This window comes from Tessaracoccus sp. O5.2 (genome assembly GCF_964266725.1).
Lineage (GTDB): Bacteria > Actinomycetota > Actinomycetes > Propionibacteriales > Propionibacteriaceae > Arachnia > Arachnia lapidicapta.
The window spans coordinates 1-52416 of the sequence record NZ_CAXWGV010000011.1 but is presented as its reverse complement, the minus strand read 5'-3'; the positions used below and the strand labels follow the sequence as shown (position 1 = coordinate 52416).

General features: G+C 71.2%; 45 protein-coding genes and 2 tRNA genes. 19 read left to right on the top strand and 28 right to left on the bottom strand.

Annotation, left to right across the window (positions count from 1 at the left end; all coding sequences use genetic code 11):
* The first annotated feature begins 320 nt into the window (after nucleotides 1–320).
* Complete coding sequence (locus ACFQPD_RS06045) at nucleotides 321–1805, top strand: AlkA N-terminal domain-containing protein (RefSeq protein WP_385899438.1); 1485 nt, start codon at nucleotides 321–323, stop codon at nucleotides 1803–1805.
* The gene (locus ACFQPD_RS06040) at nucleotides 1802–2284 is read left to right on the top strand and encodes a methylated-DNA--[protein]-cysteine S-methyltransferase (RefSeq protein ID WP_385899436.1); all 483 of its coding nucleotides are present in this window, start codon (nucleotides 1802–1804) and stop codon (nucleotides 2282–2284) included. Before ACFQPD_RS06045 ends, ACFQPD_RS06040 begins: the two co-directional genes overlap by 4 nt.
* Before the next feature lie 54 nt (nucleotides 2285–2338).
* Here the strand turns inward: ACFQPD_RS06040 and ACFQPD_RS06035 are convergent.
* A tRNA-Ser gene (locus tag ACFQPD_RS06035) sits at nucleotides 2339–2429 on the bottom strand.
* Nucleotides 2430–2538: 109 nt separating this feature from the next.
* Between ACFQPD_RS06035 and ACFQPD_RS06030 the strand changes: the two genes are divergently transcribed.
* A complete protein-coding gene (locus tag ACFQPD_RS06030; protein WP_385899435.1) occupies nucleotides 2539–4158 on the top strand; it encodes an LCP family protein in 1620 nt (539 codons plus the stop codon).
* A 1-nt stretch (nucleotide 4159) separates the two neighbouring features.
* Here ACFQPD_RS06030 and ACFQPD_RS06025 read toward each other — a convergent pair whose 3' ends face one another.
* Both ACFQPD_RS06025 and ACFQPD_RS06020 read right to left on the bottom strand, forming a co-directional pair.
* Nucleotides 4160–4597: a hypothetical protein gene (locus tag ACFQPD_RS06025; protein ID WP_385899433.1), complete on the bottom strand. Its 438-nt coding sequence runs from the start codon at nucleotides 4595–4597 to the stop codon at nucleotides 4160–4162.
* Between the two features lie 34 nt (nucleotides 4598–4631).
* Nucleotides 4632–4719: transfer RNA gene (locus tag ACFQPD_RS06020), tRNA-Ser, on the bottom strand.
* Nucleotides 4720–4901: 182 nt separating this feature from the next.
* Between ACFQPD_RS06020 and ACFQPD_RS06015 the strand changes: the two genes are divergently transcribed.
* The 4 genes from ACFQPD_RS06015 to ACFQPD_RS06000 are packed head-to-tail and all read left to right on the top strand — an operon-like array spanning nucleotide 4902 to nucleotide 9434.
* A complete protein-coding gene (locus ACFQPD_RS06015; RefSeq protein WP_353080940.1) occupies nucleotides 4902–5723 on the top strand; it encodes a pseudouridine synthase in 822 nt (273 codons plus the stop codon).
* A 20-nt stretch (nucleotides 5724–5743) separates the two neighbouring features.
* Nucleotides 5744–7708, top strand: coding sequence for a M15 family metallopeptidase (locus ACFQPD_RS06010; RefSeq protein WP_385899431.1), 1965 nt, complete (start codon nucleotides 5744–5746; stop codon nucleotides 7706–7708).
* Complete coding sequence (locus tag ACFQPD_RS06005; RefSeq protein ID WP_385899430.1) at nucleotides 7708–8445, top strand: hypothetical protein; 738 nt, start codon at nucleotides 7708–7710, stop codon at nucleotides 8443–8445. The genes ACFQPD_RS06010 and ACFQPD_RS06005 overlap by 1 nt, the downstream gene beginning before the upstream one ends.
* A 23-nt stretch (nucleotides 8446–8468) precedes the next feature.
* Nucleotides 8469–9434 carry an NAD(P)H-quinone oxidoreductase gene (locus ACFQPD_RS06000; protein ID WP_385899428.1) on the top strand — a complete coding sequence of 322 codons (966 nt, stop codon included), beginning with the start codon at nucleotides 8469–8471 and terminating at the stop codon, nucleotides 9432–9434.
* A gap of 20 nt (nucleotides 9435–9454) precedes the next feature.
* Here ACFQPD_RS06000 and wecB read toward each other — a convergent pair whose 3' ends face one another.
* The 10 genes from wecB to ACFQPD_RS05950 all read right to left on the bottom strand — a co-directional run bounded on the left by wecB (nucleotide 9455) and on the right by ACFQPD_RS05950 (nucleotide 20135).
* Entirely contained in the window at nucleotides 9455–10516 is a 1062-nt protein-coding gene (wecB, locus tag ACFQPD_RS05995) for a non-hydrolyzing UDP-N-acetylglucosamine 2-epimerase (protein WP_385899426.1), read from the bottom strand.
* A gap of 45 nt (nucleotides 10517–10561) precedes the next feature.
* The gene (locus ACFQPD_RS05990) at nucleotides 10562–12031 is read right to left on the bottom strand and encodes a glycosyltransferase (protein ID WP_385899425.1); all 1470 of its coding nucleotides are present in this window, start codon (nucleotides 12029–12031) and stop codon (nucleotides 10562–10564) included.
* A 3-nt stretch (nucleotides 12032–12034) separates the two neighbouring features.
* On the bottom strand, nucleotides 12035–13327 hold the full coding sequence (locus ACFQPD_RS05985) for a nucleotide sugar dehydrogenase (protein ID WP_385899424.1): 1293 nt from the start codon (nucleotides 13325–13327) through the stop codon (nucleotides 12035–12037).
* A gap of 64 nt (nucleotides 13328–13391) precedes the next feature.
* Nucleotides 13392–14387 carry a Gfo/Idh/MocA family protein gene (locus ACFQPD_RS05980; protein ID WP_385899443.1) on the bottom strand — a complete coding sequence of 332 codons (996 nt, stop codon included), beginning with the start codon at nucleotides 14385–14387 and terminating at the stop codon, nucleotides 13392–13394.
* Between the two features lies 1 nt (nucleotide 14388).
* Complete coding sequence (locus tag ACFQPD_RS05975; RefSeq protein WP_385899422.1) at nucleotides 14389–15477, bottom strand: DegT/DnrJ/EryC1/StrS family aminotransferase; 1089 nt, start codon at nucleotides 15475–15477, stop codon at nucleotides 14389–14391.
* A complete protein-coding gene (locus ACFQPD_RS05970) occupies nucleotides 15474–16070 on the bottom strand; it encodes an acyltransferase (protein ID WP_353080924.1) in 597 nt (198 codons plus the stop codon). Before ACFQPD_RS05970 ends, ACFQPD_RS05975 begins: the two co-directional genes overlap by 4 nt.
* Nucleotides 16071–16111: 41 nt before the next feature.
* The gene (locus ACFQPD_RS05965; RefSeq protein ID WP_385899420.1) at nucleotides 16112–17146 is read right to left on the bottom strand and encodes a glycosyltransferase; all 1035 of its coding nucleotides are present in this window, start codon (nucleotides 17144–17146) and stop codon (nucleotides 16112–16114) included.
* Nucleotides 17147–17217: 71 nt separating this feature from the next.
* A complete protein-coding gene (locus ACFQPD_RS05960) occupies nucleotides 17218–18087 on the bottom strand; it encodes an ABC transporter ATP-binding protein (RefSeq protein WP_385899418.1) in 870 nt (289 codons plus the stop codon).
* Nucleotides 18065–18931: an ABC transporter permease gene (locus ACFQPD_RS05955; RefSeq protein WP_385899416.1), complete on the bottom strand. Its 867-nt coding sequence runs from the start codon at nucleotides 18929–18931 to the stop codon at nucleotides 18065–18067. The genes ACFQPD_RS05960 and ACFQPD_RS05955 overlap by 23 nt, the downstream gene beginning before the upstream one ends.
* A 37-nt stretch (nucleotides 18932–18968) precedes the next feature.
* Complete coding sequence (locus ACFQPD_RS05950; protein ID WP_385899414.1) at nucleotides 18969–20135, bottom strand: glycosyltransferase; 1167 nt, start codon at nucleotides 20133–20135, stop codon at nucleotides 18969–18971.
* A gap of 204 nt (nucleotides 20136–20339) precedes the next feature.
* On the opposite strand from ACFQPD_RS05950, the gene ACFQPD_RS05945 reads away from it, so the two are divergent.
* Nucleotides 20340–22385 carry a D-glucuronyl C5-epimerase family protein gene (locus tag ACFQPD_RS05945; protein ID WP_385899412.1) on the top strand — a complete coding sequence of 682 codons (2046 nt, stop codon included), beginning with the start codon at nucleotides 20340–20342 and terminating at the stop codon, nucleotides 22383–22385.
* A gap of 9 nt (nucleotides 22386–22394) precedes the next feature.
* On the opposite strand, the gene ACFQPD_RS05940 is transcribed toward ACFQPD_RS05945, so the two are convergent.
* Genes ACFQPD_RS05940 through ACFQPD_RS05930 form a run of 3 tightly spaced genes read right to left on the bottom strand, consistent with a single transcriptional unit; the run spans nucleotide 22395 to nucleotide 27818 of the window.
* On the bottom strand, nucleotides 22395–23711 hold the full coding sequence (locus ACFQPD_RS05940) for a leucine-rich repeat domain-containing protein (RefSeq protein ID WP_385899410.1): 1317 nt from the start codon (nucleotides 23709–23711) through the stop codon (nucleotides 22395–22397).
* Nucleotides 23712–23721: 10 nt separating this feature from the next.
* Entirely contained in the window at nucleotides 23722–25320 is a 1599-nt protein-coding gene (locus ACFQPD_RS05935; protein WP_385899408.1) for a glycosyltransferase, read from the bottom strand.
* Nucleotides 25317–27818 carry a glycosyltransferase gene (locus tag ACFQPD_RS05930; RefSeq protein WP_385899406.1) on the bottom strand — a complete coding sequence of 834 codons (2502 nt, stop codon included), beginning with the start codon at nucleotides 27816–27818 and terminating at the stop codon, nucleotides 25317–25319. The genes ACFQPD_RS05935 and ACFQPD_RS05930 overlap by 4 nt, the downstream gene beginning before the upstream one ends.
* A gap of 148 nt (nucleotides 27819–27966) precedes the next feature.
* Here ACFQPD_RS05930 and argG point away from each other — a divergent pair, with 148 nt between their 5' ends.
* The 4 genes from argG (at nucleotide 27967) to ACFQPD_RS05910 (ending at nucleotide 32937) form a co-directional block, all read left to right on the top strand.
* On the top strand, nucleotides 27967–29397 hold the full coding sequence (gene argG, locus ACFQPD_RS05925; protein ID WP_385899405.1) for an argininosuccinate synthase: 1431 nt from the start codon (nucleotides 27967–27969) through the stop codon (nucleotides 29395–29397).
* A 313-nt stretch (nucleotides 29398–29710) separates the two neighbouring features.
* Nucleotides 29711–30250 carry a WhiB family transcriptional regulator gene (locus ACFQPD_RS05920; protein ID WP_068751724.1) on the top strand — a complete coding sequence of 180 codons (540 nt, stop codon included), beginning with the start codon at nucleotides 29711–29713 and terminating at the stop codon, nucleotides 30248–30250.
* 60 nt (nucleotides 30251–30310) lie between these two features.
* Entirely contained in the window at nucleotides 30311–31282 is a 972-nt protein-coding gene (locus ACFQPD_RS05915; RefSeq protein WP_385899402.1) for a TIGR03885 family FMN-dependent LLM class oxidoreductase, read from the top strand.
* The gene (locus ACFQPD_RS05910; RefSeq protein ID WP_385899399.1) at nucleotides 31279–32937 is read left to right on the top strand and encodes an alpha-amylase family protein; all 1659 of its coding nucleotides are present in this window, start codon (nucleotides 31279–31281) and stop codon (nucleotides 32935–32937) included. The genes ACFQPD_RS05915 and ACFQPD_RS05910 overlap by 4 nt, the downstream gene beginning before the upstream one ends.
* A 6-nt stretch (nucleotides 32938–32943) precedes the next feature.
* Here the strand turns inward: ACFQPD_RS05910 and ACFQPD_RS05905 are convergent, their stop codons facing one another.
* Nucleotides 32944–33747, bottom strand: a complete 804-nt coding sequence (locus tag ACFQPD_RS05905; protein WP_385899397.1) for an HAD family hydrolase — start codon at nucleotides 33745–33747, stop codon at nucleotides 32944–32946.
* Nucleotides 33744–35015, bottom strand: coding sequence for a serine--tRNA ligase (serS, locus tag ACFQPD_RS05900; RefSeq protein ID WP_385899394.1), 1272 nt, complete (start codon nucleotides 35013–35015; stop codon nucleotides 33744–33746). Before serS ends, ACFQPD_RS05905 begins: the two co-directional genes overlap by 4 nt.
* 89 nt (nucleotides 35016–35104) lie before the next feature.
* On the opposite strand from serS, the gene ACFQPD_RS05895 reads away from it, so the two are divergent.
* Both ACFQPD_RS05895 and ACFQPD_RS05890 read left to right on the top strand, forming a co-directional pair.
* Nucleotides 35105–36319: an MFS transporter gene (locus ACFQPD_RS05895; RefSeq protein ID WP_197971708.1), complete on the top strand. Its 1215-nt coding sequence runs from the start codon at nucleotides 35105–35107 to the stop codon at nucleotides 36317–36319.
* Between the two features lie 38 nt (nucleotides 36320–36357).
* The gene (locus ACFQPD_RS05890) at nucleotides 36358–37884 is read left to right on the top strand and encodes a diacylglycerol kinase family protein (protein ID WP_385899392.1); all 1527 of its coding nucleotides are present in this window, start codon (nucleotides 36358–36360) and stop codon (nucleotides 37882–37884) included.
* Nucleotides 37885–37888: 4 nt separating this feature from the next.
* Here ACFQPD_RS05890 and pheA read toward each other — a convergent pair whose 3' ends face one another.
* From pheA to aat, 4 genes are read right to left on the bottom strand one after another with little or no spacing between them, the layout of a single operon-like run.
* Complete coding sequence (pheA, locus tag ACFQPD_RS05885; RefSeq protein WP_385899389.1) at nucleotides 37889–38788, bottom strand: prephenate dehydratase; 900 nt, start codon at nucleotides 38786–38788, stop codon at nucleotides 37889–37891.
* Nucleotides 38789–38808: 20 nt separating this feature from the next.
* The gene (locus tag ACFQPD_RS05880) at nucleotides 38809–39621 is read right to left on the bottom strand and encodes a DUF1206 domain-containing protein (RefSeq protein WP_385899387.1); all 813 of its coding nucleotides are present in this window, start codon (nucleotides 39619–39621) and stop codon (nucleotides 38809–38811) included.
* A 27-nt stretch (nucleotides 39622–39648) separates the two neighbouring features.
* Nucleotides 39649–40512 (bottom strand): Fpg/Nei family DNA glycosylase, encoded by an 864-nt coding sequence (locus ACFQPD_RS05875; RefSeq protein ID WP_385899385.1) that lies wholly within the window; start codon nucleotides 40510–40512, stop codon nucleotides 39649–39651.
* Nucleotides 40505–41248, bottom strand: a complete 744-nt coding sequence (gene aat / locus ACFQPD_RS05870; RefSeq protein ID WP_385899382.1) for a leucyl/phenylalanyl-tRNA--protein transferase — start codon at nucleotides 41246–41248, stop codon at nucleotides 40505–40507. The genes ACFQPD_RS05875 and aat overlap by 8 nt, the downstream gene beginning before the upstream one ends.
* A gap of 90 nt (nucleotides 41249–41338) precedes the next feature.
* On the opposite strand from aat, the gene ACFQPD_RS05865 reads away from it, so the two are divergent.
* Nucleotides 41339–42025: a hypothetical protein gene (locus ACFQPD_RS05865; RefSeq protein ID WP_385899378.1), complete on the top strand. Its 687-nt coding sequence runs from the start codon at nucleotides 41339–41341 to the stop codon at nucleotides 42023–42025.
* Nucleotides 42026–42044: 19 nt separating this feature from the next.
* Here ACFQPD_RS05865 and alr read toward each other — a convergent pair whose 3' ends face one another.
* The 6 genes from alr to ACFQPD_RS05835 all read right to left on the bottom strand — a co-directional run bounded on the left by alr (nucleotide 42045) and on the right by ACFQPD_RS05835 (nucleotide 48618).
* Nucleotides 42045–43160: an alanine racemase gene (gene alr, locus ACFQPD_RS05860; RefSeq protein ID WP_385899376.1), complete on the bottom strand. Its 1116-nt coding sequence runs from the start codon at nucleotides 43158–43160 to the stop codon at nucleotides 42045–42047.
* Nucleotides 43161–43177: 17 nt separating this feature from the next.
* On the bottom strand, nucleotides 43178–44704 hold the full coding sequence (locus ACFQPD_RS05855) for a dihydrolipoamide acetyltransferase family protein (protein WP_385899441.1): 1527 nt from the start codon (nucleotides 44702–44704) through the stop codon (nucleotides 43178–43180).
* Nucleotides 44705–44732: 28 nt separating this feature from the next.
* Nucleotides 44733–45710, bottom strand: a complete 978-nt coding sequence (locus ACFQPD_RS05850; protein WP_385899373.1) for an alpha-ketoacid dehydrogenase subunit beta — start codon at nucleotides 45708–45710, stop codon at nucleotides 44733–44735.
* Nucleotides 45707–46804: a pyruvate dehydrogenase (acetyl-transferring) E1 component subunit alpha gene (pdhA, locus tag ACFQPD_RS05845; RefSeq protein WP_353080897.1), complete on the bottom strand. Its 1098-nt coding sequence runs from the start codon at nucleotides 46802–46804 to the stop codon at nucleotides 45707–45709. The genes ACFQPD_RS05850 and pdhA overlap by 4 nt, the downstream gene beginning before the upstream one ends.
* A 299-nt stretch (nucleotides 46805–47103) precedes the next feature.
* A complete protein-coding gene (argF, locus tag ACFQPD_RS05840; protein WP_385899370.1) occupies nucleotides 47104–48099 on the bottom strand; it encodes an ornithine carbamoyltransferase in 996 nt (331 codons plus the stop codon).
* A gap of 42 nt (nucleotides 48100–48141) precedes the next feature.
* Nucleotides 48142–48618 (bottom strand): low molecular weight protein-tyrosine-phosphatase, encoded by a 477-nt coding sequence (locus ACFQPD_RS05835; protein WP_385899367.1) that lies wholly within the window; start codon nucleotides 48616–48618, stop codon nucleotides 48142–48144.
* Nucleotides 48619–48714: 96 nt separating this feature from the next.
* Between ACFQPD_RS05835 and ACFQPD_RS05830 the strand changes: the two genes are divergently transcribed.
* The 4 genes from ACFQPD_RS05830 to ACFQPD_RS05815 are packed head-to-tail and all read left to right on the top strand — an operon-like array spanning nucleotide 48715 to nucleotide 51830.
* Nucleotides 48715–49401, top strand: a complete 687-nt coding sequence (locus ACFQPD_RS05830; protein ID WP_068751740.1) for a response regulator transcription factor — start codon at nucleotides 48715–48717, stop codon at nucleotides 49399–49401.
* Nucleotides 49402–49433: 32 nt separating this feature from the next.
* Nucleotides 49434–50819 (top strand): ATP-binding protein, encoded by a 1386-nt coding sequence (locus tag ACFQPD_RS05825; protein ID WP_385899439.1) that lies wholly within the window; start codon nucleotides 49434–49436, stop codon nucleotides 50817–50819.
* Nucleotides 50820–50829: 10 nt separating this feature from the next.
* Nucleotides 50830–51522: an AzlC family ABC transporter permease gene (locus ACFQPD_RS05820; protein ID WP_353080893.1), complete on the top strand. Its 693-nt coding sequence runs from the start codon at nucleotides 50830–50832 to the stop codon at nucleotides 51520–51522.
* Nucleotides 51519–51830, top strand: a complete 312-nt coding sequence (locus ACFQPD_RS05815) for an AzlD domain-containing protein (RefSeq protein ID WP_068751743.1) — start codon at nucleotides 51519–51521, stop codon at nucleotides 51828–51830. The genes ACFQPD_RS05820 and ACFQPD_RS05815 overlap by 4 nt, the downstream gene beginning before the upstream one ends.
* The last annotated feature ends 586 nt before the right edge of the window (nucleotides 51831–52416 follow it).

The window sequence follows — 52416 nt, the reverse complement described above, 5'->3', positions numbered from 1 at the left end:
GCCCGCCGCCGGGGCGCCGTCCAACGCCGCGCGAAGACCAACCACGTCTACCTCTCCCGCCGGAAAATCAGCGATCCGAAGCGGGCAAACCCAGATGAGTCAACGACTCAAACCAAGCGGGCATCTTGACATGAGGCAACAGGAACGGCGGATCCACCCCGCTCCCGAGCGCGGGAACTACCGCGATCTTCGTGTGGGGACTCATCCGTGCATATGCACAGATGCGGCCCCACGGGAAGATCTCCGTCACTGCCCCGACGCCGAGGGCGATGTCGCATTCCTGCGAGAACCCGCCCTGGCGATGCGTCATGCTGGGTGTCATGTATGACGAGCGGGAGGCATGGCTGCGCGCCATCCAGTCGAAGGACGCGCGCTTCGACGGCCACTTCGTCACAGGGGTGACGTCGACGGGGATCTACTGCCGTCCCAGTTGCCCCGCCCGCAGCCCCCACCCCCGCAACGTCCGCTTCTTCGTGACCGCCGCCGCGGCCCAGCTCGCCGGCTTCCGCGCCTGCAAGCGCTGTCTCCCGGGCGCCTCGCCGGGCTCTCCCGAGTGGGACGTGCGCGGCGACGCCGTCGCCCGCGCGGTGCGGCTCATCGACGACGGCCTGATCGACCGCGAGGGCGTCACGGGCCTGGCGACCCGGCTGGGTTACTCGGCGCGCCAGGTGCAGCGGATGCTGCAGGAGGGCACCGGCGCCAGCCCTCTGGCGCTCGCCCGCACCCGGCGGGCCCAGACCGCCAGAACGCTGCTCGAGGCCACGGAGCTCCCGCTCACCGACGTTGCCTTCGCGGCCGGTTTCGCCAGCCTGCGCTCCTTCAACGCCACCATGCGCGCGATCTACGACGCCACCCCGAGCGAGCTGCGCCGCACCTCGCGCGGCCATGGACCGAGGCACGACGGCGGGCTCACCTTCGTCGACCTGACGCTCCCCGTCCGGCAGCCCTTCTGCGCCTGCAACGTGTTCGGGCACCTCATCGGCACCGCGATCGACGGCGTGGAGACCTTCCGCGACGGCACGTACCACCGCACCTTGCGCCTCCCCGGCGGCCACGGGGTCGTCTCCCTCCGCCCGGCGACCCGTGGGGTCGAGGCCCGGATCGGGGTCAGCGACATCGTCCAGCTGCCGACGGCCCTCGCCCGGGTGCGGCGGCTGTTGGATCTCGACGCCGACCCGGTGGCCGTCGACGAGGCGCTTGCCGCCGACCCGCTCCTGGCACCGCTCGTCCACGCACATCCCGGCAGACGGGTGCCTCGGGGGGTCGACGGCGACGAGATCGCCTTCCGCATTCTGCTCGGCCAGCAGGTGTCGACCGCCGCGGCCCGCACCCATGGAGCCCGGCTGGTCAGGGCCGTCGGCACGCCCGTCGAGACCGGCATACCGGGACTGGATCACCTCTTTCCGACCGCCGACGCCGTCGCGGGCGCCCCGGACGAGGCGCTCGCCTACCCCGCGGCCCGCCGCGACACGATCCGCCGACTCGCCGGGGCCTTGGCCGACGGCGACCTGGACCTCTCGGTGGGCGCCGACCGGGACGCCGCGCGCGCCGGCCTCGCCTCGCTCAGGGGCATCGGCCCGTGGACGGTCGAGATGATCGCGATGCGGGGCCTGGGCGACCCGGACGCCTTCCCCGCCACGGACCTCGGAGTGGTCCGCGCGGCCGGGGAACTCGGCGTCGACCTCACGGCACGGTCCGCCGCGTGGCGACCGTGGCGCTCCTACGCCACCCAGCACCTGTGGGCGCTCACGCCCCACGCCGTCAACACGATCCCCGGCCACCCGGGATGTCAGGAGCAGCCATGACCTACAGCGTGATGCCGTCGCCGATCGGCCCACTCACCGTCGTCGCCCGGGACGGCACGCTCGTCGCCGTGCTCATGGAGGGGCACCGCCGGCCTCCGGTGGCCGAGTCGGCCTGGGGGGACCGCGTCGATGACGCCCACCCCGACGCCACCCGCCAACTGCGGGAGTACTTCGACGGCGGCCGCACCGACTTCCAGCTTCCCCTGGCGCCTGAGGGCACGGGCTTCCAACGCGCGGTCTGGGGCGCGCTGCAGGACATCGAGTACGGCCACACCACGTCCTACGGCGCACTGGCGCTGCGTGTGGGCCGGCCCGGAGCATCCCGCGCAGTCGGGGCCGCGGTCGGTCGGAACCCGATCTCGATCGTCGTGCCGTGCCACCGCGTCATCGGGGCCGACGGCACCCTGACCGGTTACGCGGGCGGCGAGGGCCGCAAGCGGTACCTCCTCGACATGGAGCGCGGCGGTCGGCTGCTGTGAGCGGCGGAGACAGCGGAACCCCCGGACGCGTCCAGGGGTTCCGAGTCTCACCGGCGGAGGTGGCGGGATTTGAACCCGCGATGGGGTTGAAGCCCCAAACCCGCTTAGCAGGCGGGCGCCATAGACCGTACTAGGCGACACCTCCAGTGCCGTCACAGCCTAGCCGAGGCGCGCGCGGCTCGCCAAAATCCCCGCCCGCCCGCGCGAGGGCGAGCACGGAGGAGACGTCTACACTGGGGCCGCAGGAGGAGCCCATGACCGACCAGCCGCGGGGCCGGCGCGCCGCACCCGACGACGGGGAGCGCGACGAGCCGCCGACGCGCCCGTTGCGCACCTCCCTCCTCCTGACCATCGCGTCCGCGCTGCTTCCCGGCTCCGGCCTCCTCGGCGCGAGGCCGCGCCTGGCCCGCATCGTCGGCGCCATCACCGCGGTGATCGCGGTTGTCGTCGCGGCCTACGTGGGGTACCTCGCCCTGACCGATCCGGCCAGCCTCGCCACCGCGGCGGTCAAGCCGGCGATCCTCACCGGCGTCAGCACGGCCCTCATCGTGGCCGGCCTCGTCTGGGTGGCGCTGATCGCCGCGACCCAGATCCTCACCCGGCCCCGTCGTCTGCCGGACCGCCGCCGCGCCCTCGGCGCCCTGCTCGTCACGGCGCTGGCCTTCGGTGTGACCGCCCCCACCGCCATCGGCGCCAGGTACGCGCGCGATCAGATGCTCCTCGTCGACCGCGTCTTCACCTCCGGGCCCGACGAGGTGAAGTCGTCCTCACGGCCCACGCTCGAGGGCAAGGAGGACCCGTTCGAGGACATCCCGCGCCTCAACATCCTGCTCCTCGGGGCCGACGGCAGCGCCTCCCGCGCCGACGCCGTCGAGCAGTACAGCGTGCGGACCGACACCATCATGCTCGCCTCCATCGACACGGCCACGGGCGACACGACCCTGATCCAGATCCCGCGCAACCTGCAGTACACGCCGTTCCCCCAGGGCAGCGAGATGGCCGAGCTCTTCCCCGACGGCTTCCGCGGGGAGCCGGCCGAGGAATGGTTCATCAACAGCATCTGGGCCCACGTCGAGCTGGAGTATCCGGACCTGTTCGCCGACTCCACCTACCGCGGCGCCGAGGCCCTCAAGCAGGGCGTCGAGGGGGTCACGGGCCTGAAGGTCGATTACTTCGCGATGCTGGACATCGACGGCATCCAGCAGCTGATCGACGCCATGGGCGGGGTGACGGTCAACATCAACCAGCGGCTGGCCATCGGCGGCAACAGCCAGGGCAAGCGGCCCTCGGGATACCTCGAGCCCGGGCCCGACCAGCACCTCATGGGCTACGAGGCCATGTGGTACGCGCGCAGCAGGCTGGACTATTCGGACTACGACCGGATGGCCCGCCAGTCGTGCCTGGTCGGGGCCATCATCCGGCAGGCCAACCCCACGACCATGCTCACCCGCTACGAGGCGATCGCGGCCGCGTCCTCCCAGATGGTCGTCACCGACATCCCGCAGCGCGACCTGCCTGTCATCGTCGAGCTGGCTCTCCGCGTCAAGGACGCTCCCGTCACGCGCCTGGTGTACTCGCCGGGCAAGAACGGCTACTCCTACAACAACCCGGACTTCGAGGCGATGCGCGCGGCCGTCGAGGATGCGATCCAGGGCGACCCCAGCCCGTCGGCCTCGCCCACCAGCGCTCCCGGCACGTCGAGCCCCGTCCCGGCCTCCTCAGCCTCCACCGAACCCACGACGAGCGCCGAGTCCCCGTCAGCCGGCCCGTCCGCGTCGGCGACGGCGGCCGGGGAGCTGACCGACGGCGCTCAGGACGTCGGCGACGCCTGCGCCTGGAACGGCGACGACGCGGAGGCTGACCCGGAGGACTGAATCAGCCGTTGGCCGCCTGCAACCGCTGGCGGATGTCGGTCAGCACGTCGTCGATCTGCTGACGATCCCCTCCCGGGAACAGGAGGTGCGTCCGCCGGACCGCGCCGTGGTAGATGGTGACGTGCGAACCCTCCTGGGACTGCGTGACCTTCGTCACGTCGACCCATTCGCCGGCGTGGTCGACGCTGGGTCCCACCAGCCGGTAGCCCGCGTCGTCCAGCGTGAGACGGACCGCCAGCCGGTCGATCGACAGGAACGCCACGACGGTGAGGACCACCCCGCCGAGCAGCACCAGCCCGCCGAGGATCGTCAGCGCGACATGCCAGTCCTGGGTGAGCGACACCACCAGCAGGACCGCACCCGCCAGGGCGGCGACGGCGGCGGTGACGAACGCGCGGACCGGGGGGCGGGGCTTGATGACGTGCGTGGACTCGGCCATGCCGACAGCGTACCCACGCCCGCGGCAAGGAGTGTGGCGGCGAGGGTGGGATTCGAACCCACGGAGAGTTGCCCCTCGGCCGCTTTCAAGGCGGCTGCACTAGTCCACTATGCGACCTCGCCAGTGCGCGACCATGCTAGCGCGTCGCGCCGTCGTCGGTATCGTGGCGGGCCCCGGCCGACGCCGGGCCGGAGAGAGGACCGACATGCCGCCGAGGTCGCCGCTGCCGCCGCGCCACGGGCTTCAGGCAGCCTGGGTGCGCACCCCCGACCGGGATCCCTCCGCCCCCGCGCCGTGGGCGTCGATGCGCGACTGGCTGGTCGACAAGCTGGCCCCGTCCCCGGAGGACGTCGACGACATGCTGGCCCGGGGGGTGTTCGTCGACGAGGCGGGGCGGCCCCTCACGGGCGCCGAGGGCTACCGCCCGCACACCTTCGTCTGGTTCCACCGCGAGCTCCGCGAGGAGGCCGAGGTGCCCGGTGAGCTGACCCTGCTCCACCTGGACGACCGGATCGCCGTGTTCGACAAGCCCCACTTCCTCTCCACCATCCCGCGCGGCCGCCACGTCCTGCAGTCCGCGGTGGTCAGGGCGCGCCGGCAGCTCGACAACCCCGAGCTCTCCGCCGCCCATCGGCTCGATCGCGGCACGGCGGGCGTGCTGCTGATGACCACCGCGAAACGGTGGCGGGCCGCGTACCACGGCGTGTTCAGCGACCGGTCGGCCGTCAAGACCTACCGGGCCATCGCGCCGGTCGACCCGGGGTTGAGCTTCCCACGCCGGGTGGAGTCACACCTCGTCAAGCGGGTCGGCACCCTGCAGGCGGAGACCCTGGACCTGCCGCCCAACGCCGTCACGGACATCGCCCTGCTGGAGGTGCGCGGGGCCTGGGGCCTGTACGAGATCCGGCCGACGACGGGCCGCACGCACCAGATCCGGGCTCACTTCAACGAACTGGGGATTCCGCTGCTCGGCGACCCGCTCTACCCCAGCGTCCTCCCCGTCGACATCGACGACTTCACGACCCCGCTGCGTCTGCTGGCCCACCGGCTGGAGTTCCCGGACCCGGTGGACGCGGCGCCCCGCTGTTTCGTCAGCTCCCGCCAGTTGGACTGGCCCTCGGGTTAGGGTGAAGCCCGGGGGTGGAGATGAAGCGTGCAGCGGGTTGGTTGATCAGGGGGGCGGTGCTCGCCGCCATGGTGCTGGGCCTCACCGCGATGCCGCCCGCCCCGCAGGCGGCCGCGCTGGACGTGTACACGACCCCCGGCACCCATGAGCTCAACGGCCGGACGTGGCGCACCGCGTGCGAGGCCTACTCCCCCTCCGTCGAACGCTGCCGCACCGAGATCGAGGCCCATCAGGTGGTGTACACCGGCGGCCGCTACGTCATGCGGTACGGCTGGACGTTCAACAATCTCACGTACAAGCCGAGCTCGCGCGTGCAGTGGATCGGCAACATCCTGGCCACCCCCGGCGAGCACACCGTCAACGGGCGCCGCTGGAAGACGGAGTGCGACTCGGCGTGGACCGGAGTGGGCGCCTGCCGCTCCCTGATCTGGAGCACGACGTACCAGTTGGTCGCCGGCTCCTATGTGCGGGTGCCGGCGTGGGTGTTCAACAACATCGTGAACTTCGCGCCCGAACCCGTCACCGACCAGTTCTGCGCCGCCGCCCCGATCTCGCCACCGCCCACCGCTGGGGCGGGCCCTGACGCCGACCCCTCTCCAACCCCCACGCCGACGCCGACCGAGCAGACCGCCGAACCGGAGCCATCGGCATCGGACCTCTCTGCCTCCCCGACACCCGAGGCTCCCTCTCCCACACCCGAGTCCCTCTCTCCGACGCCCGAAACCCTCCCCCCGACAACGGAGGCTTCCTCCTCGGGCGAGCCGTCAACCTCCCGAGTCGTCGGCAGCACCTCGCCCTCCGCCGAGGCCGACAGCGTCGGCTCCCCGACGCCCACGCCGGCTCCCGCACTGGCGGCCGCGGCGATCAGCGTGACGCCGACCATCACGTCGGTCCACCATACGCACGTGGCGGGCGCCCTCTACGACCGGCTCGGGCCCATCATGGTGACCGGGACCGTCGACGGCGCACCGGCTGGAACCGCCGTCACGGTCGTGCTGCAGGACGCCGACGGGGCGCGCAGGTCCAGTGTCGACGTCGTCACCGGGACCGACGGCGCGTTCCGCGGCCAACTGACAGGCGGCTTCGCCGGGCGGGCGACAGTGGTCGTCACGTCCCTCGACGCCGTGGCGACCCGGGCCATCGACATCGGCCGCGCCACCACGACCCAGTCCATCCCCACCCGGCTGGACCCGGTCGCCGTGAGCCCGATCACCGGCCGGACGACGCCCGCGATCCCCGGTGCCATGGTGACGGCACAGGTCCGCGCAGGCTCCGGGTGGCAGGTCGTCGCCTATGCCCGCCCCGCCACGGACGGCAGCTACTCGGTCCCCTACAGCCACCGCGGCGGCTGGCTCGGCACGCAGGATGTACGGATCTGCGTGACGCTGCCCTGGGGGGCCACGATCCCCAGCGCGTCCGCGACCACCGTGACCCGCGCACGCCTCGCGAACCCCGTCGTCACGCAGACGACGGCCGGCGAGGTGTCCACCACCTACCGCTCGGGCTGCCCCGTCGCCCCGTGGCGCCTGCGCACGATCCGGATCAACCAGCAGTCGATGGACGGCCACGTGTACCGGGGCGAACTGATCGTGCGCAGCGAACGCGTGGCCGAGGCGGTCGACGCGTTCCGGCGCGCCTTCGAGGGCGGGTTCCCGGTGTATCAGATGACCAACCCCAACGCCTTCGGCGGGAACGATCCCCGCATGATGGCCGCGAACAACACGTCGGCGTTCAACTGCCGGCGCGTCGTCGGGAACCCCTACGCGCTGTCGCCGCACTCCTACGGCTACGCCGTGGACGTCAATCCGTGGCAGAACCCGTACCGCGATCCCTCCGGGAAGTGGTGGCCGAGCACCGAGCACGTGTCGCGGACGCCCGTGGTGCCCGGCCAGCTGACGGAGACGTCGATCCCGGTCGTGGCCTTCAAGTCCCATGGGTGGCGCTGGTTCTCCGGCTGGGACTGGCATCACTTCGAGAAGCGCTGATGTCGGCCCGCGTGGGCGGACGCCGCCGCGTCGTCGCAGGCCTGCTGCTGACCGGACTGACCGCACCGGGCTGCGCCGTCCCCGCTGACGACGCCCCGTCTGGGCCCGCCTCCGCCACGGCCACCCGCACCACTGCCCCCGCCACGTCGCCACCGGCCGCCACCCTCAGCCCATCGCCGGCGCCCTCGGCCGGTCCGGCGTCGGAGTCGCCCGCCGCACCACCCGACGCGCCCCCGGTCCCGACCGCCCCCGCCCCCTCCACCGCCGGCGGTCTCACGGAGAGCGACATCGCCGTCCCCGACGGCTGGTCCCCCACGGCCCGCCCAGGGTCCCCCGACGACGGCTTCCTCGGCAACGGGACGTGGGTCCACGCGACGTCCCCCGCCCACTCGGCCTTCGCCGCGATCTCTCTGGGCTGCACCGATCTGCGCGCCTACCCACAGCCCGCCGCCGCCTTGGAGGGCACGCTCACCAACGCCGACGGGGCCGCCGGTGTCGGCCTGGTCCTCGAGTTCGCCGACGCCGCCGAGGCGCAGGCGTACTTCGCCGAGTGGGTGCGGCAGGCGGAGGCCTGCCTGGGAACGGTCACACAGCGGCTTGCGCTGACCGCGGACACGTGGGTGGGCCGCCGGAACCTCGACACCGTCTGGTCCGAGACCGTCGGCGTCCGCGGCGCGAGCGTCTCGCTGCTCATCGTCGACGACCCTGACACGGACCTCGCGGGCGTCCTCGGCTGACCCGGCTATGGCAGGCTGAGGGCATGCGCGCAGTGATCGTGACCAGCCCCGGCGACGTCGACGCCCTCACGCTCGGCGAGATGCCGACGCCCACCCCCGGGCCGGGTGAGGTGCTCGTGCGGACCGTCGGCTCGGGCGTCAACAGGGCGGACGTCCTCCAGCGGCAGGGCCACTACCCCCCGCCGCCCGGTGTCACGGACGTCATCGGCCTGGAAGCCTCCGGCGTCGTCGCGGGCGTGGGCGCGGGCGTCGAGCGGTGGCGGGAGGGCGACGAGGTCGTCGCCCTGCTCGCGGGTGGCGGATACGCCGAGTACTTCGTCGCGCCGGAGGGCCAGCTGATCGCTCCCCCTCCCGGTGTCGACCTGGTGTCGGCGGCCGGGGTCCTCGAGGTGGCCGCGACGGTGCTGTCGAACCTGCGGGTCGCCCGGCTAGCGCCGGGGGAGGTTTTCCTCGTCCACGGCGGCGCGGGCGGCATCGGGACCTTCGCGACGCAGTACGCCAAGGCTGTCGGCGCCACCGTCGTCGCGACGGCCGGCTCGGCCGCGAAATTGGACCACTGCCTCGCCCACGGCGCCGACCACGCGTTCGACTACCACGACGACTGGGTGGGCGCCCTCAAGGAGGCGACCGGCGGCGCCGACGTCATCCTCGACATCATCGGCGCCAAGTACCTCGAGTCGAACGTCGCGGCCCTGCGGCGGGGCGGCCGGATCGTCGTCATCGGCCTCCAGGGCGGGGCCAAGGGCACGCTCAACCTCGGCCTCCTCCTCGCCAAGCAGGGAACCGTGGCCGCCACCTCCCTGCGGTTCCGGCCGGCCGCGGAGAAGGCCGAGATCTGCGCCGCCGTCGAGTCCGAGGTGTGGCCGATGCTTGAGGACGGGCGGATCCGCCTCTCCCCCGAGACCCGGATGCCGTTCAGCGATGTGCGGCGGGCGCACACGCAGCTCGTGGGCGGCGACAACGTCGGCAAGATTGTGCTGGTGCACTGACCGGGGCGACGCCCCGAACGTCAGTGGTCCAGCAGCGCCTGGATGGCCCGCTCGGCCGCGTGCCCGTCGCCGTACGGTTCGCCGCGGACCCCCGTCGGCTTGGGCCTGACGATGACGTCGCGCAGCCGCGACAGGTCGGGGTCGAGGATGTTCCAGCCGTCGGTCAGCGTCTCGACCCACTCGGTCTCCGTGCGGATGGTCGTCACCGGAGTGTCGAGGAGGAAGGCCTCCTTCTGCAGTCCGCCGGAATCGGTGACGACGCCGGCCGCCGCCATGACCGCCCGGACCATCTGTGGGTAGGCCAGCGGCTCCGAGGCGACGAGGCTGCCGGCGCCGAGGTTGAGGCCGTGCCGCTCCGCCATGGCCCTCAGCCGCGGGTGCGCCAGCAGCACGACCGGGACCGGCGCGTCCTGGAGGGCCGTGAGGATGGCGGCGAGGCGTTCTGGGTCGTCGGTGTTGTCCGCGCGGTGGATCGTGGCGAGCGCGAACGGCTGCCGGGCGTCGACACCCTCGGGCACCTGCACCGGCTGCTCGGCGACGGCGTCGCGGGTGGCCAGGCAGACGTCGGTCATGACATCGCCGACGAGGACGGTGCGGTCGCGCAGCCCCTCGGCGGCGAGGTGCTCGACGGCCACCTCCGTCGGTGCCAGCAGCAGGTCCGCCAGGTGGTCGGTGACGATGCGGTTGTGTTCTTCGGGCATGCGCCGGTTGAACGACCGCAGCCCAGCCTCCAGGTGCGCGAGCTTGATGTGCATCTTCACGGCCGCCAGCGCCGCGGCCGCCGTCGAGTTGGTGTCGCCGTAGGCGAGGACCCAGTCCGGCTGGAACCGCTCGAGCACCTCGTCCATCTGGGCCAGCATCGCGCCCGTCTGCCGCCCGTGCGTGCCGGAGCCGACGCCGAGGTGCGCGTCGGGGGCGGGGATGCCGAGGTCGCGGAAGAACACATCCGACAGCAGCGGGTCATAGTGCTGTCCGGTGTGCACGATCACGTGGTCGACGGACGGCTGGTCGGCGCAGGCACGCACGATGGGGCCGAGCTTGACGAACTGGGGCCGGGCGCCGACGACACTCATGATCTTCACGCGCCCCAGTCTGGCACATGCGTGCCGGGGGCCGGTCGCGCGCGCTCAGCCGGCGGCGGCCTCGCGCACCTCGAGCGACCCGAATTCGCCGTGGGGCGTCGCGCCCGTGAACCCCGTCATGGCGCCGTACAGCTCGAGGATCGCCGCCTCCTGGCCCTGCCAGGAGTACCGCTCGGCCACCTCGCGCACCGCGTAGCGCGACGGGTCAGTGAGCACTCGCGCCGCGGCCTCCCCGAAGGAGCGTGCGTCGTTGGAGACGAACACCTCGCCGACCCCGTTGCCGGTGACGAACTCCGCCATGAGCTTCGCGTCGGACACGACGAGCGGCAGACCCGCGTGCAGGTACTCGAACAACTTGTTGGGCATGGCCGCGTCGTGGTTGGGCGACCCGCCGGGCAGCGGGTGCACGGCGACGTCCGCCCCCGAGAGGTAGTGCAGCAGTTCGTTCTGACCCACGGGGCCGACGAAGTGCAGGCGGTCCGCCACCCCGTGCTCCGCCGCGAAAGCCTCGAGCTTGGGGATCATCGGGTGCGGCAGCGGGACGGAGACGACGACCAGGTGCGCCTCTGCCGGGAGATGCGCGATGCCCTCGATGATCGTCTCGATGCCGCGTGCCCAGCTCATGGTGCCGGAGTACACCACCACCGGCACGTCCGGCCCCAGCCCTGCGGCCTCGCGCACCGTCGTGGGGCCCTCCGGCGTGGTCAGCGGCGGCATGTTCAGGAAGACTGACGGGCGGGTCCGCAGCTGGTAGACGTCGCGGAGGACGTCGGCGATGGGCTCGGACACCGTCGACGTGGCATCGGCGTGCCCGATCATCGCGCGTTCGCAGGCGATGAGGGCCTCGTGCGCGGCCACCAGACCCTGCTCGAGCGGCGGGATCCCCGCGAAGTTCTCCCGCGCGTCGTAGTAGAACTTCGGGTCCCGCCCCTGCGCGCGGAGCCTGGTCAGCGCCTCCCGCGCGGCGAGGAGAACCTGCGGGTGGTGGGCGTGCAACACGTCGGGCTGCAGGTCGACCAGCAGGTCGGTGAGCGTGTGCTCGATGTCATAGACGACCGGCAGGTTGCGCTCGACGCCGTCGATGACGAAGGGGTCCTTGAGGCCGGCGCGCCGACGGCGCTCGACGTCCACGCGGTAGGCGAGGTCCGACGCGACGGAGCGTCCCTTGAGGGCGGCGACGCGGCCGGTCTCGACCAGCCATCTGGCGGCGGCCTTCGCCGAGCCGGTGGTCAGCCCGCGGATGCGGGAGCGGAGCACGGTCCGGCGGCGATGGGCGGCGCGGCGCGCCTCGAGGTTCCCGGCCGGGCCCTGCTGGGCGGGGCGGCGCTGGAGCGGGACCCGGATGACCCGGATTCCGTCGCCCAGGACGTACTCGCCGGAGCGGCCGTCGGCCGCCTCGAGCGAGATGACGACCGGGTCGTAGCCGCCGCGCCGCAGGGTCGTGGCGAACTTCTTGACCCGCGAGTCGATGTCGATCGGGGCGTGCCGGAACAGGACGACGCGCGGACCCGTCACAGGTCAGGCTCCCTTGCCGATGACGGTGATGCGGACGTCGGGGAAGTTCGCGGGGTCGAGGACACGACGGCCGTCGACGATCGCGGTGACGCCGGGCAGGGCGCCGGCGGCGAGGTCGCGGTACTCGGCGTGGTCGGTCTGCAGGATCGCCAGGTCCGCCTCCTGCCCGTAGTGGTAGGGGGCGAAGCCGTAGCGGCCGAGCTCCTCGTCGGTGAACATCGGGTCGTGGACCGCGACCTCGGCACCGCGGGCGCGCAGCTCGTTGACGACGGGGAACACGCCGGAGAACGCAGTCTCCTTCACGCCGCCGCGGTAGGCCGCGCCGAGGACTGCCACGCGCTTGCCGGCCAGGTCACCGGCGAGGCCTTCCAGCAGGTCGACGGCGTGCGCCGGCATTGCCGCGTTCGCGGCCCGGGCGGTGGACACGACGCTGGCCTCGGGATCGGTCCACAGGTAGAGCCGCGGGTAGATCGGGATGCAGTGCCCGCCCACCGCGATGCCCGGGCGGTGGATGTGGCTGTACGGCTGCGAGTTCGACGCCTCGATCACCTGGTAGACGTCGATGCCGTTCGACGCGGCGAAGCGGGCGAACTGGTTCGCCAGGCCGATGTTGACGTCGCGGTACGTCGTCTCGGCGAGCTTGGCCATCTCGGCGGCCTCCGCCGAACCGAGGTCCCACACGCCGTTGGGGCGGGTCAGATCCGGACGCTCGTCGAAGGTCAGCACCGCCTCGTAGAACGCCGTGGCGCGGGCGGCACCTTCGGGCGAGAGCCCGCCGATGAGCTTGGGGTACTTGCGTAGGTCCGCGAACACGCGGCCGGTCAGCACCCGCTCCGGGGAGAACACGAGGTGGAAGTCGCGGCCCTCGACCAGGCCGGAGCCCTCTTCGAGCATCGGCTTCCAGCGGGTGCGGGTGGTGCCCACCGGCAGGGTCGTCTCGTAGCTGACCAGCGTGCCCGGCTTCAGCCCGGCGGCGATGGCGCGGGTGGCGTCGTCCATCCAGCCGAAGTCCGGGGTGCCCTCGCCGTCGACGAACAGGGGCACCACGACCACGACGGCGTCGGACTCCGCGACGGCCGCGGTCGTGTCCGTGGTCGCGCGCAGCCGGCCCGCCGGCACCAGCTCGGTGAGCTTGTCCTGCAGGTGTGCCTCGCCCGGGAACGGCTCCGTGCCGGCGTTGACCAGATCGACCACCGCCTGGTTGACGTCGGCGCCGATCACCTCATGCCCGGCATCGGCGAACTGGACCGCCAACGGCAGCCCGATCTTGCCCAACGCAACGACCGTGATCTTCACTGAAAAGCTCTCCTTCGCATGGCCCCGCGCGATGCCCGGGTCGACTCGGCTGGCGGCACCGCCCTCAGGCGGCACCCACCTCGATGAACCGGTTGGTGGCAGCGGACTCGATCATGGCCTCGCACACCTCGACCACCCGGGCGCCCTGCTCCATCGTGACGATGTCCGCGTCCTTGCCCAGCACCGCGTCGCGGAAATTCTCGTGCTCGGTGCGCAGCGGCTCGGGCTTCGCGATCGCGAACCGCGTCACATCGCCCTCCGACACGCCCCGGAACTGCGCGATGTCGTCCCACGTGGTCGCGACCAGCCCGTTGGCGTAGAACGTCAGATCCGCGGTCAGCGTGTCGGCGACGAACATCCCCTTCTCGCCCGTCACCACCGTCAACCGCTCCTTGGTCGGCGACAGCCAGTTGACCAGGTGGTTGCTCATCAGGCCGCCGCTGAGCTGACAGGTGGCCGACACCATGTCCTCGTACTCCCGGCCGGCCTTGCTGACCGTCCGTGCCCCGACCAGCTCGTACTCCCGCTGCGTCACCCACGCGGTCAGGTCCACGTCGTGCGACGCCAGGTCCTTGACGACGCCCACATCCGCGATCCGGGACGGGAACGGGCCCTGGCGCCGTGTCTGCACCTGGTACAGGTCGCCGAGGTCCCCGTTCTCCAACCGCTTGCGCAGGTTCTGCAGCGCCGGGTTGTACCGCTCGATGTGCCCGGTCGCGCCGACCAGGCCCTTGGCGGCGAACGCCTCCGCCAGCCGGCGCGCGGCCCCGGTGTCCTTCGCCAGCGGCTTCTCGATCAGCGCATGCACGCCGGCCTCCGCCAACGCCAGACCGATCTGCTCGTGATACGCCGTCGGCGTGGCCACCACCACGTAGTCCACGCCCTGCGCGATCAACTCCTCGACCGACCCCAGCACCGGCAACGCGCCAGCGACGCCGTGCGGGTCACCCGCCGGGTCCGCCACGGCCACCAGATCGACACCGTCGATCGAGCGCAGATTGCGCGCGTGGTGCCGCCCCATCATCCCCAGGCCGATCAGACCCGCCCGCAGACCCGCCACGTCAGGCACCGGCCTTCGCCAGCGCGTTGACCGCCTCGACGATCCGCTCCAGGTCACCCTGCGACAGCGACGGATGCACCGGCAGCGACAGGCACTCCAACGCCGCCTGCTCCGTGTTGGCCAGGTGCACATCAACCTGGAACGGCTTGAGACGATGGTTCGGCACGGGATAGAACATCCCCGAGCCGACGTTGTACTGCTCCTTCAACGCCGCGGCGAACCCGTCACGGTCCTCAGCCACCCGCACCGTGTACTGGTGATACACGTGCACCGCGCCCTCGGACACCGGCGGCGTCACCACACCCTCCAGGTTCGCCGACAGGAACGCCGCATTCTCCTGCCGCGTCCGCGTCCAGCCGTCGACCTTCGTCAACTGCACCCGCCCGATCGCCGCATGGATGTCGGTCATCCGGTTGTTCAACCCGACGACCTCGTTGTGATACTGCTGCAACATCCCCTGATTGCGGTACAGCCGCAGGTTCCGCTCGATCGTCTCGTCGGCCGCCGACACCATGCCGCCCTCACCCGAGGTCATGTTCTTCGTCGGATACAGCGAGAACATCGCGAACTCACCGAACGCGCCCACAGGCGTCCCGTTCAGCTTCGCCCCATGCGCCTGCGCCGCATCCTCGAACAGCTTCAGACCATGCCGGTCCGCGATCTCACGCAACTCGACCATCTTCGCCGGATGCCCGTACAGGTGCACCGGCATGATCGCCTTCGTGCGCTCCGTGATCGCCGCCTCCACCGACGCCGGATCCAACGTGAAATCGTCCAGCGCGATATCCGCGAACACCGGCGTCGCGCCCGTCAACGCCACCGAGTTCGCCGTGGCCGCGAACGTGAACGACGGGACGATCACCTCGTCCCCTGCACCGATCCCGCACGACAACAGGCCGAGATGCAGACCCGACGTGCCCGAGTTCACCGCCACACACGCCCGACCCAGACCGAAATGCGCCGAGAACTCCTCCTCGAACGCCTTCACCTCCGGACCCTGAGCGATCATGCCCGACCGCAACACCCGATCAACCGCAGCCCGCTCCTCGTCACCGATGATCGGCTTGGCCGGGGGAATGAACTCACTCACTTCGAAACCTCCACAAGGATGTCGTCCTGCTCCTGATACTGCTCACCGGTCTGCGGACACACCCACAGGCCCTCGGCGTCACCGCGCTCGAGCGGGACACCAGCGCGCCCCACCCACCGGATCCGCTTGGCCGGCACTCCTGCCACCAGCGCGAAGTCCGGGACATCCTTGGTCACGACGGCGCCCGCGGCCACCATGGCCCAGCGCCCGATCGTCACCGGTGCCACACACACGGCCCGCGCGCCGATCGACGAGCCGGTCCGGCAGGTCACGCCCACGGGCTCCCAGTCGTCGCCGCGCTTGAGCTTCCCGTCCGGGTCGATGGACCGCGGGAAGTGGTCGTTGGTGAACACGACAGCGGGACCGACGAAGACGCCGTCCTCCAGCACCGCCGGCTCGTAGACGAGCGCGTAGTTCTGCAGCTTGCAGTTGTCGCCCATCTGCACGCCTGTCCCGACGTACGCGCCGCGACCGACGATGCAGTTGACTCCGAGAACCGCCTGCTCACGCACCTGGGCGAGGTGCCAGATCGAGGACCCCTCTCCGATCACCGCGTCCGGAGACACGTCGGCGCTGGGCTGGATGCGAACCATGTCGCTCCCTTCTGTCGTCGGGGATGAGCATACAACCTGGGTCACCGTCGGCTCCGGACGGAGGAGGCCAGCGCAGCGACCGCCGCGGCGACGGCGTCGTAGGGGTTGGGGCGCTCCCGCGCCTCGGTCCCCGCCGCGCGTGCGGCCGCCACCAGCTCGTCGCGATAGGCCTCGTCGGTGGCGAACCTCCGCAGCGCCGTCACCGTCTCGTCGTGCCCGGAGACCACGACGCCTGCGCCGGTCCCCTCGAGCAGCGCGGCGACCCGCGGGAGCGGGGTGGCCACCGTCGGGAGACCGCAGGCCTGGTACTCGTACACCTTCGACGGCATCGCGTCGCGGAACGCCGGGGTGTCGTCGAGGAGGCAGAAGCCGACGTCAGCCCGTTCCGCGAGGCGCCAGGCCTCGGCCGGCGGCAGGCGGTCGTGGAAGCTCACGTGGCGGCAGTCGTCGTCCGTGAGCCGCGCCTCGAGCCAGCTGCGGTCCGCGGGGGCGACCGCGCCCACGAGGTCCAGGGCCCACGGCTGCGGGTCGGCGACCGTCGCGGCCACGGCCTCGATCATGGCCTGCAGGCCGCGCGTGCGGCGATTGTCGCCGATGTAGAGGGCGCGGTACTGCCCCTCCGCGCGGTCCCGCCGGATCGGCGGCAGCAGGCTGAGATCGGGCTCGTTGCGCAGCAGCATCCGGCGGGGGGCCGTCCGCGGAGGGACGTGGTCGTCGGCCGCCAGGACGAGGTCCGCCGCCGCGATGATGCGGGTGAGCAGGCCGACGGTCCCCTGGAGCACCCGCAGCAGGGGGCCCGGGACCCACGGCCGGTCGGTGAGCAGGGCCCGGTAGTCCTCGTGTACATCGGCCACCCACGCGCCGCGACGGAGACGGCGGCTCAGCCAGGCCATCGGCGCCGTGTCGGGGTCGATGGTCAGCAGCACGGGCGTGCGCAGGCGCCACGGCCACAGCAGGGCGCGCATCGCGCGGACGGCCGCCCCCTGGCGCGGCGCGGTGCGGATCGTCGCCCCGGCCGGGCCGCCGGCGGGGTCGCCGAGGCCCAGGATCTCGACCGTGAGGCCCGCCCGGCGCAACGCCCGGACGGTGCGGTGCAGGCGGGCGTCCGCGACGTCGTGACCGGTGGTGACGACGCCGACGTCGGCGCTCAGAAGTCCTCCATGACGATGGCCTCGTCGCCGACCTTGAGGAACTCGAGGTAGGCGTCACAGACCTCCGCGGGGTCGCCGCGCTTGATGAGCCGGCCCTTGTGGAGCCAGATGACCTCGTCGGACAGCTCCTGGATGGTCGAGAGGGCGTGCGAGACCAGGAGCATCGTGCCGGCGGAGTTCATCAGCTCCTCCATCTTCTTGCCGGCGCGCTGCTTGAACTGGGCGTCGCCGGCCGACAGTGCCTCGTCGATGATGAGGATGTCCGGCTCCATGAACACGGCGACCGAGAACGCCAGCCGGGAGAACATGCCGGACGAGTACGTCCGCATGGGCATGTCGATGAAGTCGCCCAGGTCGGCGAAGTCCGCGATCTCCTCGAACTTCTCCGTGACCTCGGCCCTACTGAGCCCCGCGGCGAGGCCGCCGATCATGACGTTCTCGCGGCCGGTGAGGGCCGAGTTGAAGCCGACGCCGAGCGCGAGCAGTGTCGAGACCTTGCCCCGCACCTCGATCTGACCCTTGGTGGGCGGGAGGATCCCGGCGACGGCGCGCATGAGGGTCGACTTGCCCGCGCCGTTGGCGCCGATGAATCCGGTGCACTTGCCCGCGGGGACCTCGAAGCTCACCCCCTTGAGGGCGTTGACCTCGCGGTAGCGCACCTTCTCCTTGCGGGCCTTGCGGACCAGCGCGTTCTTGAGGGAGTTCTTGCGCTCGAGGTTGACGCGGTACGTGACGTAGAGGTCGTCGACGATCACCGCGGCGTCGTCGAGGTGCTCCGTCGGGCCGGTGACGGACTCGTGTGCGACGGGCTCCGGCGCGCCGGGGTCCCGCTCCAGGGACTGATCAGAGGCGGACAGCGAACTCACGCTCCCTCGAGATGAAGTACAGGGTCCCGACGACCGCCGCGAGGACGGCCCACACCGTCCCGCCCACCAGATAGCTGACGGCGGGAGCGTGCCCGGCGAGGGCGTCGTGCCAGATGCCGAGGACCCCGAAGACGGGATTGAGCTGGATCCACTGCCCCACGTGGCGCCCGATCGGGCCCTCGAGGAACATCTCGGCCGAGTACAGGACCGGCGACGCGTAGAGCCAGATGCGGATGAAGTAGGGCAGGAACTGCGAGGTGTCGCGGAAGTAGACCTGCCACGTGGCCACCAGCGCCCCGAGCCCCAGACCGAGGAGCGTGGAAAGGACGATCGCGACCAGCATCCACAGCATGTTCCACGACCAGGGCAGGCCCCACGCGATGTGGATGACGAGGTACACCAACAGCGTCGGGAGGAACCGGCGCAGGCCGACGTAGACGTTGGAGAAGATCAGCAGCATCTTCGGGAAGCTCATGTTGAGCACGAGGCTGCCCGCGTTCGTCACCGCGTTGACGCACGCCTGCATCGCCCCGGTCACGTAGAAGAAGAGGAACAGGCCGGCCGCGATGTCAGGGAAGGTGTGGCTGGCGGAACCGCCTGACAGGACCACGACGAGGAGGAAGTACACGCCGGCCAGCAGCAGGGGGTTGACGACCAGCCAGAGCTGCCCCAGCACGGTGTTGGTGTTGGTCGCCCTGAGGTTGGTGTGCGCCAGCTCGAGCGCGAAGTCACGCCGATGCCACAGTTCGCTGAAGTAGTCGCGCAGGTTGGGGATGCTGGCCTTGTGCGGCTTGTAGACGCGACGCTGCACCGAGGTGTCAGTCCTGCTCCGGGACTCGCTCAACGTCTCTCCTTCCGGCATGTCGGCCACGTCCGCGACGTCACGCGGTCCGGTGGTCGGTCATCAGTGTCGCATACACGCCCCGGAGGACCGCTTCGTCCTCCGGCCAACTCAGCCTGGGCCGGGCTCGCCGGACCTGGTCGACCAGCGTCGGATACTCGTCGACGGCCGTGCGCAGCGCCGCGGTGAGCGAGGCGGCATCCCCCGGGCGGTAGAGAACGCCGAGCCGGTGCTCGCACACGAGGGCGCCCAGCTGCCCGACGTCGGTGGCCACGACGGGGACGCCCAGGCTCACCGCGTGGAAGAGCTTGTTCGGCATCGCCAGCCGGTGGTTGGGCCACTTGTCTGAGTGCGTCACCAGGGCCAGGCCGGCCGCCGCGATCTCGCGGGACACGTCGTCGAGCGGGAGCGCGGGGCGGACGGTGGCGCGTCCGGGGTCGAACGTCGCCAACCAGGTCTCGTCGCCGGGGCCGACGATGGTGATCGGCAGGTCGGTGTTGCGGCTGGCCGCGGCGACGACCTCCAACTCGCGGTAGGCCCCGACCCGGCCCGCGTACACCGCGCCGCGCGGCCGGGCGGGCAGGTCTGGCAGTTCGGCCTCGGGACGCAAAGGGAAGGTGTTGCGCACCACTGCGATGTCGCTCCAGCCGTACTGCCGCGTCAGTTCCTCGGCGACGCCCGGTCCGACGGTGATGACGGCGGCCGCGCGACCTCCCCACTCCGCCTCCTGCCGGCGCTCGCGGCGATCCTGCAGCGGCGTCGGCCGGTACTCGCGCGGGACGCCGCTCCAGAGCTCGTGGGAGTCGTAGACGAGCGGCACGCCCCGCTCGTCCGCCAGCCGGGCCCCCACCCCGAGCGCGGTGAAGTCGTGCGCGTGGACGACGTCGAACGACCGCTGCGCCGCGTCGCGGTAGGCGCCGTCGGCCCACCGGGAGAAGGAGCTGTTGCGGTGCTGCGGGAGCAACAGCCACCGCGCGAACCGACCAGGCCAGGACAGCCGTGTCGGGGAGTCGTCCCGCGCCTCGCGGCGGAACACCGACGACGAGCCGACGCTTGAGACGGTGACCCCAGACCCGGGCGCGAATCCTGCGGGGACGGATTTGCCGACGATGTGGACGCTGTGGCCGATCCCGGCCAGGCTCGACGCCTCCCGCAGCACCCGGGTGTCGGTGGCGACGGAGGTGGCCACCAGCATCAGCACACGCATCGAGCAGAACCCTCCCGAGGGACCGAGGGCCAGCTCCAGGTAAGCCTGACCGCGGAGCCAGTCTAGGCGCACGGAGCGCGGAGGGCTGGATCCGCCACTGTGCTAGGTTGACGCGGATAGACCCCCCAAGGGTAAGACTCCCGAGCAGGTGCCCTCATGCGACTTTTCCGGATCATGACAGTGGCTCTAGCGATGGCGCTCGGGGTGATCTCTGCGCCACAGGCCTCGGCCGAGATCGACGTGTACACCACACCGGGCGTGCACGAAGTGAACGGGCGGTTGTGGTCGACAACGTGCGGGCGATACAGCACCCAGGTGGAGCGCTGCCGCACCGAGATCTGGGCGACCACGATCACGATGACGTCCGGCGGAGGCTTCACGCGGAGCAACGGCTGGGTCTTCAACAACCTCACCTACAAGCCGGTACCGAGGGCGGTCTGGGGAGACAACCCGCTCGCCAACACCCGGCAGTGGACCGCGGAGGACGGTCGACTCTGGCGCACCGAGTGCGACACACTGACCACCGGCCGCAACGGCTGCCGGAGCGAGACGTACTCCAGCGTCGTCCTCGTCCGAGACGGTCGTGCCGTCGTGGATCAGGCGTGGGTCTTCAACAACATCGTCCGCTTCTCGACGTCCACCGCCACGGCGTCGCCCGCGCCGTCGCCGAGTTCGTCCTCGGGAACCAGCTGCGACACTTCCGTGCTCCCCGCCGGCTATGCCGTCACCAACGGGGTCCCCCATGCGATCAAGCCCCCCTATACGCCGGTCGACCAGTTCAACCCCGTCTCGGTGGCCCTCTTCATCGATGCCGTGAGCAAGTCGTCGGCGATCGCCGCTGACACGCAGCTCTGCCTGATGCGGATGGCGGGCAAGCTCGCGCTGAGCAAGGCGGTGAGCCGCAGCTACGCGGGTGAGACCTCCCTGTGGTACCCGTACGGCTTCGCCTATTCGGCCAATCCCTCGACGCCCACCCTCCAGCCCCCCTGGTACTCCGGCATCGCCCAGGGCGCGATGTTGTCGGCCCTGGGCACCCTCCATGACCGCACCACGGGCACCGAGGCGGCCACCTGGCGGGACGCGGCCACTCGCACGCTCAACTCCTTCCTCATCCCCTACAGCGACGGTGGGGTGCGCAACTATCTCGACATCAAGGGTCAGCGGGTCCTGATGTTCGAGGAGTACCCCACCGGGGCGACGCCGACGAGTGTTCTCAACGGCCAGCATGTCGCGCTCATCGCACTCGACGCCCACTATCGGCGCTTCGGAGACGTCAGGGCGAAGGCCCTGTTCGACGAGGGCGTGGCCCACTACGACCTCGTCCTCGAAGCGGCCGAACTGCCGGTCGAGGGCGGCATCATGTCCACCTACGACCTCGTGCGGGGGTACGCGCCGGCGCCGCTGAGATACGTCTCACTCGGCGGCAGCGTGAGCCGTAGCAAGATGAACGCGACGGTTGTCGACGTCCCCACCGCGCTGCGCGATGTCCCGGCGCCCAACGTGATCGTCAACCCGACGCTCGGCACGGCGACGGGGTGGAAGATCCTCGGCAGCGGCACGACCATCGCCAACGGCGTGGCGACCGTGCGCAACGACGGCGCCGGATGGACCGGCATCGAGCAGCGGATCCCCGGCGGCACCTTCCGCTCAGGACAGAAGGTGAGCCTGCAGTTCCAGGCCAAGGCAACGTACCCGTTCGGCCTCAGCGGGATCTCTCCGCGGTACGTGGCCTACCAGGTGTGCCCCTCCGGCACGACGAACCTCCTCGATCAACAGAAGAACCGTGGGGACGTCTGGGCGGTGTACCGCGACGAGTTCACCGTGCGGGACGGGAGTTGCACCATCCTCCTGCAGTTCCTCACCGCAACTACGCGGGCCAACGACACGGTCGTGCAGTACGACAACATCTCGTTGCGCCGCTCGGACACCGTCGGAGCGGCGCTGACCCCGCGGTACGACCTGTTCGTGTGGCGCACGCCCGTGAACAACCTCACCCTGTTCGGCACCGGTCTCGTGGCGGTCGAGGTGTACACGGGCGGCCGCTGGCACCAGATCATCCAGTTCAACGCCCTGCCGGAGGGCCGGACTGTTCAGATCCCCGAGGAGTACACGGGTCGCAACATCCACTACGGCTACCACGACACGTCACACATCGCTGAGCTTCAGTCCCTGTACACGCGGTCCGGCCTCGAGTACTTCAAGACGTACGCGGAGCGCTGGCTCCCACTGGCGCCGAACAACGCGCGCTGACGATGGGCGTCAGCCCTGACTCCCGGTCGTCCCGATCGGGCTGTTCTCCAGGACGTCGATCCAACATCCGGCGGCCTGCAGGGACAGCAGCGGAGACACGTCATCGACGGTGTTGCCGCTCACGTAGAGGTAGTCCAGGCCCGTCCACGGCGCCAGGGACGCATAGGACTCGAGCGTTCCCGTGCCGTCGGTGTTGACCTGTCGCTGCAGCCAGAGCCGCTCCAGAAGCGGGAGGTTCGCCGGGCTGGCATCGAACGTGCGCAAGGCGTTGTCGTTGAGGTACAGCCGGGTGAGGGACGGCAGATTCGGCAGCGGACGCACCGTCGGGAGCCTGTTGGCAGCCAGATCGAGCTGGACGAGTCGGGTGTGCCGGCCGCCGGACAACCCGGAGACGTCGCTCAACTGGTTGCCGGCGAGGTTGAGTCGGACAAGGTTCGGCAGGGCCGGCCATCCGGTCAGACCCGAGAGCCGGTTTCGTCCGAGGTCGAGCTCGATGAGCGACGGCAGGGACGGGAGCCCCGACACGCTGGTGAGCCGGTTGTGGCCCAGACCGAGCCAGCCGAGGCTCGGCAGCGCCGGCATCCCGGCCACGCTCGTGAGCGCGTTGCCATCGAGGTACAGCTCGGTGAGGTTGGGGAAGGCCGGCATTCCGGCGAGCGAGGTGATCCCGCGATAGTCGCATGCGAGGTAGCGGAGCCGTTGCAGTTCGGCGGTGGGGATGACGGTGCCCCGGAGCGTGACGTGATCGGCGATGCACGCCCTCAGCCCTGGGTCCTTGACCGAGCCGAGCAGCACGCCGCCGAACCGCACCATGTTGTTGAAGACTTCCTGGGTGACGCGGTAGTAGTACGGCTCTCCGCCGGCCGACGTTCCCGTCTTGATCACGCTGGCCGTCACATAGGTCCGGCACCCGTTGCGGCCCGTGACGTCGGTGTCACAGTCGGTACGCCAACGGCGTCCCTTGTCGTCGGTCCACCTGTAAGACATCCCGCCCCCGGCCACCGCTGTTCCCTGGCGGACGTCGCCGAGCGGGTTGCCGTACCAGAGGCTCCGGGGCGCCTCGGTGTAGGTGAGGTTGTTGAACACCCACCCCGTCGTGACGACGAAGCGGCCGCTGGCATCCTGCGTCACCTGGGTGGCGTAGATGGAGGCCGTGCACCGTTCGACCTGTGAGTAGGGCTCGCACGTCGTGCGCCACTGACGACCGTTGACGCTGTGGGACCCTGGCGTGATGTAGACGTCGACCGCCGCCGACGCGCCCGGCGAGGACACGCCCAGCAGCCCGATCGCCAGAATCGCGGCGAGGAGCAGTCGTAGGCATCTCATCTCGAATCCTTTACCGAGCCGGAGCAGCGTGGGCGTCGACGGGTGGGTGGCCGAAGTCGGTCGGGTCGAGCTCGACGCTCGGCCGGACGGACGGGTGCGCGGACCAGAACGTGGCCACGTCCGCCGCCGACGTCATGTCGCCCAGCAGTGCGACCGTGCCGGGCCCGCCGACCGTGGGCTGCGGCGGGCGGAGCCGGGCCAGGAGCCGGCCGGCCTTGCGGAGGGCCCGTTGTGGGACCGTCAACGGCGCCGGGCGCGCGGCGGGTTGCGGCACGCCCACGACCTCGACGTCCGCGCCGGCCGATCGGGCGAGCGCGATCTGCGGTTCCACCGCCGGCGATCGCCAGGTCCGGCGCGCGAACACCTCGACGCGCTCCGGCGGGGTCGCCGTCGCCCGGGGCGAGTGCGGGGGGGCTCCCCAGGGCTCCACGCCGTAGAGGTCGGCCAACCTGGCACGGACCGCGGCGGGACCGAAACGGGCGTCGAGCTCGGCCCGCGCGCCGTCGAGGTCGAGGGTGCCGAGGTGTTGCTCCAGGTCCGCGACGGCGTCGAGGATCTCGTCGGGTGAGTCGGCGACGTCGATGAAACGGCCGCACAGCCGCATCGTGTCGCCGAGCGCCTCCTCGGGGCCGCCGCTGCGGGTCACCACCACCGGCAGGCCGGCGGCCACGGCCTCGCTGACAGCCAGGTGGAACGTCTCGTAGCGGCTGGGCCCGACCAGCACGTCGAATGCGGGGAGCGCCTCCAGCACGGTCGCCTTGGGGACATTGCTGTGGAAGGTGACCCGGCCGCCGAGCCCGGCCGCCGCTACCGCCTGGGCCAGTTCCGCGCGCAGTGGGCCGTCGCCGAAGAGGTCCAGGCTCGCCCGCGAACGCCCGCTCGCGAACGCCGTGAACGCGGCCAGGAGGCGCCGCACGCCCTTGAGCTCCGTGAGCCCCCCGACGAAGACCCAGCGGTCCAGCGAATCCGGGAGGCCGGCCCTGCGGGGGGCACCGGCGAAGTCCACGGGATTCGGGATCACGACCACCTTGTCGCGATGCTCGGGAAGGTGCTCGAGGAACAGGTCACGCACGGGGCCGCTGACGCACGTGAGCGCGGACGCCCGCTCGAGCACCTCCGCGTAGAGTTCCCGGCCGCTCGGGTCTGCCAGCACCGTACGCGCCTCGCTGGAGTGCTCAGTGACCACCACTCTGGCCCCCGCCGGCGCCAGCCGCGCGGCCACCAGCCCCCCGAAGTAGCCGACATGGCCGTGGAGGACGTCAGCCTCGAAGTCGGGCAGCGCGGCCGCGACGGCGCGGACCGCGCTCTCGGCCCGCTCAGGCACCGACCAGCCGCTGACCAGGACGTGCGGGACCCGCGTGATGCGACCGAAGTCGCCCCGCGCGTCCAGTGCCCCGGCCCGAGCCATGCGGGCCACCACCTCGTCGAATGCGCGACGGTGTGCCTCGACCAGTTCGGCCGGACCTCCGGGCCACTCGACCGAGTTGACCACCCGGACGTCGAAGCCACCTGCTGCGAGGCGGCTCCACTCGGCGACGAAGTTGCCCAGGACGGGATTCCCGAGGGACGGATACCACGGGGTCAGAACACCGAGCTGGCGTCGGCTCATCCGCCCAACCGCATGAACTCTGCTAGCACGTCGGCGGCGCGCCGGCCGTCGTGGAACTCTTCGGCGTACGTGCGGCTCCGCGCGCCCAGGTCTGCGATCCGTTCCGGATCCGAGATGAGGTCGGTCAGCACCGCCTCGAGCGTGTCCGGCGTCGCCCGCACGATCGGGGGTTCGCCCGGGTAGCGTTCCGCGACGCGGTCCGCGAGGTGACCGATCACCGCACGACCGGCGTTCATGGCCTCGACGGCCGCCAGGCCGTAGTCGCCGATCCGCAGCTGATCGATGACGATGTCCGCGCCGAGCACCAGGGCACGGACCTGCTCGTGCGGGATGTCGGTGTCGCGCACGTAGCGGATGAGGCCGCGCGCCTGCAGCTGCTCACAGGCCCGGTCGACGAGGTCCGAGCCCTTGATGGCCTCCTTGCTGGGCACGTGCAGCACGACGGGCGTCTTGCCGTGGGCCATGGGGGGGACCGGGTTGTGCCAGAGCCGGGTGTCGACAGTCAGCGGCAGCCACGTTGCGTCCGGGAGGTAGTCGAAGAGGTCCGCGGTCGTCACGAACACCGGACCGTCGAACGCCAGCACATGGGGAAGCAGGTGGTCGACGCGGCGCTGCAGCTTGTGCGTGAGCTCGGTCATGTCCTCGTCCAGATCGCCGCGGAAGGGTGACCAGGGCTCGAGGCGGGCGTGCTCGCGCGGGTTGCGGATGTCCGAGCCGTGGAAGACGAGTCCCTGCCGGATCCCCTGCGCCGTCAGCCAGTCGGTCTCCTGCCAGAAGTACTTGCCGAGCGCGTTGCCGACGATGGGCCGGCCGGACTCGCTGAGCACGTGCGTGTATCGGTTAATCAGCTTCGCCTTGAGGCGTTCCTGCCAGAAGCGGGTGAGGGCCTGCGTCTGGGTGAACACCTCGTCGGCGGCGTAGTTCTGGGTCGAGTCCAGCTTGAGCCATGCGGAGTCCGCCACGGCGCGCGGGTATTCGCGCATGAGGGCGTGCGCCCACTCCGTTGCCTGTCCGGCGGAGTTGGTGGTGCCGATCCTCAGCCGCGGACGCGGCTCGAAGAGTTCGGAGTCGGACAGGCCCGCCCGCTGGGCCAGCATGTCGCGCCGGATGCTGTACAGCTGCGTCGTCAGGTCGTGCGGGCGGAGTCCCTCGCGGAGTTCAGGGGTGATGACCGCCAGCGAGGAGTCGAGGACGTTGGCGCTGAAGTGCTCGAAGGTGTGCTCGGCGACGAGATCGTCCGTGATCCGCGCCCGGTAGGTGTCGACGTCGCCGAGCAGCTTGGCGGCCGCCTCGGCGAGCGACGTCGGATTGGAATGCTCGAACACCTCGCCGATCCCCAGCCGCGTGACCCGCTCCCCGAGCCACTCCATGTTGGACGTGAGGATGGGCAGACGAGCCTGCACAGACTCGAAGTACTTGTTCGGAGCGGCCCAGTTGTGGTTGCCCACCGGAAGGAACGGGAAGATGGCGGCGGTGGCGGAGGCCAGGTACTCGGCCACCTCATGCGTGGGCGCGAACGGCACGAAGTGCAGCCGGTCCCTGACACCGAGCCGGCGGGCCTGCTCGTCGAGTTCGAGCGTGTAGGAGCTGGGCCGGCGGGCGCCGATGGCCAGGTGCACCCCGGGCAGCTGCGTCAGGGCCTCGACGGCGTCGTGCACGCCGCGGTGGTACGACAGACCCCCCGCGTAGGCCAGCAGTGGCGCCTCGGGGTCGATGTCGAGGAAGTCGCGGATGGTCATCGGCCGCCCCACCTCGGGAAGGTTGCCGATCGGGGCGTTGGGGACCAGAGGCGGCAGCGGGATGTCGTAGGTGTCGCGGAGGAACTCCGCGATGGGCTCGCACACGGTCACGACGGCGTCGCAGTCGCGGATGTGCTCCGCCTCGAGCGCGGGGAAGCCCTGCAGCACGTTCGGGTCGTCGCTGGCCAGGCCGTAGACGTATTCGCGCGCGTCGTACAGCACGGCGACCTTGCGGCCCTGCCCGCGGAACCGGTCGGCGACCCGCCGGGCCAGGTGCAGGAGATGGACGTCGCAGATGATGAGGTCCGGCTGCAGCTCGACCGTCTTGGCGAACATCGCCTCCTCCATGTCGGCGATGAACGGCAGCATGCCCTGCCACGTGCCGGGGTCCGGCAGGGCGCTGGCCTGACGCTGACGGACGCGTTCGGCGAGGCCGCGGGCGGTCCGCTTGGCGCGTGCGGTCGCGCCGTCGACGACGGCGACGGCCTTCAGCACCGGCTGGGGCGGACGGCGGCGCGTGGTCAGGTGGAACGACTTGCGCACGGCCCGGTAGACGAAGCTGAGCCTCTTGTCCGGCTGCCTGCCGAAGGTGAGGAAGTAGGGGATGCCGCTGATCTCGCCCATCGGCGGGATGCCGGTGCCGTAGCCCACCATCGTGACGCGGAAGCCCGCCGCCGCGAGCGCCAGCCCGTTCCGGTGTGCCCGCGCGTCGATCTCGACGTTGTTGGGCATCACGATCACGGCGTGCGGCTGCTGCATCGAGTTTCTCTCTCCGTCAGGCGTCTCGGGGATCCTGCCGGGAGCATATCAGGAGGGTCCTTGCGGCCCGGGGCATCGAAGCGCCCCTCCGAGGTGGCCCGCCCATCCCTCGGCCTACCCCTCGGGACGGTCAACGGCGGCGGCTACAGTGACCCCCGTGTCCAAAGTTCTGACTTCCCTTCCCGTGGGCGAGCGCGTCGGGATCGCCTTCTCCGGCGGCCTCGACACCTCCGTCGCCGTCGCCTGGATGCGCGAGGCGGGGGCCGTGCCCTGCACCTACACCGCCGACATCGGCCAGTACGACGAGCCGGACATCGAGTCCGTGCCCGGCCGCGCCCTCCAGTACGGCGCGGAACTGTCGCGCCTGGTGGACTGCCGGTCCCAGCTCGTCGAGGAGGGCCTGTCGGCGCTCGCGTGCGGCGCCTTCCACATCCGCTCCGCCGGCAAGGCGTACTTCAACACCACGCCCATCGGGCGGGCCGTCACCGGCACGCTGCTGGTGCGGGCCATGGCTGAGGACAACGTCTACATCTGGGGCGACGGCTCCACGTACAAGGGCAACGACATCGAGCGGTTCTACCGCTACGGGCTCATGGCCAACCCGCAGTTGCGCATCTACAAGCCCTGGCTCGACGAGGACTTCGTCCACCAGCTGGGTGGCCGCGACGAGATGAGCCAGTGGCTCACCGAGCGCGACCTCCCCTACCGCGACTCCAAGGAGAAGGCGTACTCGACCGACGCCAACATCTGGGGCGCGACGCACGAGGCCAAGACGCTCGAGGACCTCAACGTCTCGCTCGAGACCGTCGAGCCGATCATGGGCGTCCGGTACTGGGACCCGTCGGTGGACATCGCCACCGAGGACGTCACGGTCCGCTTCGAGCTCGGCCGCCCCGTCGCCATCAACGGCACGCGCTTCGACGACGCGGTCGCGCTCGTCATGGAGGCCAACGCCATCGGCGGCCGGCACGGCCTCGGCATGAGCGACCAGATCGAGAACCGCATCATCGAGGCCAAGTCCCGCGGCATCTACGAGGCGCCCGGCATGGCGCTGCTGTGGATCGCGTACGAGCGGCTGCTCAGCGCCATCCACAACGAGGACACGCTCGCCAACTACCGCTCCGAGGGGCTCCGCCTCGGCCGCCTCCTCTACGAGGGCCGTTGGCTGGACCCCCAGTCGCTCATGCTGCGCGAGTCCATCACCCGCTGGGTGGCCTCCGCCGTCACCGGCGAGGTGGACCTCCGCCTGCGACGCGGCGACGACTACACCATCCTCGACACCCGCGGCCCGCACCTGTCCTACCAGCCGCACAAGCTCTCCATGGAGCGCGTCGAGGACGCCGCCTTCGGGCCCACGGACCGCATCGGGCAGTTGACCATGCGCAACCTGGACATCGCCGACTCGCGCGAGAAGCTCGAACTGTACGCCGCCCAGGGCACCCTGCTGGCCGGGCACCAGGACCTCATCGGCCGGCTCGAGGCGGGCGGCGCCGCCGCGATCGCCGAGCTGGGCGCCACCGGCCCGTCGGACGTCGACGGTGCCGTGGCGGGGTCCTCGATGGAGTCGGGCACCGACTAACCGCGCGCACCGCGACCACTGGACGCCGCCTCCCAGCACGGGGGGCGGCGTCCGCGCAATAGCCGAAAGTTGACGACGTGGCGCGGCGCGGTGAACGGCGGATGAACGGCGAAGTAAACCACGCGTCCGCCCAGCCAGGGCCCAGCACGGACCGCCGAATTTGAGTACCCGTACTCAAATCGCTTGGGTCCGGTACTCAGAGGAATCAGGTATGAGGTCCCACCCTCATAGCGCCTCGGTGGGGGGATTTCTTGGGACCGTTGTCCCTAGCGGGGACTGCTGAATCCCCGCCGGTTCACAGCGAGGGGCAGCCATGACCGAGATCACACCGTGCGTCGTCTACACCAACGTCTTCCTGCATCGTCTACTCGACGACGGAGCGGCACCCACCACGCGCGCCGAGCGCCGCGAACAGGCCATGCTGCGGGCGCAGGCGGCGTCGATGTGCGGGACGTGTCCCCTGCTCGCCACGTGCCTGACCGACGCGGTGACCCGGTTCGATGTGGCCGGGTTCGTCGCGGGTACCACGCGGCGGCAGCGTCAGGAGATCCGCACCCGCCTCGGGATCGAGGTGTCCCAGGAGGATCTCGACGCCATGGCCGGCGTCAGCGCGGGGAGGCAGTTCGACCGACACGAGATCCACCGGCTGCGCACGGCCAACCCGAACCTTCCGCTGAGCATGATCGCCGCCAAGATCGGCTGCTCCGTTTCCACGGTGAAGCGGCACCTGCGGCGGATCGAGCAGGAGGGCGGACTGCCGCATCGCGCTGAGCGCCCGCGCGTCAACGCGGAGCGGGTCCTGGCCGTCGCGGCGGACGTACGCCGCGGCTCCCAGCCCGGCGCCGCGGCCTGAGGGGCGGCCAATCCGCCTGAATCCTTGAAAGGCGGTTCCCGCTCAGGACAGAGTGGAACCATGACCCGAATCGGCTTCCACGCCTCACACGAACAGATCGCCCCCAGCCAGCTGTTGCTGGACGTGCAGCACGCTGAGCGGGTCGGCTTCGACATGGCCATGTGCTCGGACCACTTCAAGCCGTGGTCCGAGCGGCAGGGGCACTCCGGCTACACCTGGTCCTGGCTCGGCGCCGCGCTGGCCACGACGTCGCTGTCCTTCGGCTGCGTGTGCGCGCCCGGCCAGCGCTACCACGCGGCCGTGGTGGCGCAGAAGATCGGCACGCTCGCCGAGATGTTCCCGGGGCGTTTCTGGACCGCCCTCGCCAGCGGCGAAGCCATGAACGAGTCCATCACGGGCGACCGGTGGCCGTCGAAGGATGAGCGGATCGAGCGCCTGGAGGAGTGCGTCGACGTGATCCGCCGCCTGCTCGACGGCGAGGAGGTCAGTCACCGCGGCCACATCGTCGTGGACCGCGCCAAGGTGTGGGATCGGCCGGACGAGGCCCCGCTCCTCATCACACCGGCCGTCTCGGCGGAGTCGGCCGCCCGGGCGGCGGCCTGGGCCGACGGGCTCATCACCGTCAACCAGAGCCACGAGGCGCTGCGCGGCGTCATCGACGCCTACCGCGGGGCGGGTGGCCGCGGACGGATCGCGCTGCAGCTGCATCTCTCATGGGCCCCCACCATGGCCGAGGCGGAGGAGATCGCCTTCGACCAGTGGCGCTCCAACGTCCTCGGGGACCCGCTGTCGTGGGACATCGCGACCGTCGAGGGGTTCGACGCGGCGTCGAAGCACGTCACGATGGAGTCGGTGCACGAGGTCGTGCGGATCTCGGACGACCTGGAACAGCACGTCGACTGGATCCGCGAGTACGCCGCCCTGGGCTTCGAAGACATCTACCTGCACTACGTCGGGCAGCACCAGGGCGCGTACCTCGACGCGTTCGGCGAACATGTCCTCCCCCGCTGCCGGGCAGGAGAAGGCGCATGAGGATCACCGACACCAGCGACCTGTGGTGGAAGAGCGCCGTCGTTTACTGCCTGGACGTGGAGACCTACCTGGACAGTGACGGCGACGGCGTCGGCGACCTGGGTGGGCTGGCGGAGCGCATCGACTACCTCGCCCAACTCGGCATCACCTGCCTGTGGCTGATGCCGTTCTATCCCTCCCCTGACCGGGACGACGGCTACGACGTCAAGGACTTCTACGGCGTGGACCCCCGCCTCGGCAACCACGGCCAACTGGTCGAGGTCATCCGGACGGCCCACGACCGCGGCATCCGCGTCATCGCCGATCTCGTCGTCAACCACACCTCGGACGAGCACCCGTGGTTCGTGGCGTCCCGTCGGAGCACGACGAACCAGTACCGCGACTACTACGTGTGGCGCGACACCGATCCGGGCGACACGTCCGCGGAGGTCGTCTTCCCGGACGAGGAGGACTCCATCTGGACCAAGGACGACCGCACGGGCAAGTGGTACCTGCACCACTTCTACGCCCACCAGCCGGACCTCAACCTGGCCAATCCGGATGTCATGGACGAGATCCTGCGCACCGTCGGCTTCTGGCTCGAGCTGGGCATCGACGGGTTCCGGGTCGACGCCGTGCCGTTCCTGATGCAGAACGCCCACACCACCGGCACCCGGACCATGACCGTCGATCCGCACGACGTCATCAAGCAGATCCGGGCCTTCATGCAGCGCCGCCGCGGCGACGCGGTCCTCCTCGGCGAGGTGAACGTCCCCCACGAGGAACAGCTGAAGTTCTTCGGCGGCGACGTCGGCGACGAGCTCCAGATGATGTTCGACTTCATCGGCATGCAGGCCGCCTACCTGTCCCTGGCCAGGGAGGATCCCGCGCCGCTGATCAAGGCCATCCAGGACCGCCCGCAGATCCACCCCACCTGCCAGTGGGCCACGTTCCTGCGCAATCACGACGAGTTGACCCTCGACAAGCTCTCCGACGAGGAGCGGCAGGAGGTGTTCGACGCGTTCGGCCCCGACCCCGACATGCAGCTCTACGGACGCGGACTCAAGCGCCGCCTCCCACCGATGCTCGGCGGGGACCCGCGCCGCGTCCGGATGGCCTACAGCCTCATGTTCTCGCTTCCGGGCACGCCGACGCTGTACTACGGCGAGGAGATCGGCATGGGCGAGGATCTGGCCGCGCCGGGACGCATGGCGGTGCGGACGCCCATGCAGTGGGGCCCGGGACGCAACGGGGACTTCTCCTCCGCCCCGCCGTCGCGGCTCATCCAGCGCGTCGTGCCGGACGGCTACGGCCCCACGCACGTCAACTTCGCGGACCAGGAGCACGACCCCGACTCGCTGTGGGCGTTCATGCGTGAGCTGATCAGCATCCGCCGCCGGCGCCCCGAGCTGGGCTGGGGCGACTTCGAGGTCATCGACACGGGTGAGCCGGCCGTGCTGGCGCATCGGGTCACGCTGCCCGACTCCGCCGTCGTCACGGTGCACAACTTCAGCGCCGATCCCGTCGCGGTGTCGCTGTCGGGGGCGTTGACGGAGGAGGACGTCGTCGAGGACCTCCTCGACGGGGAGGCGACGGTGGTCCACCGCGGCGACCTGCAGGTATCCCTCGAGGGCTACGGTTTCCGCTGGTACCGGGTGCGACCCGCTGCCGGCTGAGCGGCGTCAGATGGCGTCGGCCATCCTCGGCGGGAACCACTGCTCAAGCTCGTCGACGGTGCCGAGGTCGGCGAAGTTGCCGGTCACGGCATCCGCCGCGGCCTTGACCTCGTCGGGGGCGTCGCCCATCGCGACGCCCCGCCCGGCCCACTCCAGCATCTCGATGTCGTTGCGGCCGTCGCCGATGGCCAGCACTTCGGCGGCGCGGACGCCCAGCTCGTCGCACACGATCTGCAGCCCGTGCGCCTTGTCGACGCCCATGGGCGCGATGTCGAGCCAGGCGGACCAGCCGATGAAGTAGGCCACCTCGTGCAGTCCGAGCTGGCTCACCATGCCGTTGAACACCTCTTCGGAGCTGTGCGGGTCCCGCACGATCACGCGTGACACGTCGCGAGAGGCGAGCTCGTCGATGGTCTCGATGCTGACGTCGCCCAGCAGTTCGCCCTCCGGGAAGGGGCGGTTGACCCGCCAGTGCAGCCCGTCCTGGACGGCGATGCAGGCGGTGGGCGCCAGCTCGGCCACCCGGTGCACGGTCTCGGCAGGGTCGAAGCGGGTCTCGTGGCGCACCTCGAAGGGCGGGTAGGTCACCACCATCGCCCCGTTCGACGACACGGCCCACCCCCGCGGCAGCCCGAGCTCCTCGAAGACCGTCTGAGTCGACAGCCACGAGCGGCCCGTCGACAGGACCACGGGCACGCCGGCGTCGACGACGCGCCGGACGGCGGCGTGCACCTCTCGGGGCATCTCACCGAACGGGTCGACGAGGGTGCCGTCGATGTCCAGCGCCACGAGTCGAGGGGTGAAGCTCATGACAGGGCCAGCACCTCACGCCCGCCCAGGTACGGCCGCAACGCCTCAGGCACCCGCACGGATCCGTCGGCGAGCTGGTGGTTCTCCAGCAGCATGATGATGATGCGGGTCATGGCGCACAGCGTGCCGTTGAGGGTCGCGACGGGGCGGACGCCGTCGGCGAAGCGGGCGCGGATCTGCAGGCGGCGGGCCTGGAACTCGGTGCAGTTCGACGTCGAGGTCACCTCCCGGTAGCGCTGCTGCGTGGGGAGCCAGGCGTAGCAGTCGAACTTGCGGGCGGCGGACAGGCCGAGGTCGCCGGAGGCGACGTCGAGCACCTGGAACGGGATCTCCAGGGCCGCCAGGAAGTCCTTCTCGTAGCCCAGCAGCCGGTCGTGCCAGGCCTCGGCGTCCTCGGGGGCGCAGTGGACGAACATCTCCACCTTGTCGAACCAATGCACCCGGAAGATGCCGCGGGTGTCCTTGCCGTAGGAGCCCGCCTCACGACGGAAGCACGGCGAGTAGGCGACGTACTGCCGGGGCAGGGTGTCGGCGTCGAGGATCTCGTCGGCGTGGTAGGCGGCCAGCGCCACCTCGGAGGTGCCGACCAGGTAGAGGTCGTCGGCGGGCAGGTGGTAGACGTCCTGCGCCGCCTGACCGAGGAAACCGGTGCCCTCCATGGCCGAGGGCTTGACCAGCGCCGGGGGGATCATCGGCGTGAAGCCCCACTCGGCGGCCTTCGACATGGCCAGGTTGAGCAGGGCCATCTCGAGCTGGGCGCCGACGCCGGTGAGGACGTAGAACCGCGAGCCGGAGATCTTGGTGCCGCGCTCCATGTCGATGGCGCCGAGCAGCTCGCCGATCTCGAGGTGGTCGCGGGGCGCGAAGCCCTCCGCCGCGAAGTCTCGCGGGGTGCCGACCGTCTCCAGCACGACGCCGTCGTCCTCGCCGCCCTCCGGGACGCCGTCGAGGACAAGGTTGCCCACCTGCTTCATAAGGTCGGTGAAGGCGGCCTCGGCGGCGTCGGCGTCGGCCTGCGCGGTCTTGACGTCGGCGGCGAGCTGCTTAGTGCGCTCGAGCAGCACGGCGCGCTCGTCCCCCTTGGCCTTGGCGACGTCCCGGCCGAGGTTCTTCTGCTCGGCGCGCCTGGTCTCAAAGGCGACGATCGCGGCGCGGCGGGCTTCGTCGGCGGCGATCAGCTCGTCGACGAGCTCGACCGAGGCCCCGCGGGCCGCCTGCGAGCGTCGGACGCGGTCGGGGTCGGTGCGCAGCCACTTCGGATCGATCATGGCCCCAACCTTACCGACGATGCGCCCGTCTCCCCGTGCGCCCGCCGCCTGAGCATCCGGCCTGCGGCGCGGTGACCTAGGGTGGGGCGTTGACCAGGACGATGGAGGACACGGTGAAGGTGGCGACGCGGCGGGCTCCGATCCCGCCGGAGATCTGGGTGCTGGTGGCCTCGGCGATGCTCATCGCGCTCGGCTTCGGCATCGTCGCCCCGATCCTGCCCCAGTTCGCCCGGTCGTTCGACGTCGGCCTCATGGCGGCGTCGTCGATCGTGTCGGTCTTCGCGTTCGTGCGGCTCGTGTTCGCCCCCGTCGGAGGGGAACTGGTCAACCGGCTGGGCGAGCGCTGGGTGTACTTCGTCGGCCTCCTCATCGTGGGCGCCTCCAGCGCGCTCAGCGGGCTGGCGACCGACTTCTGGTGGCTGCTGGTGTTCCGCGGGCTGGGCGGCATGGGCTCGGTCATGTTCACGGTCTCGTCGATGGCCCTGCTCGTCCGGCTGTCGCCCCCCGCCCAGCGCGGCCACACGTCGTCGCTGTACGGCACCGCCTTCCTGCTCGGCAACATCCTGGGCCCCATCCTCGGGTCCGCCATGCAGGGCCTGGGTCTGCGGATCCCGTTCTTCATCTACGCGGGCGCGGTGTTCCTCGCCGCGGGCGTCGTGCTGGTGTTCCTCCGCGGCCGGGCCGGTGGGCGGCCGAAGGCGGGCGAGCACCAGGAGCGGATGACGCTCGCCGAGGCCATGGGCATGCCGTACTACCGCGCGCTGCTCGTCACCGGATTCGCGCACGGCTGGTCGAACTTCGGCGTGCGCATCGCCCTCCTGCCGCTGATGGCCGCCGCGGTCCCGACGATCGGGGCGACGGCGGCGGGCATCGCGCTGACCCTCTTCGCCCTGGGCAACGCCGTCGCGCAGCAGGCGACAGGCCGGCTGGTGGACCGCATGGGGCGGCGCCCCTTCCTGGTCCTCGGTCTGGCGGTGTCGGCGCTGGCGACCGTCTTCTTCGGCTGGGTGGACTCGTTGTGGCTCTTCCTCGCCCTGTCCGCCCTGGCCGGCGCGGGAGCCGCGCTGATCGCGCCCGCGTCGCAGGCGCTGATGGCCGACATCATCGGCGCGAACCGCAACGGCGGGCAGGCGTTGTCGACCTACTCGATGTCCATGGACCTCGGCTCCATCGCGGGCACCCTCCTCGCGGGGGCGATCGCCGACGCCGTGGGCTTCGGATGGGCCTTCGCCGTCACGGGCTTCGTCATGGCGGCGGCCGTGGTGCCGTGGCTGCTCGTGAAGCGCCGCCCCGGTCGGCGCTGACGCCGCTGCGCCGTCGTCCGCAGTGGGACAATCGGCGCATGAGGCGCTCGCGCGTGACGGTCGCGGCGACGCTGGTATTCGGCGCCGCCCTCCTCGCGTGGACGCTGCTGCCGCCGTCGACCGTGGACGGCCTCTGGCCCTACTCCCCCGTCGCGAGCACCTCGCTGATCGGCCACGCCGCCGCCACGCTGGCGCTGCTCACCTCACCGGTCATCATCTACCCCGCCCTGCTGGCCGCCGCGTGGTGGGCGTCCCGGCGCCGCTTCACGGCCATGTCGCAGGCGATCCTCGTCGCTGTCGCGTTGGCCGTGCTGAGTACCGCGCTACTCAAGGTCACCGTCGCGCGCGACCGGCCGGAGAGTCCCTGGGACTTCCTCGTCAGTGTCGACCCCCTCAGCTATCCGTCCGCCCACACGACGGCGGCCACGGTCGCCGCCATGCTCGCGGGCGTCCTCACGACGACGACCCGCCGGCCGCGGCGCACCGTGCTGCTCACCCGGCTGCTGGGCTCGGTGGCCGTGGTGATGGTCGCGGTCGGGCGGCTGCTGCTGGGCGCCCACTACGTCAGCGACGTCGGGGGCGGGTTCCTGCTCGGCGGGCTGGTCGTGTCGGTGTCCTGCCTCGCCGCGAACGTGCACATGCTGCCGCCGCAGCCCGCCCGGACCGGACCCGGCCGGCTGGTCGTGGTGTACAACCCGACCCGGGTGCGCGACCTCGACGCCGTCCACCGCCTCGTGACGCACGAGACCACGGCGCGCGGCTGGGAATCTCCCGTGTGGCTGGCGACGACCGCCGAGGACCCGGGCGGCGGCATGGCGCGCGCCGCGGTCGAGTCCTCCGCCGACCTCGTCCTGGTGATCGGCGGCGACGGGACCGTCCGCGACGTCTGCGCCGGGCTGGCCGGCGCCGGCGTGCCGGTGGCGATCCTCCCGTCCGGCACCGGCAACCTGCTCGCGCGCAACCTCGGCGTCCCGCTCGACGCCGGCCGGGCGCTGGCCGCCGCGTTCACGGGCACGCCGACGGCACTGGACCTCCTGCGTTACACCGAGCCCGACGGCGGGCGCTCCGGCATCGCGGCGGTCATGGTCGGATTCGGCGCCGACGCGGCCGTGCTGCACGACACCGACGAGGCGCTCAAGCGCGCCCTGGGGCCAGCGGCCTACGTGTGGGCCGGGCGGGGCCACGTCAGGGCCCGCCCCGTGTCGCTCCGGCTCACCGTCGACGACGGCGACCCGCTCGAACGCGACGCGTCGCTCGTGGAGGTCGGCAACGTCGGTGACCTCTACCCGGGGGTCTCCCTCATGCCCGCGGCCAGCGCGCACGACGGCACCCTGGAGGTGCTGATCGCCTCCCCGCGGACGGCGGGTGACGTGGCCCGGATGATCGGCGGTGTGCTGCGGCAGTCGGCCGACGAGCCACTCCTCGACCGGCTGTCGGGCCGGGTGGTGGTGGCGGAGTTCGCCGAGCCTGTCCTCTGCCAGGTCGACGGTGACGTCGTGGGCGAGGTCCGCAGGGTCCGCCTCGAGGTGATCCCCGACGCGGTGCGCGTCGTGCTGCCCGGCTGACCGGTCAGCCGAGCGAGCGCACCCAGGCGGCCGCGTCGTCGAACTCAGCGTCCGAGAAGCCGTGGCCGACGACGGGCCGGGCGCGGTCCGCGCGCGGATAGGAGCCGAGGAAGTGGACCGTGGGGCAGATGCGGTGCAGGCCCTCGAGCGCCTCCTCGACGCGCTTGTCGTGGAGGTGACCCTCGACGTCGATCGAGAAGCAGTAGGAGCCGAGCGTCGTCTTCGTGGGCCGCGACTCGATCCGGCTCAGGTTCACGCCGCGCACGGCGAACTGTTCCAGGATCTCCAGCAGCGCGCCGGCGTGGTCGACGCGCATGTAGGCCACCAAAGTGGTCTTGTCGGCGCCGGTGCGCGGCGGGACCGGACCCGCGACCCCGACCTCCACGAACCGCGTGACCGCACCCGGGTTGTCCTCGATCTGGTAGGCCAACTCATCCAACCCGTACAACTGGCCGGCGACGCGGGCGCACACGGCGGCGTCGTAGCGCGAGTCAGGCCGGGCGACTTCCGCCGCCGCGCCGGCGGTGGAGCCGGCCTCGGTGACCTGGGCGGACGGCAGGGTCGTCGCGAGCCACTCCCGGCACTGCGCGGCGGCGTGGCCGTGCGTGAGGACCTGACGGACCTCGCCCAGTGCGGTCCCCGGCCGGGCGTAGAGGCCGAACTCGACGGGGATGACGATCTCGCCGCGGATGGCCAGCGGGGATCCGGCGATCAGTTCGTCGAGCGTCGCGGACACGCCGCCCTCGACGGAGTTCTCGATCGGCACCACCGCGCCGCGGACCTCGCCCGCCCGCACGGCGTCGAGCGCTTCCCGGACGCTGGCGAACGCGATCGCCTCGTCGTCGGTGATGGAGCGCAACGCCTGATGCGTGAAGGTCCCCGCGGGGCCGAAGTATCCGAGCACGAGCCTCAGCTTAGGCGCGTTCAGCTACCCTTACGCGCCGTGGTCCGGGCGCGGGCGAGGCAGAAGATGCCGTAGAGGATGAGGCCCACCGCGACGGCGATGAGCAGGGCCTGTCCCCCGGGCACCTCGACCAGCGCCTTGAGTGCGCCGTCGAGACCGCCCGTGCTGGACGGGTCGCGGGTGACGACCGCCACGACGAACAGGATCCCGACGATCGCCACGGCGATCCCCTTGGCGACGTAGCCGCCGATCCCGAGCCACACGAACGTCGTGCGGAAGTGGGGCGGCATGTCGACGTCGTCGAGGAACGACCGGGTCACGCCCCGGATGATCATGCCGACGCCGATCGCCACGATCACCACGCCGGCGATCACCAGCAGCCCGGACCCCCACCAGGACTGCAGCAGCTGCGCGCTCAGGGACTCCGTCGCCTCCTCGCCGTCCGACGAGCCGCCCGTGGCGTACGTGAGCGCGGCCGCGCCGACGGCGACGTACATGACGGCGCGCCCGGCACTCTTGGCCGCGTCGCTCTTGTCGTGTCGCGATTCGCCGATGGCGAGGATCACCGAATAGGCCGCCAGACCCAGCAGCGCGATCCCGACCACCCACAGCCCGATCGAGCCGAGGGGGTGGGCGTCGATGGCGCGCATGGCGCCGGACTGGTCCGCGGACCCGCCGCTACCCCGGGCGACCCCGATGGCGATCGCCCCGATGATGGCGTGCACGATGCCGTTGACGACGTGGCCGGCGGCGGCCCACCAGGCGGCGGCGGGATGGTCCTCGACCTGCTTCGCCTTGTCCCGGACCTCGCGCTTCACGCCCCCGTCAGTCATGCGCTCATCGTAGGGTGCCGCGGCCGGTCACTTGAGCAGTTTGGACATGCGGCGGTCGGCCAGGCGCTTGCCGGCCGTCTGGCAGCCGGGGCAGTACTGCAGCGACGAGTCCGCGAAGGACACCTCCGCGATGGTCGAGCCGCACACGTCGCAGGTCTGTCCGGTCCTGCCGTGGACGCGCATCCCCGCCCGCTTGGCGTCCTTCAGCTGATCGATGGGGACCCCGGCGGCCGACCCGATGGCGTCACCGAGCACACGCCGGAGGTGCCCGAACAGGTCCGCGACCGCGGCCTCGTCGAGTGTGTCGGCCGGTTTGAAGGGGCTCAGGCGGGCGGCGTGGAGGATCTCATCGCTGTAGGCGTTGCCGATGCCGGCCAGCACCTTCTGGTCGCGCAGGACGCCCTTGATCTGGGCGCGCCCGGCGCGCGCCAGGATGGCGCGCAGGTCATCGGCCGTGAAGGCGGGATCCATGGGGTCCGGGCCGAGCGCCGCGATCCCGGGCACCTCGGCCGGGTCCTCCACCACGTAGACCGCCAGGTGCTTCTGGGTGCCGGCCTCGGTGACGCTGAACCCCGACCCGTCGTCGAGCACGATCCGAAGCGCGAGCCCCGACTTGCCGGGCTTGGCCGGGACCTTGGGCGCGACCTCGTGCCAAGTGACCCAGCCGGCCCGGGCGAGGTGCACGATGAGGTGCACGCCCTGGGCGGCGACGTCGATGAACTTGCCGTGCCGGCTGACGCCGTCGATCTCCAGCCCGGCCAGTGCCGTCAGCGGCACCCGGTAGGTCTTGAGTGCGGCGAAGGACACCAGGTGGCCCTCCGCGATCACCCGGCCGCGCGCCTTCGCATCGAGGGCGTTGACGAGCGCCGCCACCTCAGGAAGTTCAGGCATCGGGTCCTCCTCTCAGCGACAGCCCGCCGCGGCTGCTCTGCCACGCGGCCGTCAGGGCCGCCCCGTCCATGCTGCCGCGTCCGGACCACCGCAGCCCCGGCAGCGCCAGCGCCCGGTCGAGGCGCGTCAGGTACTCCTCGCGGGGCACCTCGTACGCGCCCAGCGTCCCGAGGTGCTCGGTCAGCCACTGCACGTCGAGCAGCGTGACTCCGACGTCGGTCAGCTCCACGGCGAGCCGCAGCAGCGCCACCTTGGACGCGTCGCGTCCGAGCGTCGGGTGATGGAACATCGACTCGCCGGCGAACATGCCCCCGACGTGCACGCCGTACAGGCCGCCGACGAGCCGCCCCTCGCCGTCCCACGTCTCGACGGAGTGCGCCCAGCCTCCGCGGTGCAGGGTGCGGTAGACCGACGCGACGCGCTCGTCGATCCAGCCGTGCGGGCGCGCCGGGTCCGCGCAGGCGTCGACGACCTGGTCGAACGCGGCGTCGACCGTCGTGGTGTATCTCCGGGCCGAGCGGCGCAGCGACCTCGTCACGTGCAGCCCCCGGATGGGCAGGAGCCCCCGCAACATGGGCGACCACCACCCCATCTCGGGCGCGTCCGGCTCCAGGGGCATCGGGAAGACGCCGCAGCGGTATCCCTCCAGCGCCAGGGCAGGGCTGAACTCCTCGGAGTACCCGATGAGATCCTGGCCCGGCCAGTCGTGCGGCCGGCCGAACGTCACGCCCAGCATCGTCCCAGTCTGGCAGGCGGCACCGACCGTCCGGGAGGGGTCGACGGGTTTGGGTGCGTGTGCGACGCTTGAACTCGGAAAGGGGACCGCATGAGCGATCAGCGTGTCGTCGCGGTGGCCGAGGGGTTCACCGCCGACGTCTTCCACGAACTCCTGCAGCTGGCCATCGAGGGCAAGGGGAAGCTCCCGGGCGCCAAGCAGGCCGCCAATCAGCTGCTGGCCCAGCGCAGCGACCCCGAGGCCGCCGTGTCGCGGATGATCGCCCAGCACGTCGCCATGGCGGGCGGCCAGGGCTTCGCGACCAACTGGGGCGGCTTCTTCGTCTCCCTGCTCACGATCCCCGCCAACATCGCGGCGTCGTCGTTCCTGCAGGCCCGCCTGGTGTCCGGCATCGCCCACCTGCGCGGCTACGAGGTCGGCGACCCGCGCGTCCGCACGGCGATCCTCATGGTCATGCTCGGCCCCGGCGCCATGGCGCACCTGGTGAGCACCGGCGTGCTCCCCAGTTCGCCGCTGGTCGTGGCGACGGCGCCGGTGTTCGACGCGCGGCTCGACGGGCAGGTGTCGCGGGCGCTGCTCGACCGTGCCCTCAACCAGGTCACCGGCAAGCGGCTCGGCCTGCGCCTGGCCCGCGGGATCCCGCTCGTGGGCGGCGGCGTGGGCGCCGCGGTCGACGGCTGGTCCACCCGCGCCATCGCGATCCACGCCATGAACGAGTTCCCCAGCCGGCGGCCCCGGACCTCGTCGGGGCACGCGGAGGGCGCCTCGGAGGCCTAGGGCCCGGCGGAGCAGCCGGTCAGTACGCGCGCGGCACCCGATCCGTGATGAGGCAGGTCACCTCGTAGGTGATCGTGTCCATGAGCCGGGCGAGTTCGTCGACCCCGATGCGCTCGGCACCGCTGTCGCCCATCAGCACCACCTCGTCGCCCACGGCCGCCGTCGGCTCGTCCGGGCCGAGGTCGATCATCGTCTGGTCCATGCACACCCGCCCGACCACCGGGTAGGACCGGCCCGCGATGAGCATCCGCCCCCGCGACGACAGGAGCCGCGAGTACCCGTCGCCGTAGCCGACGGCCACCGTGCCGATCCACGTGTCGCGGGGCGCGATCCAGGACCGGCCGTATCCGACGCTCTCCCCTGCCTCCACCCGCTTGACGAAGCTCAGGCGCGACACCCAGCGGCCCACGTCGTGCAGCGCCCTCGTCCTCGGCGTCTCGGCGTCGGGGTAGGAGCCGTACAGCATGATGCCCGGGCGCACCATGGTCGTGCGCCCGAGGTCGTGGCCCAGCAGGGCGCCGGAGTTCGCGGCGTGCACGTGTTCGACGGGGCCGACGGCCGCCTCGACCTGCGCGACGGCGGCCTCGAACCGCGCGAGCTGGTCGCGGGTGAACGCGCTCCCCGCCGCGACGTCGCTGATGGGCAGATGCGTGAACACTCCCCCCAGGCGGAGGTTGGCGGCGCGGTCGATGCGGCGGGCCAGGTCGACGGCGTCCGCCGGATCGGCGCCGACGCGTCGCATGCCGGTGTCGAGCTTGAGGTGCACGTCGACGGTGGCGCGCGCGGCGGCGGCCGCGGCCTGCGCGGCGTCGATGGCCCCGGCCGTCCCGACCGAGAGCGTGAGGTCGGCGGCGACGGCCTCGGCGAGGTCGTCGTCGAAGGTGGGCGTGAACTTGAGGATGGGCAGCCGGACCCCGGCCGCGCGGAGCCGGCTCGCCTCGTCGGTCACGGCGACGCCCAGCCAGTCCGCGGATCCGCGCTGCTCGATGCTGCGCGCCACCTCGACCAGGCCGTGCCCGTAGGCGTTCGCCTTGACCGCGGCGAGCACCGTGCGCCCGCCGGCCAGGTCGCGGGCGACCGCGAGGTTGGCGTGGATGGCGTCGAGGTCGACGTGGAACCGGGTGGGCGCGGGCATGGGGACAGTGTGGCGGATCAGAACAGCAACGCCAGCGCGGGCTCCTGGAGGATGGACGCGACGTCGTGCAGGAACCGCGACCCCTGCTCGCCGTCGACGACCCGGTGGTCGAACGCCACCGCGAGCGTCGTCACCCAGCGCGGCACGACCCGCTCGTCGGCGCCCGTCCCGACCACCCACGGGCGGCGCTGGATCGATCCCATGCAGAAGATCGCGGATTCGTCGCCGTTGATGATGGGCGTCCCGGCGTCGACGCCGAACACGCCGACGTTGGTGATGGTGAACGTGCCGGCGGCGTAGTCGCCCGGCTGGAGCTTGCCCTCCCGCGACACCTGCACCAGCTGGTTGATCGCCTGGCACAGCTGCAGCAGGCTCAGCCGGTCCGCGCCCTTGATGTTGGGGACCATGAGCCCGCGGGGCGTGGCGGCGGCGATGCCGAGGTTGACGTCGCCGTAGTAGACGATCTCCTGGCGCTCCTCGTCCCACGACGAGTTCAGCTCCGGGTTCCGCTCCAGCGCCAGGCAGATGGCCTTGGCGTAGACGAGCAGCGGCGAGACGCGTAGCCCCGTGAACTCCCGGCGGCCCTTGAGGGTCTCGACGAAATCCATGGTGGCGCTGACGTCGACGGTGATCCACTCGGTGACGTGGACGTGCGTCTGGACGGACCGCACCATGTTCTCGGCCGTCACCTTGCGCACGCCCTTGATCGGGACGCGACGCTCGGAGCGGCCCTGGCGCGGATCGAAGCCGCCGAGCCCCTCGGACGGGCCGAAGCCCGCGCCGAAACTGGAGCCGCTGAACGATGTGCCGGCGTGCGGCTGGCCCGGCGCCGCGTCGGCGTCGCCGATGCGTGGCCCGGACGCCTGGAACGCGGCATGGTCGTTGAGGATGCGGCCCTGCGCGGGCTGCTCGTCCAGGTACCGGAACGCGGCGGCCGCCTCGACGTCGCGGCGAGTGATCGTGCCGTCGGGGCCCGTGCCCACGACGGTCCCGAGGTCCACGCCCAGGTCCTTGGCGTACTTGCGCACCGGCGGCTTGGCCTTCGCGTCGCCCGGGTCGGAGGCCAGGACGAGTTGGGACTCGGATGGCGCGGTGCCGGGGGTCGGCAGCGGGTCTCCGCTCGCCTGAGCCGTGACGACGGTGGCGGGCTGCACCTCGTCGGCCCGCCGGCCCGGCTCGTGCTGGTCGTAGGCGGCCGACATGGCCGCCGCAGCCGAGGCGTGGTCGGGGGTCTCGCGCGTGCGGCGTCGCCGCCGCGTGGGCGCACCGTCGGAGGCACCGTAGCCGACAAGGTTGGGTCCGGCGTCGTCCGGCTCCGGCTCGGCGCCGTCGTCGATCTCGACGATGGGCGTGCCCACCTCGACCGTGGTGCCCTCCGCCACCAGGAGCGCGGCGACGGTCCCGGCGAACGGCGACGGCAGCTCGACCAGGGACTTGGCGGTCTCGATCTCGACCAGCACGTCGTTGACCTCGACGACGTCGCCGGCGGCGACCCGCCAGGCGACGATCTCCGCCTCCAGGAGGCCCTCGCCCGGGTCCGGCAACAGGAACTGACGCTTCATCTCACCACTCCTAGTACGCGAGCGACCGGTCGACGGCGTCGAGGATCCGGTCCACGCCGGGCAGGTACTCCTCCTCGACGCGACTGGGCGGGTAGGGCATGTCGTAGCCGGCCACGCGCAGCACCGGCGATTCCATCACGTAGAACAGGTCCTCGTGCAGCTTCGCGGCGATCTCGGCGCCCAGGCCGAGGGTCTTCGGCGCCTCGTGCACGACGATGGCGCGCTTCGTGCGCCGCACCGACGACTCGATCGTCACCCAGTCGAGGGGGCTCAGCGTGCGCAGGTCGACGACCTCGAGCGACGTGCCCTCCTCCGCCGCCACGGCGGCCGCGTCCAGGCAGGTCTTGACCATCGGGCCGTAGCACAGCAGCGTGGCGTCGGTGCCGTAGCGCGACACCTGGGCCTGGTGCATGGGGGCGGGCCGGGCCGTGAAGTTGACCGCGCCCTTGACGTGGTAGCGGCGCTTCGGCTCCAGGAAGACGACCGGGTCGTCGGACTGGATGGCCTGCTGGATCATCCAGTAGGCGTCGTTGGCGTTGGAGCAGGCGACGACCTTGAGCCCAGGCGTGTGCGCGAAGTAGGCCTCCGGGGACTCGGAGTGGTGCTCGATCGCGCCGATGCCGCCGCCGAACGGGATCCGGATCACCATCGGCATGGGCGTGTGCCCGCCGGTCCGCATGTGCATCTTGGCCACCTGGGTGACGATCTGCGAGAAGCCGGGGAAGACGAAGCCGTCGAACTGGATCTCGACGACGGGCCGGTAGCCGCGCATCGCGAGCCCGACGGCGGTGCCGATGATCCCGGATTCGGCCAGGGGCGAGTCCACGACGCGGTTCTCGCCGAACTCGGCCTGCAGGCCCTCGGTGATGCGGAAGACGCCGCCGAGCTTGCCGATGTCCTCTCCCGCGAGGAGGACCTTCGGGTCCGCCTGCAGCGCGCGGCGTAGCCCCCGGTTCAGGGCCTTGGCCATGGTCAAGGTCTCGCTCATGCGTCCTCCTCCAGGGCGGCGGCGAACTCGGCGTACTCGCGGCGCTGCGCCTCCAGCGCCACGGTGGGCTCGGCGTAGACGGTGTCGAAGAGGCGCTCCATCGTCGTGGCCTCGAGCGTCGGGATGGCGGCCCGGGCCGCGGCCCCGAACTCCTTGGCCTCCGCCTCGACGGCGTCCTGCCACGCGTCGTCGATGGCGCCCATGCCGCGCAGGTAGGTGGTGAGGCGCGCGATCGGGTCGCGGCCGCGCCAGGCCTCCTCGTCGGCGCGCTCGCGGTACTTCGTCGGGTCGTCGGAGGTGGTGTGCGCCCCCATGCGGTACGTGAAGGCCTCGATGAACGCCGGCCCGTCGCCCGCCCGCGCGCGGGCCATCGCCCAGTCCGTGACGGCCTTGACCGCCAGCACGTCATTGCCGTCCACCTGGACGCCTGGGAAGCCGAACCCCCGGGCGCGCTGGTACAGCGGGATCCGCGACTGCAGGGCGATGGGCTCGGAGATGGCCCACTGGTTGTTCTGGCAGAAGAACACCACCGGCGCGTTGTAGGAGGCGGCGAACACGTACGCCTCGTTGACGTCGCCCTGGCTGGCGGCGCCGTCGCCGTGGTAGACGATGACGGCGGCGTTGTCGTCGTCGCGCTCGTTGCCGACGGCGCCGTCGAGCTGCAGGCCCATGGCATAGCCGGTCGCGTGCAGCGTTTGGCAGCCGATGACGATCTGGTAGTTCTTGAAGGAGTCGAGCTTCTCCCAGTAGCCGCCGTTGGAGCCGCGGAAGAGCGACAGCATGTTGGTCACCGGGACGCCCAGCACCATCGCGACGGCGTGCTCGCGGTAGGACGGGAAGACGACGTCGGCCGGCCGCAGCGCGTGGGCCGAGCCGACCTGGGCGGCCTCCTGCCCGATCAGCGGCGTCCACAGCCCCAGCTCACCGTGCCGCTGGAGGGCCGTGGCCTCCGCGTCGAACCGGCGGGCCAGGATCATGTCCTTGAGGTAGCCGACCAGGTCCTCGGTGGTGCCGTCGAACTGGAACTCGTCGTGCTCCACTCGGGTCCCGTCGGGGGTGAGCAGCTGAACCATGTCGTCGCTCTGACCGCGCACGCGGCCTCCTTCCAAGTTACGTTTCCGTAGCTTACGCAAGCGTAGCTTACGGGGTTTCGGGTCGATAGTTGTGACGCAGCGGGTACCCGGGGTGGCGGCGCGGTGACGGCAGCGTGAATCGGGCACGGAGATCCTCGTGCCCGTGACAGTCGAGCTCGCCGACGGCGCCCCCATCGACGACGATGACGAGCCCACCCCGCCGGTCGTCCGGCCCGGGCTGCCCTCCACGGGCAACTGACCCATCACGATCAGGGGGGCCGGGCACTGAGCCCGGCCCCCCTGATCGTTCTCCAGTCCGGTCAGCCGGCCAGCGTCGCGACCAGCACCGCCTTGATGGTGTGCATCCGGTTCTCCGCCTGGTCGAACACGATGCTCGCCTCGGACTCGAAGACCTCGTCGGTCACCTCCACGCCCTCGATGCCGAACTCCTCCTTGAGCCCGCGCCCCACCGTCGTGGCGAGGTCGTGGAAGGCCGGCAGGCAGTGCATGAACTTCACGTCCGGGTTGCCGGTGGCGCGTAGCAGCTCGGCGTTGATCTGGTAGGGCCGCAGGAGCTCGATGCGCTCGGCCCACACCTCCTTGGGCTCGCCGAGCGAGACCCACACGTCGGTGTAGACGAAGTCGACGCCCGCGACACCGGCCGCCACGTCGTCGGTGACGGTGATCCGCGCCCCCGTCGTCTCGGCGAGGCGGCGCGCCTCGGCCACCACGTCGTCGGCGTTCTGCTGCGCGACAGGCGCCACCATCCGCACGTCCATGCCCATCAGGGCGCCGCTGATCAGCAGCGAGTTGCCGACGTTGTTGCGGGCGTCGCCGAGGAACGCGAAGGAGATCTCCTCCAACGGCTTGCCGCTGTGCTCGATCATCGTGAGCTGGTCGGCGAGCATCTGTGTGGGGTGCCAGTCGTCGGTGAGGCCGTTGTAAACGGGCACGCCGGCGTGGGCGGCCAGCGTCTCGACGACGTCCTGCCCGGCGCCGCGGTACTCGATGCCGTCGTACCAGCGGCCCAGGACGCGGGCGGTGTCGGCGGCCGACTCCTTGTGTCCGATCTGCGACCCGGAGGGGTCCAGGTAGGTGGTCATACCGCCCTGCTCCGCGACGGCGACCTCGAAGGCGCACCGGGTCCGGGTGGAGGTCTTCTCGAACAGCAACGCGACCTTCTTCCCGACGAGACGGCGCTCCTCGCGTCCCTCGCGGCGCTGCAGCTTGAGCTCGGCCGAGAGGTCGAGCAGGCCACGCCATTCGTCGGGGGTGAAGTCCAGCTCCTTGAGGAAGCTGCGGCCGCGCAGGCTCATCGTCGTCGCCTTTCCTGGATCGGGTCCGTGAGGACCCACAGGCTACCGCCCCGCGTGAGCCCGGCCCCGGGTGACCGCCGCGAGCACACCGTCGACGGCGGCCTCGATGTCGGCCAGCGTCTCCTGGAAGCCGTCCTCGGTGCCGTACCAGGGGTCGACGAGCGACTCGCCCTCCGGCTTGTCGGGGTTGAAGTCGTTCAGGAGCACGAGGTTGGTCGCGCCCGGCGCGATGCGCTGCAGCCGCGAGACGTGCATGGGCTCGGCGGCGACGACGAGGTCCGCCGAGGCGATGTCGCGGGCGCCGATCTTCCGCGCGCGATGGCCGGAGGCGTCGTAGCCGTGCTGCTCGAGGATCCGGGCGGCCCTGCGGTCGATGGGGTTGCCCTCCTCCTCGTTCGAGACGCCGAAGCTCTCGATCCGCACGTCGAGCCCCAACTCGTCGGCCCGACGGCGTGCCACACGTTCGGCCATGGGCGACCGGCAGATGTTGCCCCAACACACGAACAGAAGCGTTGCCATGACGTCCACGATACCCACGCACGGCGCGAGCACCGAGTCCGCGGGGTGCGGGTAGGATGAGGCGCTGTATGCAGTGAAAGCAGACGGGGGACGGTCATGCAGATCTTGGTGGTGGACGACGATCAGGCGGTGCGCGACTCGCTCGCCCGGTCGCTGACGTACACCGGCGACGAGGTGCAGACCGCCGCCGACGGCGTCGAGGCCCTCGCGAAGCTCGTCAGCTACACGCCCGACGCCATCATCATGGACGTCATGATGCCGCGCCTCGACGGCCTCGAAACCACCCGCATGTTGCGCGAGGGCGGCAACGACATCCCGATCCTCATCCTCACGGCGCGCGACGCGGTCGGGGACCGGGTGGACGGGCTGGACGCCGGCGCCGACGACTACATGGTCAAGCCCTTCGCGCTCGACGAGCTGCTGGCCCGGCTGCGCGCCCTGACCCGGCGCTCGAAGCCGGCCCCGGAGGCCGAGTCCAAGGTCCTCACGTTCCAGGACGTCACGCTCGACACGCAGCACCGCGAGGTCACGCGCGGCGGCCAGCACATCTCGCTCACGCGCACCGAATTCGCCCTGCTGCAGGTCTTCATGGAGAACCCGCGGCGGGTCATGGAGCGCAACACCTTGCTCAACGAGGTGTGGGGATTCGAGTTCCCGACGACGGCGAACTCGCTCGAGGTCTACATCGGCTACCTGCGCCGGAAGACGGAGGCGGGAGGCCGCCCCCGCCTCATCCACACGGTGCGGGGGATCGGCTACGTCCTGCGTGAAACGCCCCCGTGATCGGGAGCTGGTGGATCCGCCTGCGGCGCGGGATCGGCCGGCTCGTCAGCGGGCAGTCGCTGCAGTGGCGGCTCGCGCTGCTCACCGGCGGCAGCGTCGCGCTGTCGGTCCTCGCGGTGGGGGCGACGTCGTACGGCGTCACCCGATGGTCGCTGCTTGAGCAGCTGGACCGGGAACTGGTCGGTGTCGCGCAGACCGCGTCGCAGACCATCTCGTCGAACGTGTCGAACATGGGCGGCCTGTCCGCCGACATGCTGGGCGCGTCCAACGGCCTGCTCGCGTTGGTGTCCGCCGACGGCGTGGTGAAGCAGGTTCCGGGGCAGCCGGTGGCGCTGCCGGCCGGGGCGGAAGAGATCACGATCGCGCGGATGCAGAGCGGGTCGTCCGCGCGGACCGTGGACGCCGACGGCACCGCCTACCGCGTCGTGTCGGTGCCCATGACCGTCGACGCCGACCATTACGCGGTCATCTACGGGCGGCCCACCACCGCGCTGGAGGCCACACTCGGCTCGCTGTGGATCGTGCTGCTGGCGGCCGGGCTGCTCGGCATCGTCACGACCACCGTCGCGGCGCTGTGGGCGGCACAGGCCGTGCTGGCCCCCGTCCGGCGACTGTCGCAGGCGGTGAAGTCCGTCACGCAGACCGACCAGCTCAACCCCATCCGCATCTACGGCCGCGACGACCTGGGCGAGCTGACGAAGTCGTTCAACCTCATGCTGCGCTCGCTGCAGACGTCGCGGGAACAGCAGCGCCAGCTCATCGCCGACGCGGGCCACGAGCTGCGCACGCCGCTGACGTCGATGCGCACGAACATCGAGCTGCTGCTGGCCGACGACAAGTCCGGCATGCTCCCCGAGGGGGCCCGCTCGGTGATCCTCGGCGACGTCGCGGCGCAGCTCGGCGAGTTCTCCGCCCTCGTCGGCGACCTGGTGGCCCTCACCCGCGACGACCACCTCCAGCGCCCCCACGAGCCGCTGGACATGGCCGACGTGACGGAGGCCGCCGTCGAGCGGGCGCGCCGCCGCGGCCCTGGCATCAGGTTCGACGTCGCCCTGGAGCCGACGCCGGTCATGGCCGACGCCGCGACGCTGGAGCGCGCGATCACCAACCTGCTCGACAACGCCGTGAAGTTCTCCCCCTCCGACGGCACCATCACGGTGACGCTCGAGGAGGGGACGCTGACCATCGTCGATGAGGGCCCGGGCATCGCGGAGGAGGACCTTCCGCTGATCTTCGACCGGTTCTACCGCTCGGACCGCGCCCGCAACACGCCGGGCACGGGGCTCGGGCTGTCCATCGTCGACCACACCGTGCGCGCGCACGGCGGGTCGGTGCGCGCCAGTAACGACACCGAGCGCGGCGCCAAGTTCGTGATGCGGCTGCCCGTCATCACCGAGACGGCCGAGCCAGCGCTGTGAGGTCCGGGGCGTGACGGTCGTGCTCACCCCCGCGCAGCGCCGCGGGCTGTCGGTCGGCGTCGCCACCGGTCTGTACGGGATCTCCTTCGGGGCGCTGGCGGTCGCGGCGGGCCTGTCGGTGGCGCAGGCGTCGGCCCTCAGCCTGCTGATGTTCACCGGTGGCTCGCAGTTCGCGTTCGTCGGGGTCGTCGCGGGGGGCGGGTCGCTCGGCTCCGCGACCGCCGCCGCCTCCCTGCTGGGTGTGCGCAACGCGATCTACGGCGTGACGGCCAACGCGATGCTGCGGCCGCGGGGCTGGCGGCGCTTCGCCGCAGCACAGGTGACGATCGACGAATCCATCGCCACGGCGTCGGCCGCGGAGGACGCCGACGAGGAGCGTCGCGGGTTCTGGGCCGGCGGCCTCGCGGTGTTCGTGCTGTGGAACCTGTTCACGGTGGTCGGGGCGCTCGTCGGCGACGCGCTGGGCGACCCGGCGGCGTGGGGCCTCGACGGCGCCGCGGTGGCGGCCTTCCTCGGCCTCCTGTGGCCGCGGCTGCGGGGCCGGGACCCGGTGGCGGTGGCGGTCGTCGCGGCGGTGGTCACGGTCGCGGTGGCGCCGGTCGTCCCCCCGGGCATCCCCATCATCATCGCGGCGGCGGTGGCCCTCGCCATGACGGCCGCGCAGCACCGGCGTCGCGCCGGGAGTGGGGCGGTGCGGCCGTGAGCCTGTGGCTGTGGATCCTCGCCGCGTGCGCGATCGCGTATGTGACCAAGCTCGTCGGCTATCTGTTGCCTGCCTCGTGGTTGGAGAACCCGTGGGTGTCGACGCTCTCGCACGGGGTCACCGTCGGGCTGCTCGCGTCCCTGGTGGCGGTGAACACCTTCGTCTCCGGAACGTCCATCGTTCTCGACGCGCGGGTCGTCGCGCTGGGCGCGGCCGCCGTCGCGCTGCTGGTGCGGGCGCCATACCTCGTGGTCGTGGTCGTCGGGGCGGCCGCCGCCGCGCTGGCCCGCCTGGCCGGCATGGCCTGAGCGGGTTGTCCACAGGGTTACGCACAGCTGTGCACAGGTTACGCCGGTGTAATTCGGCCTCCGCCATGGGTCGCCGAGGACGACTGTCGAGCCGCAACCTACTTTGTATAGACGGGGCTCTATATAATGTAGGTTCCAATCTGGATGGGCTGATTGCATGGCACTGGGGCCGGAGCTCCGATCCCACTCCACCAGGCTCTGGGGCTAGCGGTGCCCCCGAGCCCCAGATAGCCTGGGACATCAGAACCTCAATTCACAGTTGAGTCGTTCATCGAGGGCGTCCCTGTTCCCGCAGGGGTGCCCTCACTCATGCCAGGACGCACGCGTTCAATGCCACAGCACCCTGGGAGGCCACCCGCCTGACAACCAAGCGGGCCATGGGGAAGCGTCCGCGCGGTCCGCGGCATGACAGGGCGTGCGCTCGGGTACCGGCAAGCCCACAGGCTACCCTCGCGCACTGCGGCAGACATCCCAGGTTTTGTTTTGTCAAGCGGCAGCGCTGGATTGGTGGCTCCAGGCCTTGTTTTCGTCGTAGAGCTGGCCGGTTTTGAGGCAGCCGTGGAGGATGCCCACCCACCGGTTCCCG

Excerpts from the sequence above, each read along its gene's own strand:
- ACFQPD_RS06045 (WP_385899438.1), top strand. The coding sequence starts at position 321 with ATGTATGACGAGCGGGAGGCATGGCTGCGCGCCATCCAGTCGAAGGAC.
- ACFQPD_RS06040 (WP_385899436.1), top strand. The coding sequence starts at position 1,802 with ATGACCTACAGCGTGATGCCGTCGCCGATCGGCCCACTCACCGTCGTC.
- ACFQPD_RS06030 (WP_385899435.1), top strand. The coding sequence starts at position 2,539 with ATGACCGACCAGCCGCGGGGCCGGCGCGCCGCACCCGACGACGGGGAG.
- ACFQPD_RS06025 (WP_385899433.1), bottom strand. The coding sequence starts at position 4,597 with ATGGCCGAGTCCACGCACGTCATCAAGCCCCGCCCCCCGGTCCGCGCG.
- ACFQPD_RS06015 (WP_353080940.1), top strand. The coding sequence starts at position 4,902 with ATGCGCGACTGGCTGGTCGACAAGCTGGCCCCGTCCCCGGAGGACGTC.
- ACFQPD_RS06010 (WP_385899431.1), top strand. The coding sequence starts at position 5,744 with ATGAAGCGTGCAGCGGGTTGGTTGATCAGGGGGGCGGTGCTCGCCGCC.
- ACFQPD_RS06005 (WP_385899430.1), top strand. The coding sequence starts at position 7,708 with ATGTCGGCCCGCGTGGGCGGACGCCGCCGCGTCGTCGCAGGCCTGCTG.
- ACFQPD_RS06000 (WP_385899428.1), top strand. The coding sequence starts at position 8,469 with ATGCGCGCAGTGATCGTGACCAGCCCCGGCGACGTCGACGCCCTCACG.
- ACFQPD_RS05970 (WP_353080924.1), bottom strand. The coding sequence starts at position 16,070 with ATGGTTCGCATCCAGCCCAGCGCCGACGTGTCTCCGGACGCGGTGATC.
- ACFQPD_RS05950 (WP_385899414.1), bottom strand. The coding sequence starts at position 20,135 with ATGCGTGTGCTGATGCTGGTGGCCACCTCCGTCGCCACCGACACCCGG.
- ACFQPD_RS05940 (WP_385899410.1), bottom strand. The coding sequence starts at position 23,711 with ATGAGATGCCTACGACTGCTCCTCGCCGCGATTCTGGCGATCGGGCTG.
- ACFQPD_RS05935 (WP_385899408.1), bottom strand. The coding sequence starts at position 25,320 with ATGAGCCGACGCCAGCTCGGTGTTCTGACCCCGTGGTATCCGTCCCTC.
- ACFQPD_RS05930 (WP_385899406.1), bottom strand. The coding sequence starts at position 27,818 with ATGCAGCAGCCGCACGCCGTGATCGTGATGCCCAACAACGTCGAGATC.
- ACFQPD_RS05920 (WP_068751724.1), top strand. The coding sequence starts at position 29,711 with ATGACCGAGATCACACCGTGCGTCGTCTACACCAACGTCTTCCTGCAT.
- ACFQPD_RS05915 (WP_385899402.1), top strand. The coding sequence starts at position 30,311 with ATGACCCGAATCGGCTTCCACGCCTCACACGAACAGATCGCCCCCAGC.
- ACFQPD_RS05910 (WP_385899399.1), top strand. The coding sequence starts at position 31,279 with ATGAGGATCACCGACACCAGCGACCTGTGGTGGAAGAGCGCCGTCGTT.
- ACFQPD_RS05905 (WP_385899397.1), bottom strand. The coding sequence starts at position 33,747 with ATGAGCTTCACCCCTCGACTCGTGGCGCTGGACATCGACGGCACCCTC.
- serS (WP_385899394.1), bottom strand. The coding sequence starts at position 35,015 with ATGATCGATCCGAAGTGGCTGCGCACCGACCCCGACCGCGTCCGACGC.
- ACFQPD_RS05890 (WP_385899392.1), top strand. The coding sequence starts at position 36,358 with ATGAGGCGCTCGCGCGTGACGGTCGCGGCGACGCTGGTATTCGGCGCC.
- ACFQPD_RS05880 (WP_385899387.1), bottom strand. The coding sequence starts at position 39,621 with ATGACTGACGGGGGCGTGAAGCGCGAGGTCCGGGACAAGGCGAAGCAG.
- ACFQPD_RS05875 (WP_385899385.1), bottom strand. The coding sequence starts at position 40,512 with ATGCCTGAACTTCCTGAGGTGGCGGCGCTCGTCAACGCCCTCGATGCG.
- aat (WP_385899382.1), bottom strand. The coding sequence starts at position 41,248 with ATGCTGGGCGTGACGTTCGGCCGGCCGCACGACTGGCCGGGCCAGGAT.
- ACFQPD_RS05865 (WP_385899378.1), top strand. The coding sequence starts at position 41,339 with ATGAGCGATCAGCGTGTCGTCGCGGTGGCCGAGGGGTTCACCGCCGAC.
- alr (WP_385899376.1), bottom strand. The coding sequence starts at position 43,160 with ATGCCCGCGCCCACCCGGTTCCACGTCGACCTCGACGCCATCCACGCC.
- ACFQPD_RS05850 (WP_385899373.1), bottom strand. The coding sequence starts at position 45,710 with ATGAGCGAGACCTTGACCATGGCCAAGGCCCTGAACCGGGGGCTACGC.
- argF (WP_385899370.1), bottom strand. The coding sequence starts at position 48,099 with ATGAGCCTGCGCGGCCGCAGCTTCCTCAAGGAGCTGGACTTCACCCCC.
- ACFQPD_RS05835 (WP_385899367.1), bottom strand. The coding sequence starts at position 48,618 with ATGGCAACGCTTCTGTTCGTGTGTTGGGGCAACATCTGCCGGTCGCCC.
- ACFQPD_RS05830 (WP_068751740.1), top strand. The coding sequence starts at position 48,715 with ATGCAGATCTTGGTGGTGGACGACGATCAGGCGGTGCGCGACTCGCTC.